The organism is Agrococcus sp. Ld7 (assembly GCF_045064095.1).
In the GTDB taxonomy this organism is placed as follows: domain Bacteria; phylum Actinomycetota; class Actinomycetes; order Actinomycetales; family Microbacteriaceae; genus Agrococcus.
In genome coordinates, this window is sequence record NZ_JBISGY010000035.1 from 1 (window position 1) to 53,738 (window position 53,738).

At 70.3% G+C, this 53,738-nt stretch carries 59 protein-coding genes (1 of these 59 running past the window's edge); 37 read left to right on the forward strand and 22 right to left on the reverse strand.

The window, feature by feature from the left end; translation table 11 throughout:
• The first annotated feature begins 155 nt into the window (after positions 1-155).
• Entirely contained in the window at positions 156-2,096 is a 1,941-nt protein-coding gene (locus tag ACJJVL_RS11620; RefSeq protein WP_405218831.1) for a M13 family metallopeptidase, read from the forward strand.
• 4 nt (positions 2,097-2,100) lie between these two features.
• Here ACJJVL_RS11620 and ACJJVL_RS11625 read toward each other — a convergent pair whose 3' ends face one another.
• A complete protein-coding gene (locus ACJJVL_RS11625) occupies positions 2,101-2,430 on the reverse strand; it encodes an ArsR/SmtB family transcription factor (RefSeq protein ID WP_405218832.1) in 330 nt (109 codons plus the stop codon).
• 320 nt (positions 2,431-2,750) lie between these two features.
• On the opposite strand from ACJJVL_RS11625, the gene ACJJVL_RS11630 reads away from it, so the two are divergent.
• The 3 genes from ACJJVL_RS11630 to ACJJVL_RS11640 are packed head-to-tail and all read left to right on the forward strand — an operon-like array spanning position 2,751 to position 3,741.
• Positions 2,751-3,071, forward strand: a complete 321-nt coding sequence (locus tag ACJJVL_RS11630; RefSeq protein WP_405218833.1) for a hypothetical protein — start codon at positions 2,751-2,753, stop codon at positions 3,069-3,071.
• The gene (locus tag ACJJVL_RS11635; RefSeq protein WP_405218834.1) at positions 3,071-3,526 is read left to right on the forward strand and encodes a phage holin family protein; all 456 of its coding nucleotides are present in this window, start codon (positions 3,071-3,073) and stop codon (positions 3,524-3,526) included. Before ACJJVL_RS11630 ends, ACJJVL_RS11635 begins: the two co-directional genes overlap by 1 nt.
• Positions 3,523-3,741, forward strand: coding sequence for a DUF3618 domain-containing protein (locus tag ACJJVL_RS11640; RefSeq protein WP_405218835.1), 219 nt, complete (start codon positions 3,523-3,525; stop codon positions 3,739-3,741). Before ACJJVL_RS11635 ends, ACJJVL_RS11640 begins: the two co-directional genes overlap by 4 nt.
• Here ACJJVL_RS11640 and ACJJVL_RS11645 read toward each other — a convergent pair.
• Genes ACJJVL_RS11645 through ACJJVL_RS11655 form a run of 3 tightly spaced genes read right to left on the reverse strand, consistent with a single transcriptional unit; the run spans position 3,738 to position 5,591 of the window.
• Positions 3,738-3,887, reverse strand: a complete 150-nt coding sequence (locus tag ACJJVL_RS11645) for a hypothetical protein (protein WP_405218836.1) — start codon at positions 3,885-3,887, stop codon at positions 3,738-3,740. The genes ACJJVL_RS11640 and ACJJVL_RS11645 overlap by 4 nt on opposite strands.
• Positions 3,887-4,774, reverse strand: a complete 888-nt coding sequence (locus ACJJVL_RS11650) for a hypothetical protein (RefSeq protein ID WP_405218837.1) — start codon at positions 4,772-4,774, stop codon at positions 3,887-3,889. The genes ACJJVL_RS11645 and ACJJVL_RS11650 overlap by 1 nt, the downstream gene beginning before the upstream one ends.
• A gap of 4 nt (positions 4,775-4,778) precedes the next feature.
• A complete protein-coding gene (locus ACJJVL_RS11655) occupies positions 4,779-5,591 on the reverse strand; it encodes a class II glutamine amidotransferase (protein WP_405218838.1) in 813 nt (270 codons plus the stop codon).
• Positions 5,592-5,757: 166 nt separating this feature from the next.
• Here ACJJVL_RS11655 and ACJJVL_RS11660 point away from each other — a divergent pair, with 166 nt between their 5' ends.
• From ACJJVL_RS11660 to ACJJVL_RS11675, 4 genes are read left to right on the forward strand one after another with little or no spacing between them, the layout of a single operon-like run.
• On the forward strand, positions 5,758-6,594 hold the full coding sequence (locus tag ACJJVL_RS11660) for an ABC transporter ATP-binding protein (RefSeq protein ID WP_405218839.1): 837 nt from the start codon (positions 5,758-5,760) through the stop codon (positions 6,592-6,594).
• Positions 6,591-7,625, forward strand: a complete 1,035-nt coding sequence (locus ACJJVL_RS11665) for an aliphatic sulfonate ABC transporter substrate-binding protein (RefSeq protein ID WP_405218840.1) — start codon at positions 6,591-6,593, stop codon at positions 7,623-7,625. Before ACJJVL_RS11660 ends, ACJJVL_RS11665 begins: the two co-directional genes overlap by 4 nt.
• The gene (locus ACJJVL_RS11670; RefSeq protein WP_405218841.1) at positions 7,622-8,425 is read left to right on the forward strand and encodes an ABC transporter permease; all 804 of its coding nucleotides are present in this window, start codon (positions 7,622-7,624) and stop codon (positions 8,423-8,425) included. Before ACJJVL_RS11665 ends, ACJJVL_RS11670 begins: the two co-directional genes overlap by 4 nt.
• 42 nt (positions 8,426-8,467) lie before the next feature.
• Entirely contained in the window at positions 8,468-9,904 is a 1,437-nt protein-coding gene (locus ACJJVL_RS11675; RefSeq protein ID WP_405218842.1) for an ATP-dependent RecD-like DNA helicase, read from the forward strand.
• Positions 9,905-9,944: 40 nt separating this feature from the next.
• Here the strand turns inward: ACJJVL_RS11675 and ACJJVL_RS11680 are convergent, their stop codons facing one another.
• The gene (locus ACJJVL_RS11680; RefSeq protein ID WP_405218843.1) at positions 9,945-10,514 is read right to left on the reverse strand and encodes a MarR family winged helix-turn-helix transcriptional regulator; all 570 of its coding nucleotides are present in this window, start codon (positions 10,512-10,514) and stop codon (positions 9,945-9,947) included.
• Between the two features lie 60 nt (positions 10,515-10,574).
• Here ACJJVL_RS11680 and idi point away from each other — a divergent pair, with 60 nt between their 5' ends.
• The 13 genes from idi to ACJJVL_RS11745 all read left to right on the forward strand — a co-directional run bounded on the left by idi (position 10,575) and on the right by ACJJVL_RS11745 (position 19,709).
• Positions 10,575-11,123 (forward strand): isopentenyl-diphosphate Delta-isomerase, encoded by a 549-nt coding sequence (gene idi, locus ACJJVL_RS11685; RefSeq protein ID WP_405218844.1) that lies wholly within the window; start codon positions 10,575-10,577, stop codon positions 11,121-11,123.
• Positions 11,072-12,139 (forward strand): polyprenyl synthetase family protein, encoded by a 1,068-nt coding sequence (locus ACJJVL_RS11690; protein ID WP_405218845.1) that lies wholly within the window; start codon positions 11,072-11,074, stop codon positions 12,137-12,139. Before idi ends, ACJJVL_RS11690 begins: the two co-directional genes overlap by 52 nt.
• Positions 12,136-12,726, forward strand: coding sequence for a squalene/phytoene synthase family protein (locus ACJJVL_RS11695; protein WP_405218846.1), 591 nt, complete (start codon positions 12,136-12,138; stop codon positions 12,724-12,726). The genes ACJJVL_RS11690 and ACJJVL_RS11695 overlap by 4 nt, the downstream gene beginning before the upstream one ends.
• A gap of 48 nt (positions 12,727-12,774) precedes the next feature.
• A complete protein-coding gene (locus ACJJVL_RS11700) occupies positions 12,775-13,044 on the forward strand; it encodes a hypothetical protein (protein WP_405218847.1) in 270 nt (89 codons plus the stop codon).
• Complete coding sequence (gene crtI / locus ACJJVL_RS11705; RefSeq protein ID WP_405218848.1) at positions 13,041-14,612, forward strand: phytoene desaturase family protein; 1,572 nt, start codon at positions 13,041-13,043, stop codon at positions 14,610-14,612. Before ACJJVL_RS11700 ends, crtI begins: the two co-directional genes overlap by 4 nt.
• The gene (locus tag ACJJVL_RS11710) at positions 14,609-14,938 is read left to right on the forward strand and encodes a lycopene cyclase domain-containing protein (protein ID WP_405218849.1); all 330 of its coding nucleotides are present in this window, start codon (positions 14,609-14,611) and stop codon (positions 14,936-14,938) included. The genes crtI and ACJJVL_RS11710 overlap by 4 nt, the downstream gene beginning before the upstream one ends.
• Positions 14,935-15,273, forward strand: a complete 339-nt coding sequence (locus tag ACJJVL_RS11715) for a lycopene cyclase domain-containing protein (protein ID WP_405218850.1) — start codon at positions 14,935-14,937, stop codon at positions 15,271-15,273. The genes ACJJVL_RS11710 and ACJJVL_RS11715 overlap by 4 nt, the downstream gene beginning before the upstream one ends.
• Positions 15,266-16,183 carry a prenyltransferase gene (locus tag ACJJVL_RS11720; protein ID WP_405218851.1) on the forward strand — a complete coding sequence of 306 codons (918 nt, stop codon included), beginning with the start codon at positions 15,266-15,268 and terminating at the stop codon, positions 16,181-16,183. Before ACJJVL_RS11715 ends, ACJJVL_RS11720 begins: the two co-directional genes overlap by 8 nt.
• Positions 16,180-17,664, forward strand: coding sequence for an SDR family oxidoreductase (locus ACJJVL_RS11725; protein WP_405218852.1), 1,485 nt, complete (start codon positions 16,180-16,182; stop codon positions 17,662-17,664). The genes ACJJVL_RS11720 and ACJJVL_RS11725 overlap by 4 nt, the downstream gene beginning before the upstream one ends.
• Positions 17,661-18,134: a pyrimidine dimer DNA glycosylase/endonuclease V gene (locus ACJJVL_RS11730; protein WP_405218853.1), complete on the forward strand. Its 474-nt coding sequence runs from the start codon at positions 17,661-17,663 to the stop codon at positions 18,132-18,134. Before ACJJVL_RS11725 ends, ACJJVL_RS11730 begins: the two co-directional genes overlap by 4 nt.
• 22 nt (positions 18,135-18,156) lie before the next feature.
• A complete protein-coding gene (locus ACJJVL_RS11735) occupies positions 18,157-18,987 on the forward strand; it encodes a tryptophan-rich sensory protein (protein ID WP_405218854.1) in 831 nt (276 codons plus the stop codon).
• A 148-nt stretch (positions 18,988-19,135) separates the two neighbouring features.
• A complete protein-coding gene (locus tag ACJJVL_RS11740) occupies positions 19,136-19,363 on the forward strand; it encodes a hypothetical protein (RefSeq protein WP_405218855.1) in 228 nt (75 codons plus the stop codon).
• Positions 19,347-19,709, forward strand: a complete 363-nt coding sequence (locus ACJJVL_RS11745; RefSeq protein WP_405218856.1) for a type II toxin-antitoxin system PemK/MazF family toxin — start codon at positions 19,347-19,349, stop codon at positions 19,707-19,709. The genes ACJJVL_RS11740 and ACJJVL_RS11745 overlap by 17 nt, the downstream gene beginning before the upstream one ends.
• Before the next feature lie 18 nt (positions 19,710-19,727).
• Here the strand turns inward: ACJJVL_RS11745 and ACJJVL_RS11750 are convergent, their stop codons facing one another.
• Both ACJJVL_RS11750 and rmuC read right to left on the reverse strand, forming a co-directional pair.
• Complete coding sequence (locus ACJJVL_RS11750) at positions 19,728-20,405, reverse strand: NUDIX hydrolase (protein ID WP_405218857.1); 678 nt, start codon at positions 20,403-20,405, stop codon at positions 19,728-19,730.
• 4 nt (positions 20,406-20,409) lie between these two features.
• On the reverse strand, positions 20,410-21,858 hold the full coding sequence (rmuC, locus tag ACJJVL_RS11755; RefSeq protein ID WP_405218858.1) for a DNA recombination protein RmuC: 1,449 nt from the start codon (positions 21,856-21,858) through the stop codon (positions 20,410-20,412).
• Between the two features lie 126 nt (positions 21,859-21,984).
• On the opposite strand from rmuC, the gene ACJJVL_RS11760 reads away from it, so the two are divergent.
• On the forward strand, positions 21,985-22,749 hold the full coding sequence (locus tag ACJJVL_RS11760; RefSeq protein ID WP_405218859.1) for an MBL fold metallo-hydrolase: 765 nt from the start codon (positions 21,985-21,987) through the stop codon (positions 22,747-22,749).
• Positions 22,750-22,751: 2 nt separating this feature from the next.
• Entirely contained in the window at positions 22,752-23,537 is a 786-nt protein-coding gene (locus tag ACJJVL_RS11765; RefSeq protein ID WP_405218860.1) for an SDR family NAD(P)-dependent oxidoreductase, read from the forward strand.
• 32 nt (positions 23,538-23,569) lie between these two features.
• On the opposite strand, the gene ACJJVL_RS11770 is transcribed toward ACJJVL_RS11765, so the two are convergent.
• Genes ACJJVL_RS11770 through ACJJVL_RS11780 form a run of 3 tightly spaced genes read right to left on the reverse strand, consistent with a single transcriptional unit; the run spans position 23,570 to position 25,788 of the window.
• The gene (locus ACJJVL_RS11770) at positions 23,570-24,394 is read right to left on the reverse strand and encodes an SDR family oxidoreductase (protein WP_405218861.1); all 825 of its coding nucleotides are present in this window, start codon (positions 24,392-24,394) and stop codon (positions 23,570-23,572) included.
• Between the two features lie 3 nt (positions 24,395-24,397).
• Positions 24,398-24,619: a DUF5302 domain-containing protein gene (locus ACJJVL_RS11775; RefSeq protein WP_405218862.1), complete on the reverse strand. Its 222-nt coding sequence runs from the start codon at positions 24,617-24,619 to the stop codon at positions 24,398-24,400.
• Positions 24,616-25,788, reverse strand: coding sequence for a DUF998 domain-containing protein (locus ACJJVL_RS11780; RefSeq protein ID WP_405218863.1), 1,173 nt, complete (start codon positions 25,786-25,788; stop codon positions 24,616-24,618). Before ACJJVL_RS11780 ends, ACJJVL_RS11775 begins: the two co-directional genes overlap by 4 nt.
• Positions 25,789-25,920: 132 nt before the next feature.
• Between ACJJVL_RS11780 and ACJJVL_RS11785 the strand changes: the two genes are divergently transcribed.
• Genes ACJJVL_RS11785 through ACJJVL_RS11795 form a run of 3 tightly spaced genes read left to right on the forward strand, consistent with a single transcriptional unit; the run spans position 25,921 to position 27,882 of the window.
• Entirely contained in the window at positions 25,921-26,406 is a 486-nt protein-coding gene (locus tag ACJJVL_RS11785) for a DUF2975 domain-containing protein (protein WP_405218864.1), read from the forward strand.
• The gene (locus ACJJVL_RS11790) at positions 26,406-26,630 is read left to right on the forward strand and encodes a helix-turn-helix domain-containing protein (RefSeq protein ID WP_405218865.1); all 225 of its coding nucleotides are present in this window, start codon (positions 26,406-26,408) and stop codon (positions 26,628-26,630) included. The genes ACJJVL_RS11785 and ACJJVL_RS11790 overlap by 1 nt, the downstream gene beginning before the upstream one ends.
• Positions 26,631-26,667: 37 nt before the next feature.
• Positions 26,668-27,882, forward strand: a complete 1,215-nt coding sequence (locus tag ACJJVL_RS11795) for a glutaminase (RefSeq protein WP_405218866.1) — start codon at positions 26,668-26,670, stop codon at positions 27,880-27,882.
• 24 nt (positions 27,883-27,906) lie between these two features.
• Here ACJJVL_RS11795 and ACJJVL_RS11800 read toward each other — a convergent pair whose 3' ends face one another.
• The 6 genes from ACJJVL_RS11800 to nrdH form a co-directional block, all read right to left on the reverse strand.
• Positions 27,907-28,845: a hypothetical protein gene (locus ACJJVL_RS11800; RefSeq protein ID WP_405218867.1), complete on the reverse strand. Its 939-nt coding sequence runs from the start codon at positions 28,843-28,845 to the stop codon at positions 27,907-27,909.
• A gap of 142 nt (positions 28,846-28,987) precedes the next feature.
• A complete protein-coding gene (locus tag ACJJVL_RS11805; RefSeq protein WP_405218868.1) occupies positions 28,988-30,472 on the reverse strand; it encodes a DUF222 domain-containing protein in 1,485 nt (494 codons plus the stop codon).
• A gap of 104 nt (positions 30,473-30,576) precedes the next feature.
• The gene (gene nrdF / locus ACJJVL_RS11810) at positions 30,577-31,689 is read right to left on the reverse strand and encodes a class 1b ribonucleoside-diphosphate reductase subunit beta (protein ID WP_405218870.1); all 1,113 of its coding nucleotides are present in this window, start codon (positions 31,687-31,689) and stop codon (positions 30,577-30,579) included.
• Between the two features lie 40 nt (positions 31,690-31,729).
• Positions 31,730-33,880: a class 1b ribonucleoside-diphosphate reductase subunit alpha gene (gene nrdE, locus ACJJVL_RS11815; protein WP_405218872.1), complete on the reverse strand. Its 2,151-nt coding sequence runs from the start codon at positions 33,878-33,880 to the stop codon at positions 31,730-31,732.
• A complete protein-coding gene (nrdI, locus tag ACJJVL_RS11820; RefSeq protein WP_405218874.1) occupies positions 33,868-34,293 on the reverse strand; it encodes a class Ib ribonucleoside-diphosphate reductase assembly flavoprotein NrdI in 426 nt (141 codons plus the stop codon). The genes nrdE and nrdI overlap by 13 nt, the downstream gene beginning before the upstream one ends.
• Positions 34,294-34,298: 5 nt before the next feature.
• On the reverse strand, positions 34,299-34,526 hold the full coding sequence (nrdH, locus tag ACJJVL_RS11825) for a glutaredoxin-like protein NrdH (RefSeq protein ID WP_405218876.1): 228 nt from the start codon (positions 34,524-34,526) through the stop codon (positions 34,299-34,301).
• A 510-nt stretch (positions 34,527-35,036) separates the two neighbouring features.
• Between nrdH and ACJJVL_RS11830 the strand changes: the two genes are divergently transcribed.
• The 6 genes from ACJJVL_RS11830 to nagB all read left to right on the forward strand — a co-directional run bounded on the left by ACJJVL_RS11830 (position 35,037) and on the right by nagB (position 41,321).
• Positions 35,037-36,251 (forward strand): ABC transporter substrate-binding protein, encoded by a 1,215-nt coding sequence (locus ACJJVL_RS11830; protein WP_405218878.1) that lies wholly within the window; start codon positions 35,037-35,039, stop codon positions 36,249-36,251.
• Positions 36,252-36,263: 12 nt separating this feature from the next.
• Positions 36,264-37,136: a branched-chain amino acid ABC transporter permease gene (locus ACJJVL_RS11835; protein ID WP_405218880.1), complete on the forward strand. Its 873-nt coding sequence runs from the start codon at positions 36,264-36,266 to the stop codon at positions 37,134-37,136.
• 2 nt (positions 37,137-37,138) lie between these two features.
• Complete coding sequence (locus ACJJVL_RS11840) at positions 37,139-39,097, forward strand: ABC transporter permease subunit (protein WP_405218882.1); 1,959 nt, start codon at positions 37,139-37,141, stop codon at positions 39,095-39,097.
• Positions 39,094-39,798 carry an ABC transporter ATP-binding protein gene (locus tag ACJJVL_RS11845; RefSeq protein ID WP_405218884.1) on the forward strand — a complete coding sequence of 235 codons (705 nt, stop codon included), beginning with the start codon at positions 39,094-39,096 and terminating at the stop codon, positions 39,796-39,798. Before ACJJVL_RS11840 ends, ACJJVL_RS11845 begins: the two co-directional genes overlap by 4 nt.
• An 81-nt stretch (positions 39,799-39,879) precedes the next feature.
• Positions 39,880-40,416: a type 1 glutamine amidotransferase domain-containing protein gene (locus ACJJVL_RS11850; RefSeq protein ID WP_405218886.1), complete on the forward strand. Its 537-nt coding sequence runs from the start codon at positions 39,880-39,882 to the stop codon at positions 40,414-40,416.
• Positions 40,417-40,544: 128 nt separating this feature from the next.
• Positions 40,545-41,321, forward strand: a complete 777-nt coding sequence (gene nagB, locus ACJJVL_RS11855) for a glucosamine-6-phosphate deaminase (protein ID WP_405218888.1) — start codon at positions 40,545-40,547, stop codon at positions 41,319-41,321.
• Positions 41,322-41,328: 7 nt separating this feature from the next.
• Here the strand turns inward: nagB and ACJJVL_RS11860 are convergent, their stop codons facing one another.
• A complete protein-coding gene (locus ACJJVL_RS11860) occupies positions 41,329-42,351 on the reverse strand; it encodes an LLM class flavin-dependent oxidoreductase (protein WP_405218890.1) in 1,023 nt (340 codons plus the stop codon).
• Positions 42,352-42,561: 210 nt separating this feature from the next.
• On the opposite strand from ACJJVL_RS11860, the gene ACJJVL_RS11865 reads away from it, so the two are divergent.
• From ACJJVL_RS11865 to ACJJVL_RS11885, 5 genes are all read left to right on the forward strand, one after another.
• The gene (locus ACJJVL_RS11865; protein ID WP_405218892.1) at positions 42,562-44,022 is read left to right on the forward strand and encodes a dicarboxylate/amino acid:cation symporter; all 1,461 of its coding nucleotides are present in this window, start codon (positions 42,562-42,564) and stop codon (positions 44,020-44,022) included.
• A gap of 355 nt (positions 44,023-44,377) precedes the next feature.
• Complete coding sequence (locus tag ACJJVL_RS11870) at positions 44,378-44,815, forward strand: iron chaperone (RefSeq protein WP_405218894.1); 438 nt, start codon at positions 44,378-44,380, stop codon at positions 44,813-44,815.
• Between the two features lie 91 nt (positions 44,816-44,906).
• Positions 44,907-47,447: an ATP-dependent Clp protease ATP-binding subunit gene (locus tag ACJJVL_RS11875; protein ID WP_405218896.1), complete on the forward strand. Its 2,541-nt coding sequence runs from the start codon at positions 44,907-44,909 to the stop codon at positions 47,445-47,447.
• Positions 47,448-47,490: 43 nt separating this feature from the next.
• Positions 47,491-48,441, forward strand: coding sequence for an NAD(P)/FAD-dependent oxidoreductase (locus ACJJVL_RS11880; protein WP_405218898.1), 951 nt, complete (start codon positions 47,491-47,493; stop codon positions 48,439-48,441).
• 138 nt (positions 48,442-48,579) lie between these two features.
• Complete coding sequence (locus ACJJVL_RS11885; RefSeq protein WP_405218900.1) at positions 48,580-50,217, forward strand: DHA2 family efflux MFS transporter permease subunit; 1,638 nt, start codon at positions 48,580-48,582, stop codon at positions 50,215-50,217.
• Positions 50,218-50,303: 86 nt separating this feature from the next.
• Here ACJJVL_RS11885 and ACJJVL_RS11890 read toward each other — a convergent pair whose 3' ends face one another.
• From ACJJVL_RS11890 to paaC, 5 genes are all read right to left on the reverse strand, one after another.
• The gene (locus tag ACJJVL_RS11890; RefSeq protein WP_405218902.1) at positions 50,304-51,089 is read right to left on the reverse strand and encodes a DUF805 domain-containing protein; all 786 of its coding nucleotides are present in this window, start codon (positions 51,087-51,089) and stop codon (positions 50,304-50,306) included.
• Between the two features lie 102 nt (positions 51,090-51,191).
• Positions 51,192-51,965: an enoyl-CoA hydratase/isomerase family protein gene (locus ACJJVL_RS11895; RefSeq protein ID WP_405218904.1), complete on the reverse strand. Its 774-nt coding sequence runs from the start codon at positions 51,963-51,965 to the stop codon at positions 51,192-51,194.
• Positions 51,966-52,033: 68 nt separating this feature from the next.
• The gene (gene paaE / locus ACJJVL_RS11900; protein ID WP_405219041.1) at positions 52,034-53,152 is read right to left on the reverse strand and encodes a 1,2-phenylacetyl-CoA epoxidase subunit PaaE; all 1,119 of its coding nucleotides are present in this window, start codon (positions 53,150-53,152) and stop codon (positions 52,034-52,036) included.
• A gap of 25 nt (positions 53,153-53,177) precedes the next feature.
• Entirely contained in the window at positions 53,178-53,684 is a 507-nt protein-coding gene (gene paaD, locus ACJJVL_RS11905; protein WP_405218907.1) for a 1,2-phenylacetyl-CoA epoxidase subunit PaaD, read from the reverse strand.
• A protein-coding gene (gene paaC / locus ACJJVL_RS11910; RefSeq protein ID WP_405219043.1) for a 1,2-phenylacetyl-CoA epoxidase subunit PaaC crosses the window boundary here: on the reverse strand, positions 53,678-53,738 show its end. Its footprint extends 731 nt past the window's final position; 61 of the gene's 792 nt are visible here — the last part of the coding sequence; its start codon lies beyond the right edge, outside the window; it ends in the stop codon at positions 53,678-53,680. Before paaC ends, paaD begins: the two co-directional genes overlap by 7 nt.

Here is a 53,738-nt window from a genome sequence, read left to right on the forward strand (position 1 = left end):
GCTCCCCGCCGGTCCCCTCGAGCAGCCACCCTCGTCCGTCAACCGACCGCTTGGTCTGGCACCCGAAAAATCCGGTTGCCAGACCACAGGCTCGGTTGACGGACGGGGCGGCGGTGGCGGGGGTGTGCCCAGCCGCCGCGCGTAGGCTGGAACGCATGACGCCTCTGCCCTCCGGCCTGCCCGTCGACGACTTCAACGCCGACATCCGCCCCCAGGACGACCTGTTCCAGCACGTGCACTCCAAGTGGCTCGCGCGCAGCGAGATCCCCGCCGACAAGGCGCGCTGGGGTTCGTTCGCGGTGCTCGCCGAGGCCGCGGAGGCGGCGGTGCGCGACATCGTCATCGAGATGCAGGATGCCGAGCCCGGCACCGACGCGCGCAAGGTCGGCGACCTCTACGCCTCGTTCCTCGACGAGGAGGCGGCCGACGCGAAGGGCATCGACCCGATCCGGCCGCTGCTCGAGCGCGTCGAGCAGGTGGCGGACATCGACGGCCTGCTCGCGCTGCTGGGCGACCTCGAGTCGATCGGCGGCCCTTCCTTCGCCGCGCAGTGGGTCGACACCGATCCGGGTGACCCCACGCGCTACCTCGTGCAGCTGGGTCAGGGCGGCATCGGCCTCCCCGACGAGTCGTACTACCGCGAGGACGCGTTCGCCGACATCCGCACCCCCTACCTCGCGCACCTGCAGACGATGTTCGAGCACCTGGGAGTCGAGAGCCCCAAGGCGGAGGCGGCCGTCGTGTTCGCGCTCGAGACAGAGCTCGCGAGCCACCACTGGGATCGCGTCGAGAGCCGCGACGACGAGAAGACCTACAACCTGCAGCGGCTGGCTGACGAGCATCCGCGGCTGCAGGGGTGGCTGCGCGCAATTCACGCTCCCGCCGGCATCTACGACGAGGCCGTCGTGCGCCAGCCGAGCTTCTTCTCCGGGCTCGCCTCGCTGCTCGTCGACGAGCGCATCGATGAGTGGAAGTCGTGGCTGCGGGTAGGCATCCTGCGCTCGTTCGCCAGCTACCTCACCACGCAGATCTCGCGCGACCAGTTCGCCTTCTACGGCACTGCGCTCACGGGCACCACCGAGCAGCGCGAGCGCTGGAAGCGCGGCATCTCGCTGGTCGAGGGCATGCTCGGCGATGCGATCGGCAAGATCTACGTCGAGCGGCACTTCCCGCCGGAGGCCAAGGAGGCGATGGATGTGCTCATCGAGCACCTCGTCGAGGCCTACCGCTCGTCGATCCAGGAACTCCCCTGGATGAGCGAGGAGACGCGCGAGCGCGCGTTCGCCAAGCTCGACAAGTTCACGCCGAAGATCGGCTTCCCGGTGCGCTGGAAGGACTACGGCGCGCTCGAGATCGGCGACGACCTGGTCGCCAACGTGCAGGCCGCGATCCGCTTCGAGCACGACCGCGAGCTCGCCAAGATCGGCAAGCCGATCGATCGCGACGAGTGGTTCATGAACCCGCAGACCGTGAACGCGTACTACAACCCCGGCTTCAACGAGATCGTCTTCCCCGCGGCCATCCTGCAGCCGCCGTTCTTCGATGCCAACCGGGATGCCGCAACCAACTACGGGGCGATCGGCGCGGTCATCGGGCACGAGATCGGGCACGGCTTCGACGATCAGGGCTCCAAGTACGACGGTGACGGTCGATTGATCGACTGGTGGACGGATGCCGATCGTGCGGCCTTCGACGAGCGCACGAGCTCGCTCATCGCGCAGTACGACGCGCTCGAGCCGGAGGCCGCGCCCGGGCACAAGGTGAACGGCGCGCTGACCATCGGTGAGAACATCGGTGACCTCGGCGGTCTCGGCATCGCCTGGAAGGCCTATCTCCGCTCGCTCGGCGGCGAGGAGCCGCCGGTCGTCGATGGGCTGACGGGCGCGCAGCGCTTCTTCCTGTCGTGGGCCTACGCCTGGCAGATGAAGATCCGGCCCGAGGAGGCCGTGCGGCTGGTCTCGATCGATCCGCATTCACCGAACGAGCACCGCACGAACCAGGTCGTGAAGAACATCGACGCGTTCGCCCGGGCCTTCGATGTGCAGGCAGGGGACGGCCTGTGGCTCGATCCGGAGGCGCGCGTCACGATCTGGTGACCGCTCAGGCGAGCGCGATCGCCGGACGCAGGGCTGCGCCGAGCTCGTCGAGCGCGCCAGGGATCACGCGGTAGAACGCCCAGCGGCCGCGCTGCTCTCGCTCGACGAGCCCCGCTGCCACGAGCACCTTGGCGTGGTGGGAGGCGGTGGGCTGGCCGATGCCGATGGCGTCGGCGAGGTCGCACACGCAGAGCTCGCCGTCCGTCACGGCGAGCATCGAGAGCATCCGAAGGCGAGAAGGGTCGGCGACGGCCTTCAGCCGGGTGGCGAGTGCCTCGGCCTCGTCGGCGTCGAGCGCCGGCTCGCCCGGCGTGCAGCAGATCTCGGTGCGCATGGCATCATCCTCTCACATCGATATGCATCGATATGATAAACATTGATACACATCGATATGAGGGGAGGTGCGTCATGGACTGCTGCGACATCGAGCTCGAGCTCTGCAACGAGACCTGCGGCGAGGGCTGCTGCTGACGTGCCGTCGCGGCCGCCGGACCCGTGCGGGCCTCGGCGGCCGTCGCGTCGCTGCCTCCTGACCGCGGTGCGGGGCGGCCGGAGGCCGCCTGGCGTCAACCTGGGAGCGCACCCAAGCCGTGCGTCGGTATCGTGGGGTTCGACCGGCCAGCGTGCGCTGGCAAACCAACGGCAGGAGCGAACATGCGCGGCAAGATCCTCTTCGTGGTCGGACTCGGCACGGGCTACGTGCTCGGGGCCAAGGCTGGGCGTCAGCGCTACGAGCAGATCGCGGGAGCGGCAGACAAGGTCTGGAACTCCCCGTCCGTCACCAAGCAGCGCCACGAGGTGCAGCACTTCGTCGAGACGCAGGCCCCGAAGCTCATGGAGTCGGCGTCCGACGTCGCAACCGGCGCCATCGACAAGGTGTCCAAGCGCAAGGGCTCTGCGAAGGGGTCGAAGCGCTCGCCCAAGGGTGGCGCGAACGGCTCCAGCAGCACGGGTGCGGGATCGGGTGATGCCTGATGGCACCTCGCAAGCCGCTCGGCGATCTCGTCGCTGAGATCCCGAAGCTCATGATCGATCTCGTCAAGGCCGAGATCGACAACCTCAAGACGGAGGTCGCGGGCAAGGCGAAGGGTCTCGGAGTCGGTGGAGCGCTCCTCGCCGTCGCCGGCCTGCTCGGGATCTTCCTGCTCAGCTGGCTCCTCTATGCGGGCTTCGAGGGCCTGAACGTAGTGTTCGTTCCCTGGCTCTCGGCGCTGCTGGTCTCGGCGTTCCTGCTGGTGATCGTCCTGGTCCTCGTGCTGGTGGGGCTCTCGTCCATCAAGAAGAACAAGGACTTCAGCAACCTCGAGGCGGTCGACAGCATCAAGGATGACGTCAACATGGTGCGCGGCCTTGGCCACGCGGCAGACGGCAGCGACCCGCTCAACGACCTCGAAACGACCGGCGTGGACACGAACGGAGCACAGCGATGACCGAGCAGCGTGAAGTGGACCGGAAGCGCGAGGAGCTCCGTCAGCACCTCAACGAGTTCGAGGATCGCGTCAATCCGAAGAAGGTCGCAGACCGCGCGGTGGGCAAGGCGCAGGACTCCTACAACGAGGACCCGACGCCGTGGATCGCCGCGGCCGCGGGCATCGCGGTCGTCATCATCGGCGGGATCGCGCTGGCCGTCTTCGGGCGCCGCTAAGCCTGCTCGACCAAGCCGGGCAGCTGCCGCAGGTTGCGAGCGATCTCGCCGCTGAACTCCCAGGCCGACTGCGGCTCGATCGAGGCGAGGAGCGCGTCGTAGGTCACGGTCTGGAAGAGCAGATCGGCGAGCGGCGCCAGTGCCATCACGCGGTCGACGTCGACGTCGGGGTAGCGCGCTCGCCAAGGCTCCACGCAGGCCGCTGCAGCGCTCGCGGCAGTGGCATGGTCGGTCCAGTGACCGAGATGGCTCGCATCCAGGAACGGATGGCTGACACAGCCGTCCGTCCAATCGAGGATTCGCAGCGACCTGCCGCGACGAGCTCCGGCACTCGCTCGATGGTCGCCAGCTGCGCGGCGGCCCAGTGCCGCGCGGTCTCCAGCGCTGCGTCCGCCGCCTGCTCGGCCTCGCCGACACCGCCGAGCTGCTCCATGAGCACCCATCCCTCGGTCGGCTCGACGGCGACCAGCCGCGGCACGAGGTCAGGCAGCATCCCTGCCACCGCGGTGTGGATGCGAGCCTCGGCGCGGAAGTGCGAGCACGGTGCCTTGCACCACAGCGTGCCGCCGGCGGTCGGTACGCGCACGACCGCCGAGATGCTCCAGAGGCGGAACGGCTCCACCGGCCCAGAGCGACGCCGCCCGAGCGGCTCGAGCACCGCGTCGAGCCACGCCTCCAGCAGATCGAACCAGCCGGGCCGGAACCAGTCCGGGCGAGCGGTCGGCGTGCGCGAGGGATCGAGCTCGCCGATCGCGCGCGCCACGACCGTTGCGAGCGCAGCATCGGGCAGGGCGGCGGGTGCGATCCATGGGCCGGTCGTCCGGGTGTCGGATCGACCGCCGACGACGTGCACGAGTCGGCCATCGGCGAGCCTGACGGTCGGGGCGATGGGGATGTCGGCTCCAACCAGTGCTAGCACCTCGGCGAGCGAGTGCTCGTGCTCGCCGCCCGGCAGCGACGGCAGCGAGCCGCTCGCGTCGACGAGCACCGCACCGCGCACGAGGAGCGCGACGTGCTCCCGAGCGGCGTCCATCGCGCTAGGCGACGGGTTGCGCTGCGCGTTCGTGGAGGTCGCGGCGTGACACCTCGAGCGTCGCCAGATCGATCCGCACCGCGGTCTCCGGCGCCATGCGCTGCCAGCCGTCGCCGGTGAGGCCGCTCGAGGTCACGGCGATGGCGCCGTCCTCCGCCCGCCGCCACGACAACTGGTAGTAGTGGTCGATGTGATCGGCCGGCAGGTCGGAGCCGAGCCCGGACTCCTCGAACAGGTCGTGCGGGATGGGCGCGCCCTCGTTCGCGTGCGTCGCGATGAGCTCCTCGGGCGAGAGCACCAGCAGGTTCAGCGCCGCCGTCGGGAACTCGCGACGGATCTCGGCCACGGTCGTGGTGACGGCATCGAACAGCGGCTCGCCCGCCTCATGCCGCCGCAGGATGAGTGCGAACACCATGGCGGTGTCGGTCTCGCCGCCCACTCGGGCCAGCTCGGCATCCGTCACCTTCTGGCGCAGGCGCGAGATCGGCGCGATCGAGCCGTTCTGCGCCAGCGCGATCTCGCCCACCCGGAACGGGTGGCTGTTCGCGACTCGGGTCGCGAGGCCCTCGGTGGCCAGCCGCAGATGCGTGAGGCGAGCGCGCGTCGGGGTGTCGATGAGCGCGTCGGTGAGATCGGCATTGCCGAGCCCATGCGTCGCGTCCCGGTACCGGCGGATCTGGTCGCCGTCGAGCCACGCGGTGCCCCAGCCGTCGGTGTGCAAGCGGCCCAGGCGCTGCCACTCCACGCACGAGGCGTTGCCGATCACATCCTGCGTCGTGGCAGGGGTGGGGGAGACGTGCGCGAGCAGCCGACACATACGCATCCCCTTTCGTTCCTGCCGCCATTCTCTCGCATGCGTCAAGCACCCGCCGCCCGCGCCGTCACAGGGGGTCATATTCGCCACCGGCACGCAGGGGGTGATTGCTACGCCACGTGACGGAGCGGGTGTGCGCAGCGCGTGAGTGGTTCGTAGCGTCGGCGACATGACCACGAGCGCTCTCTCCGTCGAACTCGACAGCATCGGCCGTGCCTTCGCACGCGGCCGGCAGTCGCGCACCGTGCTCACCGGCGTCGACCTGCGGGTCGGCGCGGGGGAGGTCGTCGCGATCCTCGGGCCCTCCGGCTGCGGCAAGTCGACGCTGCTGCGCCTGATCGCGGGCTTGGATGCCGCCGATGACGGCGCCGTGCGCATCGCAGGCGAGCCGGTGCTCCCCGCCGACCAGCGCGTCGCGGTGGCGTTCCAGGAGCCGCGGCTGCTGCCGTGGCGGACGATCGCCCGCAATGTCGCGCTGGGGCTTGCCGACCACGGCCGATCGCGCCCCGGCCTGCGGCGGGTCGACGAGCTGCTCGACCTCGTCGGACTCTCGGATGCCGCCGGCCTGCGACCGAGGCAGGTCTCCGGCGGCATGGCGCAGCGGGCGTCGCTCGCCCGTGCACTCGCGCGTGAGCCCGGCGTGCTCGTGCTCGACGAGCCCTTCGGCGCGCTCGACGCCCTGACCCGGCTCGCGATGCAGGACCTGCTGCTCGACGTGCATGCGGCCGAGCCGCGCACGATCGTGCTCGTCACCCATGACGTCGACGAGGCACTCCACCTCGCCGACCGGATCGTGCTGCTGGGCCCCGCACTGACCACCGAGGGCTCGACCGTGGCCTCGCTCGTCCACGTCCCCGGCGAGCGGCCGCGCGATCGCGGCACCGCCGCGCTCGCAGAGCTTCGCGCCCAGCTGCTCGAGCGCCTCGGCGTACCGCGCCGCAGCACGGCGGCAGCAGCCGATCCCGACCACGCACCGAACACCGTCGACCAGGAGGTCCTCGCATGAATGCCACCCGAACCACAGCCATCGGCGCCGCCCTGCTCGCGGCGGCGATGCTCGTCGGTTGCGCGGGCGAGGGCTCCGCAGTCGCCCCGCAGTCGAGCTCGAGCGACGCGGAGGCCGGTTGGAGCGTCGACACGCTCGACATCGACTTCGCGACCTACAACCCGCTGAGCCTGATCATCAAGGATCAGGGATGGCTCGAGGCCGCCACCGGCGGCGAGGTGACCATCAACTGGGTGCAGTCGACCGGCTCGAACAAGGCCAACGAGCTGCTGCGCGCGGGCGCCGCGGACGTCGCCTCGACGGCTGGCTCCGCCGCCCTGCTCGCCCGCGCGAACGGCTCGCCGATCCGCACGATCGACGTGTACTCGCAGCCCAACTGGTCGGCGATCCTCGTGCCCGCCGCATCCGACGTGACCGAGGTCTCGCAGCTGCAGGGCACCTCCATCGCGGCGACGAAGGGCACCGACCCCTACTTCTTCCTGCTGCAGTCACTGGCCGCCGGCGGGCTGACGACGACCGACGTGCGCGTGCAGAACCTGCAGCATGCCGACGGTCTCGCGGCGCTGCAGTCCGGCGCCGTGGAGGCCTGGTCGGGGCTCGACCCGATGCTCTCGTCGTCGATCGCCGATGGCAGCGCGCGCATCGTCTACGACAACATCGACTTCAACTCCTACGGGTTCCTGAACGCCACCGAGGAGTTCCTGGAGGCGTCGCCAGACCTGGCGCAGCTCGTCGTGGATGCGTACGAGCGCGCACGCGAATTCGCGATCGCCGAGCCCGAGGAGACCGCGAGCATCCTCGCCGAGGTCGCCGGCATCGACCCGGAGGTCGCGACCGCCGTGATCCATGACCGCACGAACTTCGAGGTGGATCCCGCACCGGGCGACTCGCAGCGCCAGGTGCTGGAGTTCATCGGGCCGATCTTCGTCGAATCGGGCGACGTCGCGAGCCAGGACGCCGTCGACGAGGCACTCGATTCGCTCTTCGAGACGCGGTTCGCCGATGCCGCGGATCCGGGCTCGCTCTCGTGACCGACGTGCTGAGGGTGCCATCCGCCGATCGCGCGGGTGCCCGGCTCGCGCTCGCCGCACCAGCGGTGCTCATCGGCGCGATCGTGCCGCTCGCACTGCTGGCCCTGTGGTGGGCGACGACGTCGCTCGGACTCGTGCCGCCGCATCGGCTGCCGCCCCCTCGGGCGGTGCTGGATGCCGGGCTGCAGCTCGCGGGCGACGGCGCGCTCTGGCTCCACGTCGGCATCTCCGCCCAGCGGGTGGTGCTCGGCTTCACGATCGGCGCGGCCGCCGGGCTGGCGCTCGGGGCGCTCGTCGGGCTGTCACGGGCGGCGAACAGGCTGCTCGGCCCCACGGTCGGGGCGTTCCGCGCCGTGCCATCGCTCGCCTGGGTGCCGCTGCTCGTGCTCTCGCTCGGCATCACGGAGGATTCCAAGGTCGCACTCATCGCCATCGGCTCGCTCTTCCCGGTCTTCACGACCGTCGCGGGAGCGCTCCGCCACGTGGACCCGCACCTCGTCGAGGCGGGGCGGGCGTTCGGGCTCCGTGGCATCCGCCTGCTCCGCGCGGTGCAGCTGCCCGCAGCCGTGCCGTCGGTCGTCTCCGGCCTCCGGCTCGCGCTCGCCCAGGCGTGGCTGTTCCTGGTCGCGGCCGAGCTCATTGCATCGTCGATGGGCCTCGGCTTCCTGCTGATCGACTCGCAGAACAACGGTCGCGTCGATCGCATCCTGCTCGCGATCGTGCTGCTCGCCGTGCTCGGCAAGGCGACCGACGCCCTCATCGGCATCGCGGAGCGGTGGCTGCTGCGCCGCTGGCTGTGAGTCGTCGCGGCCGGATCCCTCCCTCGTCACTACCCTGGCCAGATGCCCCACGACCCGCCGCTGCAGCTGACCCAGGAGCAGCTGGCGATCGCCGAGCGGATCGAGCGGGGCGAGGACCACCTGTTCATCACGGGGCGCGCAGGCACCGGCAAGTCGACACTGCTGCGGCACCTCACCGAGACCTCCAAGAAGCAGATCATCGTCTGCGCGCCGACGGGGGTCGCGGCGCTCAACGTGGGTGGGCAGACGATCCACTCGCTGCTGAAGCTGCCGCTGGGTGTCATCGCCGAGGCGCCGCTGCGGCAGAGCGCCGAGCTGAAGCGCATGCTCGGCAAGCTCGACCTGCTGGTGATCGACGAGATCTCGATGGTGAACGCCGACCTCATGGATGCCGTCGACCGCTCGCTCCGCCAGGCGCGGGGCGTGCGCTCGGTGGCGTTCGGCGGCGTGCAGGTCGTGATGTTCGGCGACCCGTACCAGCTCGCTCCCGTGCCGGGCGACGCCGAGGAGCGCGCCTACTTCGCCGACCACTACGACTCCATGTGGTTCTTCGACGCGCGCGTCTGGCGCGAGGAGCGGCTCGACGTGGTCGAGCTCGTGCACATCCACCGTCAGACCGACCTGGAGTTCAAGCAGGCGCTCAACGCCGTGCGGCACGGCACCGTGACCGCCGAGATCGCCCAGCTGCTCAACGACGCGGGCGCGCGCACCCCTCCCGGCGACGACGTGCTGACGCTCGCCACCCGCAACGACACCGTGACGCGCATCAACGCGCGAGAGCTCGCCCGCCTCTCTGGCAGGTCGAAGACCGCGGTGGCGGAGGTCTCCGGCGACTTCAGCGGCAGGCAGTACCCGGCGGATGCCGAGCTGCAGCTGAAGATCGGTGCGCAGGTGATGTTCCTGCGCAACGACGCGGCCGGGCGCTGGGTGAACGGCTCGCTCGGCAAGGTGGTCGATATCGGCGGCACCGTCTGGGTGGAGGTCGACGGCGAGCAGCACGAGGTCGAGCCGGCGGTGTGGGAGCAGTTCCGCTACTCCTACTCGCCGACGACGAAGGAGATCAAGCGGAATGTGGTGGCAGAGTTCACGCAGTTCCCGCTGCGGCTCGCATGGGCGGTGACCATCCACAAGTCGCAGGGCAAGACCTTCGATCGCGCGATCGTCGATCTCGGCTCACGCGCGTTCGCGCCCGGGCAGACCTACGTCGCGCTCTCCCGCCTCACCTCGCTCGAGGGCCTCTACCTGACGCGCCCGCTGCAGCCGCGCGACATCATCGTCGACCAGCGCGTGCGCCGCTTCATCCACGAGGTGCGAGAGCGCGATGCCGCGCGCGCCGCTCGCGACGATCTGCGCGATGCCCCGACGCGCGCGGACTCCCCGACACCGAGCACCCCTGCGCCGGCGGAGACCGCAGCCGAGGAGGATACGCGCGACCGCATCGACGCCGGCTTCGCACCCGGCGGTCCCACACCGTTCTGATCGATGGCCGCCGCGCCGCGCCATCGCCGTCGGGCGATGCTCAGTGCGCGGGCGCGCCTGCCGCGTGGTCGATCACGGGAAGCGCGGCGAGTGCGTGCAGGAAGCGGGTTGCAGCCCGACGGTCCTCGCTCGTCATCGCTGCCGCCACGGCGAACCGGCGGGCGTGGTCGCGGCCGACGGTGGCCGTCGCGGCAGACCGGGTGTGCTCGGTGACGATCAGCGAGAGCGCCCGGCGATCCGTCGGATGCTCGGTGCGCCGGACGTGGCCCGCGCGCTCGAGCCGGTCGAGCAGCTTCGTCACCGAGGGCCCGGTGATGCCCAGGTGCTGCGCGAGCATGGTCGATGTGACGACGCTGCCGTCACGAGTGACCGACATGATGAAGCGGATCGCCCGCATGTCGTTCTCGCCCAGCTGCATGTACCGACGGCCTGCCTCGCTGTGCGCCTCGGCCGTCGCATGCCAGCTGCGCAGCGACTGGAAGAGGCTGACGATCTCCTCCACCTCGCGGTCGTCGAGGCCCAGCTCGGACACGAGCTGCGAGGTCGCGTCCATCCGCCGCGGGTCGAGCATCGCGCGCTCGTGCGCGGGATGCCTGGCCGACTGCGTCATGGGCCCATCCTAGGCGCGAGCCTCATAATTGCCTTGGCTAAGCATTGCTAGGCTGTCTACATGTCGCCCGCGCCCTCCGCCGCACCCGAGCTCGTGATCCTGCTCGACGACGACGGCCAGCCCATCGGCACCGCCGACAAAGCTTCCGTGCACGGCACCCAGACGCCGTATCACCAGGCATTCTCCTGCCACGTGCTCGACGAGCACGGTCGCATGCTCGTCACCCGGAGAGCGCTCGGCAAGATCGCATGGCCGGGCGTCTGGACGAACGCCTGCTGCGGCCACCCGGCGCCGGACGAGCGGCTCGAGGACGCGGTGCGGCGTCGACTCGCGCACGAGCTCGGTGCGGTCGCCGACGAGATGGAGCTCGTGCTGCCCGACTTCAGCTATCGCGCGGTGGATGCGAGCGGGATCGTCGAGCACGAGCGGTGCCCGGTGTTCTTCGCGCGCGTGACCGGGGCGCTGCAGCCGAATCCGGATGAGGTCGCGGAGTTCGAATGGGTGCAGCCCGAGCAGCTCGGCACGGCCATCCGCGCGACGCCCTGGGCATTCAGCCCGTGGCTCGTGCTGCAGGCCGAGCAGCTGCCGGCGCTCGCGGGGACGCCGTGATCCCGGTGGAGGAGTCCACGCTGCTCGCCGAGGTCGAGGACCGCATCCGGCAGCTCGCGACCCCGACGGCCCCGCACCCCGTGCAGTTCGCGGCATCGCACGCCGTGCACGGCGGCAAGCTGCTGCGGCCGCGCCTCGTGCTCGCGGCGGCCGGCGACGGCGGCGACCGCGCGGCAGTCGTGCTGGCGGCGGCTGCGATCGAGCTGCTCCACGCGGCGCTGCTGGTGCACGACGACGTGATCGACGACGACGACGAGCGGCGTGGCGTGCCGTCGGTCGCCCGGGCGGCACGCGAGGCGGCGGCGGCGTCGGGCATCGCGCCGCACGTCGCCGAGCGGCTCGGGCTCGCCACCGCGATCGTGGCGGGCGACGCGCTGCTCGTGCGGGCGCTCGCGGCCATCGCGCGCTTGGATGTCTCGCTCGACACGCGCGTGCAGGTCGTCGACATCATCGAGCGCGCGATGCTTCGCGCTGCCGAGAGCGAGCACGATGACGTGCTGCTGGCGGGACGCGAGGTCGACGAGGGAGCGATCCAGCAGGTTCTGGAGGGCAAGACGGCCGACTACTCGTTCCGAGCCCCGCTCGAGCTCGGCGCAGTGCTGGGCGGTCGCAGCCCCGCGGCGACCACAGCGCTCGGCGAGATCGGGCTCCGGCTGGGCGTCGTGTACCAGCTGCGCGACGACGTGCTCGGGGTCTTCGGCGACCAGCAGCACACCGGCAAGAGCGTGCTGAGCGACATCCGCGCCGGCACCCCGACGCTGCTCTCGGCGCTCGCTCGCCGCGACCCGTCATGGCAGCGCATCGCCGGCGACTACGGCAACCCCGCCGCTGACGCTCGTGCGGCGGAGCGAGTGCAGCGGGTGCTGCGCGAGAGCGGGGCGCTGGACGCCGTGGAGCAGCGCATCGACGAGGGCAGCGCGACGCTGCGGCAGCTGATCGACGCCGCCCCGATCGATGACGCCCTGCGAGCGGAGCTGCGGCACATCCTCGAACGCTGCGTGGAGCGCGACCGATGACCGGGCTCGAGCTCTACTCGGCAACCGCCAGGCGCGCGAGCGCAGCCGTCATCGGCGCCTACTCGAGCTCGTTCGGGCTCGCGAGCAGGCTCCTGCCACCGGGCATGCGTGGCGACATCGCGACCGTCTACGCGCTCGTGCGGGTCGCCGACGAGATCGTCGACGGGCCCGGTGCCGAAGCAGGGCTCGACACCGCTGCCTGCGGCGATGTGCTCGACGCCCTCGAGCGCGAGGTCGAGCGCGCGATCGCCACGGGCTTCAGCGCCGACCTGGTGGTGCACGCCTTCGCGGAGACGGCGCGCCGCGTCGGCATCGACAGCGGTCAGACCGCACCCTTCTTCGCTGCCATGCGACGCGACCTCTCGCCGGTGGCGTTCGAGGACGAGCGTGAGCTGCGCAGCTACGTCTACGGCTCAGCCGAGGTCGTCGGCCTCATGTGCGTGCGCTGCTTCCTCGGCGGGCGCACGCTGCCGGATGCGCAGGCGCGCACGGTGGCCCGGGGCGCACGCGCGCTGGGCCGCGCGTTCCAGGTCGTCAACTTCCTGCGCGACCTGGGTGCGGACGCCGACACGCTCGGCCGCGCCTAACTGCCGGGCGTCGACCCCGCGCACCCCACGGACGCCGCGATCGGTCGCGTGCTCGACGGCCTCGACGGCGACCTGCGCATCGCGCGGGCGACCGTCGCGCTGCTGCCGCGCGAGGCGCGCCCCGCCGTGGTCGCCGCGCACGACATCTTCGCGGCCCTCGCCCGCCGCATCCGCGCCACACCGGCCGCCGAGCTGCCGCACCGTCGCATCAGCGTGCCGAAGCTGGAGAAGGCGGGCATCGTCTCCCGTGCCGCACTCGGTGCCGGAGTCGTGCGAGCGACCCCGATTCGGTCTCTGGAGATGGAGCGTGCCCAATGAGCCGCATCGTGGTCATCGGCGGCGGCGTCGCCGGCATCACATCCGCCGGTCTGCTCGCACGCGACGGGCACGATGTGACGCTGCTCGAGCGCAGGCAGGAGCTGGGCGGCCGCGCGGGCGTCTGGCAGGCGGACGGCTTCACGTTCGACACCGGGCCGTCATGGATGCTCATGAGAGAGCCCTACGAGCACGCCTTCCGGATGCTCGGGTCGACGCTCGAGCGCGAGCTCACCATTGAGCGGCTGGATCCCGCCTACCGCGTCGTGTTCGAGGGCGAGCGGGAGCCCTTCGAGGTCTCCGGTGACGTCGAGGTCACGATCGCGCGCTTCGAGGCCATCGAGGCGGGCGCGGGCGAGCGCCTGCGCCGCTACCTCGACTCCGCCACCGAGACGGCGACGCTCGCGACCGGCGGGCTGCTCTCGAACCGCTTCGACTCGGTCGGATCGTTCCTCGGCCTCGGGCTCACGCGTCGCCTGCCGACGCTCACGCGGCTGCTGCTGGAGTCGCTCGAGTCGCGGGTCGCGCGCGTCGTGCGCGACCCCCGTCTGCGGCAGGTGCTCGGCTACCCGGCGGTCTTCCTCGGCACGGAGCCGCGATCCGCGCCCTCGATGTACCACCTCATGAGCCACTTCGATCTCGTGGAGGGCGTCTGGTACCCGATGGGCGGCTTCACGGCGATCGTCGACGCGCTCGCGCGGCTCTCCGCGGAGGCCGGCGCGACGCTCCGCACCGGCGCGGGCGTGCGGCGCATCCTCGTCGATGACGGCGTCGCGCACGGCGTCGAGCTCGAGGACGGCGAGCGCATCGACGCGGACATCGTGGTCTCGGCGGTCGACGGCCACGCGACCGACACGCGGCTGCTCGCCGGCGTGCCGGACCTCGCGCGCCGCGGCGGGCGTCGCTGGGCGAAGCGCGTCGCCGGACCGTCGGCGGTGCTCGTGATGCTCGGGGTCGAGGGCGCGCTGCCCGAGCTCACCCATCACACGCTGCTGTTCGCGAAGGACTGGCAGACCGGCTTCGACCGCATCTTCGGCGAGCAGCCGGAGCGGGCGATCGACGGCGTCACGGATCCCGCGTCGCTCTACGTCAGCCGCACCTCTGCCACCGACCCGTCGGTCGCGCCCGATGGGCAGGAGGCGCTGTTCGTGCTGGTGCCCGTTCGCCCCGACACCCGGCTCGGCGCCGGCGGGATCGACGGCGCAGGCGACCCCGACGTCGAGCTGATCGCCGACCGGGCGATCGCGCAGATCGGCGAATGGATGGGCATCGACGACTTCGCGAGCCGCGTGGTCACCCGTCGCACCATCGGCCCGGCCGACTTCGCGAGCGACTTCGGCTCCTGGCGCGGCACCGCGCTCGGTCCCGCGCACACGCTGCGGCAGAGCGCCATGCTGCGCGGCTCGACCAAGCACGCGGATGTGCGCGACCTGCTGCTCGCCGGGGCGACGACCGTGCCCGGCATCGGCGTGCCGATGTGCCTGCTCTCTGCGGAGCTGGTCGTGAAGCACGTGCGCGGCGATCGCTCGACCGGCCCGCTGCAGCCGCTCGACCCGGCAGTGCCGTCATGATGTTCGCCTACCTCGGTGCGCTGCTGCTGGCGGCGCTGGGCACCGGTGCGATGGATGCGCGCTGGCGGCTGGCCATCTTCCACGACGCCGGCCGCGCGCTCGCGGCTGTCGGGGCGACCGCCGTCGTGCTGCTGCTGATCGACATGGCGGGGATAGCGACCGGCAACTTCCGCCTGGGCGCCTCGCCATGGATGACGGGCGTGGAGGTGCTGCCGCACCTGCCGATCGAGGAGCTCGTCTTCATCGTCTTCCTCGCCTACGTCTCGCTCGTCGCGTTCAGCGGGGCCGAGCGCGTGCTGGTCGCCAGACGGGAGCGTCGCGCATGAGCTACGCCCTGCTGCTGGCCGCGCCGCTGCTCGCCACTGCCGCGCTCGCGCTCATCGCATTGCGCCGCGACCGTCGCGGCTGGGCTGCGCTCGCGGTCGCCGCGGCCGTGGTGCTCGTGCTCACCGTCGCCTTCGACTCGCTCATGATCGCCACGGATCTGTTCCGCTTCGACGAGGCGCAGCTGCTCGGGCTGCGGCTCGGGCTCGCGCCGGTCGAGGACCTCGGGTACGCGCTCATCGCAGTGTTCACGGTCACCGCCATCTGGCGACTGCTGGGCCGCTCGCGGGCGGATGCGGCAGCGGCGACGGCGGGGAAGACGGATGCGGATGCCTGACCTGCCGCAGCGCACCGAGACCGGCGCCGACCGCGTCCGCCCGGTCTCGCTCGCGCGCCGCATGCTGCTCGCGTCGCGACCGGTCAGCTGGATCAACACCGCGTTCCCCTTCGCGGCGGCCATGCTGCTGACCACGGGCGTCATCGACGCGCGCCTCGTGATCGGCACGCTGTTCTTCCTGGTGCCGTACAACCTGGCGATGTACGGCATCAACGACGTCTTCGACTACGCATCCGACGCGCAGAACCCCCGCAAGGGCGGCATCGAGGGTGCGCTGCTGCCACCCGAGACGCATCGGGCAACGCTCGCGTGGTCGATGGGCCTCGCGCTGCCGTTCGTCGTTGCGCTCGTGCTGCTCGGCTCGCCCGCGTCGTGGGCGGTGCTGGCCGTGAGCCTGTTCGCGGTCGTCGCGTACTCGGCCAAGGGGCTGCGCTTCAAGGAGGTGCCGGTGCTCGACTCGATCACCTCGAGCACCCACTTCGTGAGCCCCGCCGTCTACGGGCTCGTGCTCGCGGGTGCCGAGTGGACGCCGCAGCTCGCCCTGCTGCTGGCCGCCTTCTTCTGCTGGGGCATGGCGAGCCACGCGTTCGGCGCGGTGCAGGACGTGCAGCCCGATCGCCAGGGCGGCATCCACTCGATCGCGACCGCGCTCGGCGCTCGGGGCACTGTGCGGCTTGCCATCGGCCTGTGGGCGATGGCCGGCGGGCTGATGCTGCTGACGCCGTGGCCCGCGTGGATCGCCGCGATCATCGCCGTGCCCTACATCGTGCTGGCCGCGCCCTTCTGGCGCGTGACCGACGAGGAGAGCGCAGCGGCGAATCGCGGGTGGCGGCGCTTCCTGTGGGTGAACTACGTGAGCGGCTTCGTGGTCACGATGGTGAGCATTGCGTGGGCGATGGGAGTGCGATGAACGGCAGACGGATCCTCGTGACGGGTGCGACCGGCTACGTCGGGGGGCGGCTCGCGCCGCGGCTCGTCGACGCCGGCCACGAGGTGCGGGTGCTGGCGCGCGACCCCGGCAGGCTGCGCGGCGCATCGTGGGCGGACTCGGTGGAGATCGTGCGCGGCGACCTGGAGGTGCAGGACGACGTGCATCGCGCGGTCGCCGGTGTCGACGTGGTCTTCCACCTCGTGCACGCGATGGCGGGCGGCGGTGACTTCGCGCGCGCCGAGCTCGTCCAGGCGCAGCACGTCGCGACGGCGGCCAAGGCCGCGGGCGTGCAGCGGATCGTCTACCTCTCGGGACTGCACCCCGAGGGCGAGGAGCTCTCGAAGCACCTGGCCTCGCGCGTCGCGGTGGGGGATGCGCTGCTCGCTTCCGGGGTGCCGACGATCGCGTTCGAGGCGGGCATCGTGATCGGCTCGGGCTCCGCATCCTTCGAGATGATCCGTCATCTCACCGAGGTGCTGCCCTACATGCCTGCGCCGCGCTGGGTGCGCAACTTCGTGCAGCCGATCGCCGTGCGCGACGTGCTGCACTACCTCGTCGAGGCCGCCACGGTGCCGGATGAGGTGCACGGCGCGTTCGACATCGGTGGGCCGGATGTGCTGCGCTACGGCCAGGTGATGAACGGCTACGCGGTGGAGGCCGGGCTGCCGCAGCGACCGATCGCGCCGCTGCCGGTGCTGACGCCCTGGCTCGCGTCGCAGTGGGTCAACCTGGTGACGCCGGTGCCGCGCGCGATCGCGATTCCGCTGATCGGCTCGCTGCTGCACGACTGCGTCGTCGAGGAGCACCGCATCGACGAGGTGATCCCGCCGCCCGCGGGTGGCCTGATGAGCTACCGCGAGGCGGTGCGGCTCGCGCTGGCACGCGAGCAGGCGGGCGACATCGAGTCGAGCTGGCGCTCTGCCTCGGCTGCGGGCGCACCGTCGGATCCGCTGCCGAGCGATCCCGCGTGGTCGGGCTCGACCGTCTACGAGGATGCGCGCGAGCGCACCACGAGCGCTCCGCCGGAGGCGGTGTGGGAGGTGGTCGAGGCCATCGGCGGCGACCACGGCTGGTACTCGGTGCCGCTGCTGTGGAGCCTGCGCGGCATCGCCGACCGGCTCGTCGGCGGCGTGGGCCTGCGACGCGGGCGCCGTGACCCGGCGGTGCTGCGCGAGGGCGACACGGTCGACTGGTGGCGCGTCGAGCGCATCGAGCGGGGCAGGCTGCTGCGACTGCGCGCCGAGATGAAGGTTCCCGGTCGCGCGTGGATCGAGTTCCGGGTGGAGCCGATCCAGAACGGCGGTGGCGAGCGCACGCGCTACAGCCAGCGTGCGATCTTCCTCCCCAGCGGGCTCGCCGGTCGGCTGTACTGGTGGTCGCTCGTCCCGGCCCATCAGGTGATCTTCGAGGTGATGGCGGCGCGCATCGTGGCTGCCGCGGAGGCGAAGGCGGCGGAATGAGGCTCTGGTCGCTGCATCCCGCCGCGCTGGATCGGCAGGGGCTCGTCGCCTGCTGGCGGGAGGGCCTGCTCGCCCAGGCGGTGCTGGCTGGCCGCACCCGCGGCTACACCCGGCATCCGCAGCTGCAGCGCTTCCAGTGCCAGCCCGAGCCGATCGCGAGCATCGGTGCCTACCTGGCTGCGGTCGCAGCGGAGGCCGACGCGCGCGGCTACCGCTTCGACCGCGCGCGCATCGACCGCGCACCGCTCGCGGGCGACCCGGCGGCGCCGCGAATCCCGGTGAGCGAGGGGCAGCTCGCCTTCGAGCTCGCGCACCTGCGCCGCAAGCTGGTCGTGCGCAGCCCCGAGGTGCAGCTGCCCGCCGAGCCGCTCCCGCATCCGCTCTTCACCGTCGAGCCAGGGCCCGTTGCCGACTGGGAGCGCCCCGACCCGATCGTTCCGTCCGACCATCGCACTCCGGCAGAGAGGTAGCAACACCATGACCGCTTCCCAAGTGACCACACCATCCACCGCCGAGCGCATCCGCCCATGGGTCGTGCTCATCGCGCTCCCGGTGACGCTCGCGGCGGCGGCGCTCGGCTCCGGAGCGTTCGGCGGGCAGGAGGTGCAGGCGTCCTCCAGCGGAGCGCTCTCCGCCGATGCCACGCCGCTGGCGCCGGCGTCGACCGCGTTCTCGATCTGGAGCGTGATCTACCTCGGTCTGGCCGCCTACGCCATCTGGCAGGTGCTGCCGAAGCAGCGCCACGATCCCAGGCAGCGCTCCATCAGCTGGCTGGCGACCGCGTCGCTGGTGCTGAACGCCACCTGGATCCTGTGCGCGCAGGCGGGCCTGCTGCCGCTCACCGTCGTGGTGATCGTGCTGCTGCTGGGTGTGCTGGCCGCGATCTTCGCGCTGCTGCGCCGCGCCAAGCCGCAGTCGATCGTCGAGTCGCTGCTCGTCGACGGCACGTTCGGTCTCTACCTCGGCTGGGTGTCGGTCGCCACGGTCGCGAACATCGCGGCGGCACTCGCTGCAGCCGGTTGGCGCCCCGAGCCCTTCGAGCCGCTCGCGATCCTGGTGCTCGCGGCGGTCGCGGTGGTGGGTGTCGCCATCACGCTGCGCGGTCGCGGCACGATTGCACCGACGCTCGCGATCCTCTGGGGTCTCTCGTGGATCGGCATCGGCCGCCTCTACGATCAGCCCGCATCCGCCACGGTCGCACTCGCTGCGGCGATGGTGTGCGTCGTGATCGGGGCCGCGACGGTGATCGCGCGCCTCCGTCGCGTGCCGGCGCAGGCCGCGGCCATCACGGACGAGTCTCGGTCGCCAGCGCCCACGTCCTGAGGATCTGCCGTCCGCGCTCGTGCTCGAGGGCCTGCAGTCGGGCCTCTCGCCGGGTATGGTTCCGCTCCGTGACGACCGGGCAGGCAGTGGCGCGTCGCCGCGGGACACGCTTCCCGCCGTCTCGTTCAGCCAGCAGTATACTCATGGTATGACCGTCACCACCATCAAGGTTCCGGTGGCGACGCGCGACCGGCTCAAGGCGCACGCTGCGGCGTATGGCGAGCCGCTGGGCGCGCATGTCGAGCGGCTGCTCGATCTTGCGGATCGCGAATCGCGCTTCGATCAGCTGCACAGCGCGGTCGAAGCGACCGTTGGGGCGAAGCTCGACGACTACTGTCGCGAGCGCGACGAGTGGCTCGATGCCGAGCTCTCCTGAGCTGCACCCGGGGCTCGTCTGCTGGACCGAGCTCGATCCCTCGGTCGGTCGCGAGCGGGCCGGCCGGCGTCCTGTGCTCATCGTGTCGAGCCGCGGCTTCCTCAAGGTCGTCGATGCGCTTGCGATCGTCGTGCCCGTGACGTCCGTCGACCGCGGATGGCCGAACCACGTTGCGCTCGCGTCCCTCGACCGCCCGTCGTTCGCGATGACCGAGCAGCCGCGGACGGTCGCGCGAAGCAGGCTGGTCGGAGTGGCTGGGCGAGCATCCAGGGGTGAGCTGGCGGAGGTGAGGCGCTGGCTGGGCGACTTCCTCGACCTGCCTGCGTTCGCGCCGCGCAGTCACTGAGTCGGCGGCGCGGCCGTGTCAGCGGTGCTCGAACCGCCAGGGCAGCGCACCGACGTGCAGGCGGTGGCGCGGACCCTCCTCGGTATCGGGGGAGCCGTCGTAGTGCTCATCGCCGTGCCAGAGCGCCAGCCCCCGCTGCGCGTCCTGCTTCGTCTCGTACACGCGAAGCTCGTGCTCGCGCACGGCGTGCAGTGCAGCCTCGGCCGTCGGGAACGCCATGAGCGTGTCGAGCGTGATCCACGTGGGCGGGAAGAGCCGCAGGTCTCCGGCGCCGTGGCGCTTGAGCGCATCCGCAGGCCGGATCCACTCGTGCGCGTCGACCTCGCTCGGCTGCGGCACGATCTCGCCGTCGGGGGCTTCCGCAACGAAGAACCAGGTGAGGAACTTCGTGTCGAGCTGCGCGGGAGGCGACCAGTGCGACAGCGGCACGAGCGCCTCCGGTGCGACCACGAGGCCGGTCTCCTCGGCGGTCTCGCGGACCGCAGCGTTGCGCGCGGATGCCTCGGTGGCCGCGGCTCCGAGATCGGCGCTGACCGCGTCGTCGGGTGCGGTGTCGACAGGCTCGACCTTGCCGCCGGGGAAGACCCAGCCACCGGCGAAGGCGCCGCGATCAGGGCGCTGCAGCAGCAGCACTTCGATGGCGCCGGGGCCGTCGCGCAGGAGCACGAGCGTCGCGGCGGTGCGAATGTCGGTCACGCGCTCACGCTATCGCCGCATCGTCCAGGTGCTCGGATGCCTCGCCCGTCGAGGCGGGGATCGGCGCGTCAGCGACGGCGTGCAGGTCGGGCTTCTGCGCCGGCACCGCGAGCACCTCGAGCGCGGGCGCATGATCGAGCGTCGGTTCGAGCCCCTGCAGGCTCGAGAAGCGCCGCGCCTGCGTGACGACGTTGCGGTCGAGCGATGCGTTGAAGGCGTTGTATGCCTCGACGGTCTTGTTCAGGCGCGTGCCGAGCGTCGTCAGGTGCGTGCCCATCGTGCCGAGCCGCTTGTGCAGCTCGCGGCCCACCTCCAGCACACGCATCGCCTCGCCGGCGAGCTGCTCCTGCCGCCAGGTGTAGCCGACGGTGCGCAGCAGCGCGACGAGCGTCGCGGGGGTCGCCAGCACCACGTTGCGCGCGAAGGCGCGCTCGAAGAGCGTCGGATCGCGCTCGAGCGCTGCGTTGAGGAACGGCTCCGCAGGCACGAACATGACGACGAACTCGGGCGTGCCCGGCACCGCCTCCCAGTACGATTTCGCGCCCAGCTGGTCGATGTGGTCGCGGAGGTGCCGCGCGTGGGCGTCGAGCCGCTTGTCGCGCGTGGCGTCGTCGCGCGCCTCCATCGCCTCCAGGTAACCGTTGAACGCAACCTTCGCGTCGACGACGATCTGCTTGTCGCCGGCCAGGTGCACGAGCAGGTCGGGCCGCAGTGCGCCGTCGTCGGTCGCGTGGTGCGCCTGCTCGGTGAAGTCGACGTGCTCGAGCATCCCGGCGGCCTCCACCACGCGACGCAGCTGCAGCTCGCCCCAGCGTCCGCGCACCTGCGGCGCGCGCAGCGCGTTCACGAGCTGCCGCGTCTCGAGCGAGAGCTGCTCGGAGGAGGAGCGCATCGCGTGCAGCTGCTCGGTGAGGGCCGCGTTGGCCTCGGCTCGCGCCTTCTCGGCGGCCGACACCTCACCGCGCACGGTCTCGAGCGACTTCGACAGCGGCTCCACGAGCTGCTTGACGGCGGCCTCGCGCTTGGCGAGCTCTGCGGCGCCCTCGGTGGTGGAGCGGCGCAGCCGCTCCTCGGCCTGCTCGAGGAACACGGCGGAGTTGCGCTCGAGGGCGGCGCTCGAGAGCTTCGCGAACTCGTCGGCACGCCGCTGCGCATCCGCCTGCAGCTCTGCGATCGCAGCGCGGCCGCGCTCGCGCTCCTCGGCGAGGCGGTCCCGCGCCTCCGCGCGCACCTCCTCGAGCTGCGCGGCGTGGCGGCGCCCTGCCGCGTCGCGCTCGCGCTCGGCGATGGCGCGCTCGCGCTCGCGCTCCTGCTCGACGACGTCGAGCCGCCCGCGGGCAGCGTGCAGCTCGCCGCTCGCTCGCGCGGCGCCGACTCGCATGCCCAGCCAGGCACCGAGCGCGCCGGCGAGCAGCACGGCTGCGAGGGCGGTGATGACGATCAGCGGGTCCATGCCCCCCACCACACCACGGCCCACCCACGTGCGCTCGCATCCCACGCGCGCTGCGATCCGCAGCCGCGGGCCCGAAGGCATCCGGCCGCGTGAGCGCGCACCGGGCGCGACGCGTAGGGTCGGGGCATGGTCGAGATCCAGCGCATCCTCGCGCCCAACCCAGGCCTCATGACGCTTGACGGCACCAACACCTATGTGATCGGCGGTCAGGTCGTCGTCGATCCGGGCCCCGCGGACCCGGAGCACATCGAGCGGCTGGTGGCGCTCCAGCCTCGGCTGGTGCTCGTCACGCACCGGCACGAGGATCACACCGAGGCGGCGGCAGAGCTTGCCCGCTCGGTCGGCGCTGAGCTCCGAGCACTCGACCCCGAGCAGTGCTTCGGTGGCGAGCCCCTCGTCGATGGCGAGTGGATCCCGGTGGACGACGTCGAGCTGCAGGTGCTGGCCACCCCCGGTCACACCTCGGATTCCGTCTGCTTCGTCGTGCCCGACCAGGCGGTGCTGACGGGCGACACGGTGCTCGGCCGCGGCTCGACGGTGATCATGCATCCCGACGGCGCGGTCGGCGCATTCTTCGCGAGCCTCGACAAGCTGGAGGCGCTGGGCGACCTCGAGGTGCTGCCGGGCCATGGCGAACCGAGGTCGTCGATCGCCGAAGCGGCCCGCGAGTACCGGGAGCACCGCACGGCGCGGCTCGCGGAGGTGCGCGCAGCACTCCGTGACCTCGGCATGAACGCAGGCGACGCGGATGTCGCCGCCGTCACGGGCCGCGTGTATCCGGATGTCGACGACCAGATCCGCTTCGCCGCGGAGGCGTCGATGGCGGCGCAGCTCGCCTACCTGGCGACCGATACCAACACCGACACACTGCCCTCGGGCGAGAAGGAGTGATCATGACGGACGATGCTGCGATGCTGGGACTTGCCGGGAAGAACGGGTTGGTGACGGCCGCCGGCGACGGCATCGGTCGGGCGAGCGCGCTCGCCTTCGCCCGGGCGGGAGCTCGCGTGCTGATCTCCGACATCTCGGCGGAGGGACTGGATGAGACCGCCCGGCTGATCCGGGAGGCCGGCGGCGAGGTCGAGAGCATGATCGGCGATGCCTCCTCGGAGGAGGTCGCCGAGGCGATGGTCGCACGGGTCGTCGAGCTCTGGGGCTCGTTGGACTTCGCGCACAACAACGCCGGGATCGGTGCCGCGAATGCGCCGTTCGCCGACCAGGATCGAGCGGCCTGGGAGCGGATGTTCTCGGTCAACGTCTTCGGCACCATGGTGTTCATGAAGCACGAGCTTCGGCAGATGGAGTCGCAGGGTCACGGGGCCATCGTCAACACCTCCTCGATGGCGGGCAAGAGCGGCAGCCCGGGCCTGTCCCCGTACAACGCCTCGAAGTGGGCCGTCAACGGGATGACGCAGACCGCGGCGGTGGAGTACGCGGCGAAGGGGATCCGGGTCAACGCGATCTGCCCGGGCGCGACCGTCACCACCGCGCTGCGGACCTGGAAGGAGTCGTCGCCGGACGCGTACGACGCGGTGGTCGCGACGATCCCGATGCGTCGCATGGCCGAGGCCGACGAGCAGGCCGACGCGGCCGTGTGGCTGTGCTCATCGCAGGCGAGCTACATCACCGGCACGCTGCTGAACGTCGAGGGCGGCGACGGGATCCTGGGCAAGGGCTGACCGGCCCGCCCCGCCCGGCGGACGCGCTCGCGTCAGGCGGGGGCGTCCGCCGGCGCCTCGCCGCCGATGTCCGGCAGCGCGCTGTAGATGTCGTCGCCGCGCAGCAGCGCTTCGGCACCACCGTCGACGTAGATGGTCTGCCCGGTGACGTGCGAGTTCTCCTCGCTGACGAGCCAGGCGAGCACGCCCGCGACCGTCTCGGCGCTCGCGTGCCCGTTCAGCGGCATGGGCAGCTGCGCGTCGAGCATGTCCTTGTTGTCACGGATGAGCTCAGCGGTCATGGGAGTCACGACGACGCCCGGACCGACGGCGTTCACGGCGATGCCGGCTCCCGCCCAGTCAGCAGTGGGGGCGACGCGACGGATCCAGCGCGAGATGGCGCGCTTCGAGCCGCTGTAGTTGACGAAGCCGGCCTGCGGGCCCTGCGCCGCGGCGGCTCCGCCGATCTGCAGCGCCTGCTCCTCGTCTCCCGCGAGCAGCGCATCGACGAGCTCGGGGATCGTCGGCTGCAGCGACGAGAACGAGGAGGTGATGGCGACGCGAGGCGCGCTCGACTCCGCCAGTGCGGGTCGCAGCGCCTCGAGGAACTCCGTCACCCCGAAGTAGTTGATCGACAGGGTCTTCGCGATCGGAGCGGAGATGCCAGCGCACGCGACGACGACATCGACGGACCCTCCCGCGGCGTCGAGTGCGGCGTGCGCGGCAGCGGTGCGGCCGTCCGGGGTCGAGAGATCCCCGTCGATGTCGCTGCCGGCGAGGTCGACACCGACGGTGCGGTAGCCCCGCTCCTCGAGCAGCGTCTTCGTGGCCCTGCCGATGCCGGATGCGGCGCCCGTGACGATTGCGGTGCGAGCCACGGCTCAGCCGCTCTTCCGGCGGTGGACGCGCTTCTGCACGGCGGGCCCGCTGTGGGCACCCTGGACGCCGCTGGTCGGGCTCATGCCCTGCCCGTGGTGTCCGAGCTTCTTCTTCTCGAGCGCCTCGCGGAACTTGCGTCGCTGCGCGTCCTCCTGCGTCTCGCTGCCCTCGGGGGTGTCCGGAGGGGTCTGGGGCGCATCCGGCTCGGCATCGTGACTCGTCATGCGTCAACCTTGCCGTCTCCGTCGCCGGATGTCGACCCCGACCCACCCTTCGGTGGAACCGCTTCCGCCCAACGGGTCGCGGCCGGCGCTCGCCGGTCACCGCGCAGCCTCGGTCTGCCGGAGGGCAGGGATGCCTGTGGGGCCCCCGCGGCGACCGTGCGCACGAGCGTGGTGAGCCACACGAAGATGATGCCGACCACGATGACCTCGAGGCCAGCGATGCTGATGAGCGCGAACGGGCGCCAGAGCAGCAGCGCGGCAACCACCCCGATGCCGGCGCCGACGGTGGTGAGCAGCATGGCGCGCGGGGGACCGGGCATGACGATCAGGACGGCCACCGCGCTGGCGCCGAACAGCCCGAGGGTTCCGAAGGCCGCGATGCTGTGCACAAGGCGGTCGCCGCTGACCGGGAAAAACCCGACACCCGCGAGTGCCGCGCCCGTGAGCGCGAACAGCACGACCACCGCGGCGATGCGGCGCAGCGCCCCGTCGCCGAGCCAGCGATGCAGGTCGCGGCCGAGATAGGCGCCGATCGTCGCCACCAGCAGGCCCGCCACGATGAGCGTGCCGTTGAACGCCCACGCGCCGGTGCCGGTGCCGAGCTCGGAGAAGTGCCGCTCCCACCAGCGGGGATCCGCCGCCGTGATCATCGCGAAGAGCGTGCCGATCGTGAGGTAGCTGAACAGCAGGGTTGCCAGGTCATGCGTGCGCAGCTCCACCCCGGCCTGGTAGGAGAGCCAGCCGCTCGCCGCACTCGCGATGCCGGTGAGGAGCGCGCCGCCGATGGCAGGCGCCTCAAGCCCCTGCAGGCCGAGCGACAGGATCTCGCCGCCCGTGATGACGCCCATGTAGGCGACGGCGGCGAACGCCACGGTGAGCGCCACCGTCGCTGCGCGCGACACGGCGCGCTGCCACGGCGGCATCGGCACCGTCTCTCCGCGGCGGTGCAGCAGCGTGCTGAGCACGAATGCGCAGGCGGCGACGAGCGCCGCGATGCCCGCGGTGGGCTGCGTGACCGACCCCTCGCCCGTGATCGGTCGCGGATCGCCCGCCAGCGCCACCAGGCCGAAGAGCACGCCGACGCCGAACGATGCCCAGGCGGCGAGGATCGCCTGCGACTCCCTGCGGGTCGCCGGCTGCGTCTCGCGATCCGCGGTGTCGTGTCCCACACGGTCGATGCAACCATGCTTCCGGCTCGAACCGTCACGGGGTTCCTCAGCAGGCCGCTTCACGACGATGAACGCCAGCGCTCCACTCATCAGCCTATTGATCATCGATGGAGATTGCGCGATAGTCGATATATGCTTCGTTCTCCGCTCATCGTTCTCCTGCTGCGAGTCATGCTCTCTCTCGCCGCTGTCTGGCTGCTGGTGCTGCTGACCTTCTCGTTGCCCGGCGAGCTCTCCGACGGCACCCCGGATGCGTCGGTGCGAGTGCCGGTGCAGATCGTGCTCTCGCTCGTGCTGCTGAGCGTGCTGGCGGTGATCGTCTGCGTCTGGCGGCTGCTGTCGCTCATCTCGCGCGATCGACTGTTCAGCGAAGCATCGAAGCGCTGGGTCGACGTGACGGTGTGGTCGTTGTTCGCTGGTTGGGCGCTGCTGGCCGGATTCGCGCTCGTCGTCACCGGGGTGATCCTCCTCACCCCGGAAATCCGCGACCCGGGTGTCCCGATGCTGCTCTTCGGCGTGGTGGTGCTTGCGTCGCTGCCGATGCTGCTCATGGTCGTGATGCGGGGTCTGCTGCACCAGGCGACCGGCTATCGAGCCGAGCTCGACGAGGTGATCTGATGGCGATCGTGGTCCGCATCGACGTCGAACTGGCGAAGCGCAAGCTGAGCGTCGGCGACTTCGCCGAACAGGTGGGTCTGACACCCGCAAACGTCGCCGTGCTGAAGAACGGACGTGCGAAGGCAGTGCGCTTCTCGACCCTGGACGCCATCTGTCGGGTACTCGAGTGCCAGCCGGGTGACGTGCTCGAGTGGGTCGACGAGGCGCCGGACGCCTCGGCCTGACGGCTTGATCGGGATGCCGCCGCGCTAGCCTCGGCGCATGCGCACTCCCGTCAACGACTATCTCGAAGAGGTGCGCGAGACGTGCATCGCCGAAGGCGACCAGGGTGCCGTCGCCGACTACATCCCCGAGCTCGCGCGCGTCGATCCCGATCGCTTCGCGGTCGCGCTCTGCACGATCGATGGCACCGTCTACTCCGTCGGCGACGACGAGCACCGCTTCACGATCCAGTCGCTGTCGAAGCCCTTCGTCTATGCGCTCGCGCTCGCGGACCGAGGGCTCGACAAGGTGCTGGAGCACGTCGGGGTCGAGCCGTCCGGCGACGCGTTCAACGAGATCTCGCTCGAGGACAGCGGCAGGCCCCGCAACCCAATGATCAACATCGGCGCGATCACGACCCACGGGCTCGCCGGCCCCGAGGACGCGACGCCGGAGCAGAGCATGGCGCGCATCGTCCAGGGTCTCTCGGGCTTCGCGGGACGCACGCTCGAGGTCGATGAGGCGGTCTTCGAGTCGGAGCGGCAGACGGCCGATCGCAACATGTCGCTCGCGTACATGGCGCGCGCGCAGGGCATGCTCGAGGACGACCCGCGCGATGCCGTCGACGGCTACACGCGCCAGTGCTCGCTGATCGTCGATGTGCGCGACCTCGCGGTGATGGCGATGACGCTCGCGGGAGGCGGCCGCAATCCCATCACCGACGAGCAGGTGGTGCCGCCGTGGGTGTGCCGCCAGGTGCTGAGCGTGATGGCGACGTGCGGCATGTACGACGCGGCGGGCGACTGGATGAGCAGCGTCGGCATCCCCGCGAAGAGCGGCGTCTCCGGCGGCGTGCTGGGCTCGCTGCCCGGCCAGATCGGCATCGGTGCGTTCTCGCCCCGGCTCGACGCGTTCGGCAACAGCGTGCGCGCGGTGCGCGCGTGCGAGCGACTCTCGAACGACATGGGGCTGCACCTGATGCAGGTGCCTGAGGTCGCCTCGCACGTGCTCTACGACGTGGTCGCGCCCGATGATCAGGGCGACGGCACCCGCGAGGTGAAGCTGCAGGGCACCATGCACTTCGCAGCCGCCGAGGTGGCGCTGCGCGAGCTGGAGGGGGTGCCCGAGGACGATGCACCCGTGGTGCTCGATCTGTCGCGCGTCAGCTCGGCGAACCGGGTCGGCCGACGGATGCTGCTCGAGGGCGTGCGACGGCTGAAGCTGGACGGGCACGAGGTGCGCGTGGAGGATCCCAACACGGTGCTGGACGACTGACGGCCGACCGGCACTCTGCCCGGCTCACAGCAGCACCTCCTCGACGACCACGAACGGCACGGAGGCGTCGAGCTCGATGCGGCTGTAGCCGATCGGGCCCTCACCGCCGACGCGTCCCCCGTCGACCTCCAGCCACGCGTAGACATAGATCGCGTACCGCCGGCCCGGCACGGCCACGAACTCGCAGGTCACGCCCGAGCTCACACCGGCGGTGCCGCTCGTGCCGCTATCGAACAGGTAGCCCTCGGCCGACGATCGCAGGACCACGTCCACCCAGTGGTCGCGCTCCTGAAAGGCGCTGTCTGCCGCACCGGGCTTCCAGCTCTGCACCAGGATGCCGAGCGAGCAGCGCACGGTCGCACCGATCGTGGCGTGGTTGAACGAGGTGAGCGCGAGCCAGGGGATGTGCGGCCGCACGAACACGCGCGATGGTCCGAACTCCGCGGTGAACAGCATGCCAGCACCGCCGAGCGAGTACGCCCACTGGCCCCAGTAGACGCCGCATGCGCCAGCCAGCCGACCGGAGCGGATGATGGCCGGGCCGGAGGTCGTGAACGCGCTGCCGTACTGGCTGTGATCGAGCCACGAGAAGCGGTAGTACTGCCGTTCGCCGGTGGTGTCGCGGTCCGGCCCGTAGACATGCAGCAGGTCGCGCGGCTCGGGCGGCGGCTCGGGCTGCAGCAGCCCGCCGATCGTCAGGTCGAGCCCGTCGACGACCGAGTGCATGCGGATGTCGTGCAGGTCGAGCCGGAGGGCCGGATTCACACGGTCGCGGAAGCGGTCCAGGTGCTCGGCGACATGCAGCGGCACGGTGCGCCCGTCGTGCAGCTGCTCGTCGACCGGCGGCCCCGCCGCCGATCGGATGACTGCGCGACGCAAGAACGCGGTGCGGCCCATCGACGCGAGCAGCCGTTCGATCTCGGCATCATCGGTGCGGTCGGTTGACGGGTCGCTCGTGTGCATCGCGACCACTCCTGTCGGGAGTCGGTGCCTCGATCCACACGGGTCCCCGTGGGCCCGTGCGTCGGGACGGTTCGAGCATGCCACTGCTGCTCGCGAGCCGACAGACCGCATCTTGGGGCCGCCCCTGCGGGCGCGCATCGACTCAGAACGGTGCGGGATGCACGTCGGTTCGCGGCGGCGGCGCCTCGGTGAAGGTGGGCCCGGCCGGTTCGGGCACGTCGTCGATCACCTGTCCGATCGGCGAGGTCCAGCGCATGACGCCGCCCGGCAGCTGCTCGACGCGCCATCGAGTGTCGTGCTTCAGCATGTGATCGGATCGGCAGAGGTGGCCCAGGTTGCCGACGCTCGTGGTGCCGCCCTTCGCGAAGTCCTTCGTGTGGTCGAGGTCGGCGCGGAGTGCCGGTCTGCTGCATCCCGGGCCCCGACATCGGCCATCACGGCCCGCGAGCCAGCGCTGCTGCGCCTTGCTCGGCCGGTAGGAGTCGACGGTCACGGGCACGCCGGTGACGGGGTCGGTGAACAGCCGCTGCCAGGTGGTGGTGTCGGCGGCGATGCGCCGCGCGGTGTCGCGGTCGACGAGCACCATGCCGTCGAGGGCGGCCGGGAACCGCAGTGCTTGCAGCGCGGGATCCTGCTCGACGGGGTCGTGCAGCAGCTCCGTCGCGGGAATGGTGATCGCGACCTGCGCCTTGATCGGCGAGACGCCATGCAGATCCTCCGGCACGACGCCCGCCAGCAGCAGCTCCTGCAGCGCGTCGGCTCGGAACTGGTCGAACGTGCGCGGGTTGTCCTTCGGCTTCTTCCGGGCGGCCTGCGTGAGTCGATCGAGGATCGCGGCCGCCTCCAGTGCCGGCATGCGAGCGACGAGGTCGGCCATCCCGTCACCGGCCGGGAACACCTCGACCGTGCGCCGCTCGCGCGCGCACTCATGCCGCGCCTGCAGCGGCTCGGTGAGCACCTTGTCGACGATCTTCTTCGCTCGGGCAGCGAGGCGGCTCGAGCTGGTGCGCTCGGCGATGTCGACGAGTGCGTCGATCACCCGAGCCGTCTCGGTCGCAGGCACGCCCGCGTCGAGGCGCAGCGGCCTTGTCTCCTTGTCGATCACGCGCAGGTGCGAGACGGTGATTCGGCCCTCGGCCGCCGCTCGGTGCGCGGCTGGCAGCTCATGCACGAGCGTCCACGCGTCGGTGATGCGGCCGACCATGCCGCGGGTCGTCAGCCCCAGTGCGACGCCGGCCATCGCCGCGAGCTCCTGGACGTTCGAGCTCGTCTTGCCCGGCAGGTCGATCGCGCGCTGCATGTGCGCCGCCATGAGGGCTCGTCGTTCGCCCTCGATGCGCGCCGACTGCGTCTCGAGTGCGCGCAGCCGGCCGACGAACTCGTCGTCGAGGCGGAAGCGCTCGAGGGCTGCGGACTCCGGCGGGAGCGGCAGCGGTGGGATCGGCGCTCCCGACGTGGCGGCTGCCTCGATCTCCGCATCGGTCATGGCCATGAGTCGCTCGGAGAACTCGCGATCGAAGTCGTCGAGCGACTCCTGGAGCTGCGACGCCGTCTGGCCGAAGGGGTCGAGCGCTCCGGCGCGCACCGCGGCGATGTACTCCTCGCCGTCGATGCCCCAGCTGTCCATGGGCGAAGCGAACCACGGGCCACTGACACGGCGTCGAGGCTGTGGAGAACGAGCATGCGGCCGGCCACCCAAGAGGTGACCGGCCGCATCCGCGTGTCAGTGACTCAGAAGTCCCAGTCGTCGTCCTCGGTGGCCTCGGCCTTGCCGATGACGTAGGAGGAGCCCGAGCCCGAGAAGAAGTCGTGGTTCTCATCGGCGTTCGGCGACAGGGCCGAGAGGATCGACGGCGAGACATCCGTGACCGTCTGCGGGAACAGCGGGTCGAAGCCGAGGTTCATCAGCGCCTTGTTGGCGTTGTAGTGGAGGAACTTCTTGACATCCTCCGTCAGCCCGACCGGGTCGTAGAGCTCGGCGGTGTACTTCGCCTCGTTCTCGTACAGCTCGTAGAGCAGCGTGTACGTGTAGTCCTTGATCTCCGTCTGCTTTTCGGCCGGCAGCTTCTCGTACGCCTTCTGGAACTTGTAGCCGATGTAGTAGCCGTGCACGGCCTCGTCGCGGATGATGAGGCGGATGAGGTCGGCGGTGTTCGTGAGCTTCGCGCGGCTCGACCAGTGCATCGGCAGGTAGAAGCCCGAGTAGAACATGAACGACTCGAGCAGCGTCGAGGCGATCTTGCGCTTCAGCGGGTCATCGCCCTCGTAGTAGCCGACGATGATCTCGGCCTTGCGCTGCAGGTAGGGGTTCTCCTGCGACCAGCGGAAGGCCTCGTCGATCTCCTTGGTCGACGCGAGCGTCGAGAAGATCGAGGAGTACGACTTCGCGTGCACCGACTCCATGAACGCGATGTTCGTGTAGACGGCCTCCTCGTGCGGGGTGATGGCGTCGGGGATGAGCGAGACGGCGCCGACGGTGCCCTGGATGGTGTCGAGCAGCGTCAGGCCGGTGAAGACCCGCATGGTGAGCAGCTTCTCGGCCTCGTTGAGCGTGCCCCACGACTGCACGTCGTTCGACAGCGGCACCTTCTCGGGCAGCCAGAAGTTGTTCACGAGGCGGTTCCAGACCTCGAGATCCTTCTCGTCCTCGATGCGGTTCCAGTTGATCGCCTGCACGAGGTGGTTGTGCTTGTGCTGGCGCTGCTGGGCCTCGGTCTGGGTGGCGCCCTCAGAGAAGGCCTCCTGCGTCTCGACGCGCTCGGTCTCGATGACCTCGTGCGCGTCGACATCCACGGTGTCCGCGATGTCCTCGAACGCGCTCGCTGCGGTGTCCTGGGTGTCCATGTCCTGTTCCTTCATCGCAATACTGGTAGTCGAGAAATGCTCAAAGCATGCACGATACGCAACCATCCACCTCAGTGCCCTCGAGCGCCAGCTGGCGGAGGCGGATGTAGTAGATGGTCTTGATGCCCTTGCGCCATGCGGAGATCTGGGCCTTGTTGATGTCGCGCGTCGTGGCGGTGTCCTTGAAGAACAGCGTCAGCGACAGGCCCTGGTCGACGTGCTGCGTTGCCGCGGCGTAGGTGTCGATGATCTTGTCGGGGCCGATCTCGTACGCGTCCGTGAAGTACTCGAGGTTGTCGTTCGTCATGAACGGCGCCGGGTAGTAGACGCGGCCGAGCTTGCCCTCCTTGCGGATCTCGATCTTCGACGCGATCGGGTGGATCGACGACGTCGAGTTGTTGATGTACGAGATCGAGCCGGTCGGCGGCACCGCCTGCAGGTTCTGGTTGTAGATGCCGTGCTCCTGCACGAGCGCCTGCAGCTCGCGCCAGTCGTCCTGCGTCGGGATCGCCACCTCAGCGGTGTCGAAGAGCTCCTGCACGCGGGCGGTCGCCGGCTTCCACTCCTGCTGGATGTACTTCTCGAAGAACTCGCCCGAGGCGTACTTCGATCGCTCGAAGCCGTCGAAGGTCTCGCCCTTCTCCCGCGCGATGAGGTTCGACGCCCGCAGGGCGTGGAAGAGCACCGTGTAGAAGTAGATGTTCGTGAAGTCGAGCCCCTCCTCGGAGCCGTAGTGGATGCGCTCGCGACCGAGGTAGCCGTGCAGGTTCATCTGGCCGAGGCCGATGGCGTGGCTCATGTCGTTGCCGCGGGCGATCGACGGCACCGAGCCGATGTTGGACTGGTCGGAGACCGCGGTGAGCGTGCGGATCGCGGTCTCGACGGTCTTGCCGAAGTCGGGCGAGTCCATCGACAGCGCGATGTTCATCGAGCCGAGGTTGCAGGAGATGTCCTTGCCGACCGACTCGTAGTCGAGGTTGTCGTCGTAGGTCGACGGGGTGTTGACCTGGAGGATCTCGCTGCAGAGGTTCGACATGTTGATGCGACCGTCGATCGGGTTGGCCCGGTTGACGGTGTCCTCGAACATGACGTACGGGTAGCCCGACTCGAACTGGATCTCTGCGAGCGTCTGGAAGAACTCGCGAGCGTTGATCTTCGTCTTCGTGATGCGAGCGTCGTCGACCATCTCGTGGTACTTCTCGGTCACCGAGATGTCGCTGAAGGGCACGCCGTAGACGCGCTCGACGTCGTAGGGCGAGAAGAGGTACATGTCCTCGCCCTTCTTCGCCAGCTCGAACGTGATGTCCGGCACCACGACGCCCAGGGAGAGCGTCTTGATGCGGATCTTCTCGTCGGCGTTCTCGCGCTTGGTGTCGAGGAACCGCAGGATGTCGGGGTGGTGCGCCTGCAGGTACACCGCGCCCGCGCCCTGACGGGCACCCAGCTGGTTCGCGTAGGAGAAGCTGTCTTCGAAGAGCTTCATGACGGGGATGACCCCGGAGGACTGGTTCTGGATCTGCTTGATCGGGGCACCGTACTCGCGGATGTTCGTGAGGTTGAAGGCCACGCCGCCGCCGCGCTTCGAGAGCTGCAGCGCCGAGTTGATGGAGCGACCGATCGACTCCATGTTGTCCTCGATGCGAAGCAGGAAGCAGGAGACGAGCTCGCCGCGCTGCTTCTTGCCCGCGTTGAGGAAGGTCGGGGTGGCCGGCTGGAAGCGGCCGTTCACGACCTCGTCGACGATCTGCTCGGCGAGCGTCTCATCGCCGGCGCCGAGCGCCAGCGCGACGTTGACGACGCGATCCTCGTAGCGCTCCAGGTAGCGCTTGCCGTCGAAGGTCTTCAGCGTGTACGAGGTGTAGTACTTGAACGCGCCGAGGAAGGTCGGGAAGCGGAACTTGTAGGCGTAGGCGCGCTTCATGAGCGACTTGATGAACTCGAAGGAGTACTGGTCGAGCACGTCCTTCTCGTAGTACTCGTTCTCGACCAGGTAGTCGAGTTTCTCCTTCAGCGAGTGGAAGAAGACCGTGTTCTGGTTGACGTGCTGCAGGAAGTACTGGTTCGCAGCCTCACGGTCCTTCTCGAACTGGATCTCGCCGTTCGGTCCATACAGGTTGAGCATCGCGTTCAGCGAGTGGTAATCCATCGCTGCCGTCTTGCCCGTCGTCATCTCGGGCGTCACCGTTGCCATAGTGCTTCCAATCCTTCATTCACGACGCGCACGTCGTCTGCAGTTCCGAACAGTTCGAATCGATAGAGGTGCGGCACGCCGCACTTGCGGGCGATGATGTCGCCGGCAAGCCCGTAGCCCGCACCGAAGTTGGTGTTGCCCGCTGCGATCACGCCTCGCAGGTGCTTGCGGTTCTGCTCGTCGTTGAGGAACCGGATGACCTGCTTCGGCACGGCGCCAGCACCGTTGCCGCTGCCGTAGGTCGGCACGATGAGCACGTAGGGCTCCCGCTGCTCGAGCGGCGGATCCTTCGGGTAGAGCGGGATCCGCGCAGCCGGCCGGCCGAGCTTCTCGACGAATCGGGCGGTGTTGCCCGACACGCTCGAGAAGTAGACCAGGTCGACCACAGGGGCCTCCAGCACTGCCGAGGGCATGCCGATCAGGCCGCGATGATCGCCTTGATGCGGTCCGGCTGGAAGCCCGACCAGTGGTCCTCGTCGGCGATCACGACGGGGGCCTGCATGTAGCCCAGATCCCGGACGGTCTGCAGTGCCTTGTCGTCGGCGGTGACGTCGAAGATCTCGTAGTCGACGCCCTGCGCGTCAAGCGCTCGGGTCGTCATCGTGCACTGCACGCACGCTGGCTTGGAGTAGACGGTGACGGTCATCTCGACCTGCTTTCTCGGACGGGTCTGCGGTGCTGGAGGTGGTGCGCGGCCTGGGCCGGGCTCCCACCATATGTGGTGTTCGGCCGCGCGCAAGGACACAACATGGTGTGTTTCTCCACACCTGTGTCAACAAGAACTCCACAGGTGTCATTCCCGCCGCGCAATGACGCGGAAGAGCCTGTGGAGAGCCGGCAGCGGCACCTGTGCACAACCGGGGGGACGGGTTTCGCGACACGCGGGGGCAGAGTCACACCGGTGTGATTCGCGTTGCGCATGCGCCACCTCCGTCCAGGGTCGCGACGCCGTTCGACGTCGACGCTCGGCCTGCGTGCGCCCAGAGTACGATCGGCCACTGACACCGTGATGCACGCCCCAAGGTCACAAAACGATCACGGAGCGCCGCCGTGTCTGTGGGCCGCCTGAACATGCGGCATGATTAAACGACCGAACGTTCAGTCAGTTATTCGTTCGAAGCTGTGCAAGCGCCCCCAGAGCTCAAGGGAGAGTTCCATGATCCGACGTCGCAGTCGTCTGCTGACCATCACCGCCCTCTCGGCGGGTGCCCTCGTGGCGCTCACCGGCTGCGGCGGCTCGAACTTCGGCGGCGGCGCCGACCCGGGTGCCTCCGGCGACGCCGACCCCGGCGCCGAGCAGGGCCCGATCGTCATCGGTGCCGTGCTCGACATCACCGGCGTCGGCGCGAACCTCGGCGTGCCCGAGCAGAACACGCTGAACATGCTGGCCGACCAGCTCAACGAGGATGGCGGCATCGACGGCCGCGAGGTCGAGCTCATCGTGCTCGACAACCAGTCGACCGAGGACGGCGCCGCTCGCGCGACCACCGAGCTGCTCGAGAACGAAGGCGCGCACCTCATCATCGGCGCGAGCCGCACGGGCCCGAGCCTGGCGATGCGCCCGATCGTCGAGCAGGCGCAGATCCCGACCATCTCGATCGCCGCGAACGCCGCGATCGTCGAGGGATCGGAGTGGATCTTCAAGACGGCCCAGAACGACGTCGTGGTCATCGAGAACATCCTGGACGACATGGAGTCGAAGGGCTACGAGACCGTGGCGCTGGCGCGCGACGCGACCGGATTCGGCGAGGGCATCGCCGAGATGCTCACCGAGCTGGGTGCCGAGCGCGGCATCGAGCTGGTCGCGACCGAGGCCTTCGAGCCGAGCGCGACGGACTACACGGCGCAGTTCACGAACATCCGCAACGCGGAGGCCGACGCCAACATCATCTGGGGCATCACGCCCTCTGCGGGCCTCGCGCAGGCCGCCTACCGCCAGCTCGGCATCGAGGCCCCCGTCTACCAGTCGCACGGTGTCGCGAACTCGGCGTTCTTCGAGGCCGCCGGTGACTCCGCCGAGGGCGTGCTGGCACCCATGGGTCGCCTGCTCGTCTCCGACCAGCTGCCCTCCGATGACCCGCAGCTGGAGGTCATCAACGCCTTCATCGAGGACTACACGGAGGCCTACGGCACGCCCCCGTCGTCGTTCGCCGGGCACGCGTACGACGCCTGGATGATCGGTGTCGCCGCGCTCGAGGAGGCCGGCACGGACCCCGCGGCGCTCCGCGACGCGATCGAGAGCACCTCGGACTTCGTCGGCATCTCGGGCATCTTCACGATGACCCCCGAGAACCACTCGGGTCTCACGGCCGACGCGCTGATCCTCGCTGAGGCGCGCGACGGTCGCTGGAACCTCGCAGACGGCCAGTAGGAGAGGCGCTCGGTGCTCACCGACTTCCTGCAGCTGACCATCGCAGGGCTCTCACAGGGCAGCGTCTATGCGCTGCTCGCCGTGGGGCTCATCGCGACCTACACCGTCCGGCACGTCATCAACATCGCGCAGGGAGACTTCGCAACCCTTGCGGGCCTCAGCGCGATCTCGATGGTGGCCGCGGGAGTGCCGCTGCTCCTCGCCGTGGTGCTGTCGCTCGCGACGGTCACGCTGGCTTCGGTGCTCATCGAGCGACTCATCATCGCGAGGGTCAAGAATTTGACGACCCTGGTCTCGATGATCCTCACCCTCGGCGTCTCCACACTGCTGCAGGCATGCATGCTGCTCGCGTGGGGCGCCGAGGGGCGTCGGCTCACGCCGTTCCCCGGTTCTGACGTCACGCTCGGCGGCGTCAGCATCCGCTCGCAGGAGCTGTGGATGCTCGGCGCGCTCGTCGTCGTCGGCGGCGGCATCCTGCTCTTCTACGAGAAGACCCGCTTCGGCAAGGCGCTCCGCGCCGTCGCCGAGCAGCCGGTGGCCGCTCGCATCGTGGGCATCTCGCCGGCGATCGCATCGATGGTCGCCTTCGGCATCGCCGGCCTCGCCGGTGCGAGCGCAGGCCTGGCCTCCTCGCCGCTGCACCTCTCGCTCTGGTCGGCCGGCCTGCTGCTGGGGCTGAAGGGCTTCGTCGCGGCCGTGCTCGGCGGTCTCGTCTCGTTCCGCGCCGCGATCATCGGCGGGTTGCTGCTCGGCGTGCTCGAGTCGTACGTCGCCGGCTACGTCGCATCCGGATTCCGCGACGGCGTGGCGTTCCTCGTGCTCATCCTCGTGCTCATCATCCGCCCGGCGGGCCTCGTGCTGCGCCCCGTCCACTCGAGGGTGTGACCATGACCGCTCCGCTCACGCCCGCCAAGGCGGGATTCTTCTCCGGCCAGCGCGTCATGTGGCTCGGCATCATTGCCCTGGTGCTCGCGCTCGCCGCGATCCCGTTCGTCTCGTCGTCGCAGATGCTGTCGATCGCCGTGTTCGCGGCGATCTTCGCCCTGCCCGCAATCGGTCTCTCGCTGCTCATGGGGCTCGCCGGGCAGGTGAGCCTCGGTCAGGCAGCGTTCTTCGCGATCGCCGCCTACACGCACGCGATCCTGATCGAGCGCTACGAGGTGCCCGATCTGGTCGCGGCGATCGCCGCGATCGTGCTGGCCATGCTCGTTGCGCTGCTCGTGGGGCTGCCGCTGCTGCGGCTGCGCGGGCACTTCCTCGCGCTCGCGACGCTCGGCCTCGGCTTCATCGTGATGATCGTCGCCCGCGAGTCGGACTTCACCGGCCGCACGACCGGCATCTACGGCTTCGACCGCCCCACCATCTTCGGCATCTCGATCGACAACAACGGCTACTTCTTCCTGTTCGTCGCCCCGTTCGTCGTGATCGCGATGATCCTGGCGCTCAACCTGACGCGGTCGCGCGCTGGCCGCGCGCTGTCGTCGGTGAACGACTCCGAGCTGGCGGCCGAGTCGCTGGGCGTCAACACCTACATCCTGCGCCTCAAGGTGTTCGTGCTCTCGGCGGCGTTCGCGGGACTCGGCGGCGTCTTCTACGCCTACCAGGTGCGGGTCGTCTCGCCGCAGGTGGCGGAGTTCCACCTCTCGGTGGAGTTCCTGCTCATGGTGGTGCTCGGCGGACTCGGCTCCGTTTGGGGCGCCCTCTTCGGCGCCTTCATCGTCGAGCTGCTCTCCGAGGGGCTGCGCGCGCTCATCCCGGCGCTCATCCCGGGCGCGAGCGGGCAGGTGCAGCTCATCGGCTACGGCGCGGTGCTCATCCTGGTGATCCTGGTGCTTCCGGGCGGCCTCGTCGGCGCCGTCAAGCAGCTCGCGCAACGGCTGAAGCCGCGCCGCAGCGCTGCGGCCAAGCCGGTGGCCGAGCACGGGGAAGCGCCGCCCACGCGCGCCTTCAGCGCCCAGCTGCCGCGCGAGGAGGCCGCAGCGATCGACGCGGAGGTCGATGAGGCCGCTGCGTCGCTGCCGCCGATGTCGACGCCCGTCCCGGCGGGCGAGACGATCCTGCGGCTGGACGGCCTGACGAAGCGCTACGGCGGCGTCGTCGCGGTCGACGACGTCACGCTGGAGATCCCTGCTGGTCGCATCACGGGCCTCATCGGGCCGAACGGTGCAGGCAAGACCACCTGCTTCAACATGATCTCCGGTGCCATTGCGCCGACGAGCGGCACCGTCACGTTCCTCGGTCGCGAGATCCAGGGCAAGAAGCCGCATGTCGCGGCGGAGGACGGTCTCACCCGCACGTTCCAGAACCTGCAGGTGTTCGCCTCCACGGACGTCCTGGGCAACGTCTACATGGGCCGATTCCGGCTCGGGCGCGCCGGGATCATCCGCGGCATGCTGGGGCTGCAGGGCGCCGAGCAGCGACGCCACGAGGACACCGCGCGGTCGATCCTCGACGCGCTGCGGCTGGGCGACGTGGCCTCGACCCCTGCGGCCGACCTGCCCTTCGGCCGTCAGCGCATGATGGAGGTCTGCCGGGCGCTCGCGCTCGAACCTGCCCTGCTGCTGCTGGACGAGCCGATGGCCGGGCTCTCGGGTCGCGAGCGCGAGGTGCTCGCCGAGCTGCTGCGCACGCTGCGCGACGCCGGACTCACGATCGTCCTGGTCGAGCACGACGTGGCCCAGGTCATGTCCCTCGCCGATCACGTCGCCGTCCTCGACGACGGCGAGCTCATCGCCCTCGGTGTGCCGGAGGAGGTGCGCAACGATCCGAAGGTCATCAGCGCCTACCTCGGCACGGAGGTCGAGGGCGACGAGCAGGAGCTGGAACAGCTGGAGGGGAACGCATGATGCTCGAGGTCACGGGACTCGACGCCGGGTACGGTCGCCTGCCGATCCTGCACGAGATCGACATTGCGGTCGCCGCGGGCGAGATCGTCTCCGTCGTCGGCTCCAACGGCGCCGGCAAGACCACGCTGCTGCGTGCCGTCAACGGCATCATCACCCCGACGGCCGGCTCGGTGAAGGTCGACGGGGTCGAGGTGGCGGGCAAGGCGACCGAGAAGATGGCGGCGCTGGGCATGACGCACGTGCCCGAGAACCGGCTCTGCTTCCCGACGCTCTCGGTGCGCGACAACCTCATGCTGGGTGCGTGGAGCAACCGCGGCAAGGGCGATGTCGATGCGGTGCTCGAGCTCTTCCCGCGCCTGCAGCCCCGCATGGGGCAGGCGGCCGGCACGCTCTCCGGCGGCGAGCAGCAGATGGTCGCGATCGGGCGCGGGCTGATGGCTGCGCCGAAGGTGATCATGCTCGACGAGCCCTCGATCGGCCTCGCGCCGAAGGTCGTGGCCGAGATCATGCAGGTGCTCACGAAGCTGCGGGGGAGGGGCATGGCGGTGCTGCTCGTCGAGCAGAACGTGCGCGCCTCGTTCGGCATCGCCGACCGGGCGGTGGTCATGCAGCGCGGCCGCGTCGTCGTGCAGGGCACGCCCGCCGAGCTCGTCGAGATGCCGGAGGTGCGCGCGGCCTACCTGGGCGGCGCCGCCAGCTGATCGGGCCCCGGTCGCACACGCGCCGCTCAGGCGCAACGCGTACCGTGCTGTACCCCGATCACGCATGAGAAGGAGACAGCAATGGCCGACATCACCGGCAAGAAGGTCGCGTTCGTGCTCACGGACGGCTTCGAGGATTCCGAGCTCACCAGCCCCTGGGATGCCGTGCAGGGCGCGGGAGGATCCGCCACCCTGATCGCACCGAAGGCGGGCGAGGTTGAGGGCAAGAAGGGCCACACACAATCGGTGGATGCGGTGGTGGCGGATGTCGCGGCATCCGACTTCGACGCCCTGGTGCTGCCGGGCGGCGTTGTGAACGCCGATCATCTGCGGATGAACGAGGACGCCGTCGCGCTGGTGCGCGGCTTCGTCGAGGCAGGCAAGCCGATCGGCGTGATCTGCCACGGTGCCTGGATCCTCATCGAGGCTGGCGCGGTCGACGGCCGCACCATGACCAGCTACCCCAGCCTCAAGACCGACCTGCGGAACGCCGGCGCCACCTGGGTCGACGAGGAGGTCGCGACCGATCAGGGGCTGGTCTCGAGCCGCACACCGGATGACCTGCCGGCGTTCAATGCGAAGATCCTCGAGGAGTTCGCGGAGGGCGTGCACGCCTGACGCGCTTGTCAGCTCGGATGGCGCCCGTCGGCTCATGCCGCGGACGCCATCCTCGGTGCGGACGGCACCGCCGACTCGCGTCGAGCTAGCATCGGGAGTTCGTGCGGCATCGACGGACGGAGCGCCCGATGGAAGTTGTCATCACCGACGCGGCGACGATCGGCAGCCTCGTCGCCGACAGGGTGCAGGCGCTGCTGGAGCGCAAGCCCGACGCCGTGCTCGGGCTCGCGACCGGGTCCAGCCCGCTGCGGGTCTACGACGACCTCGCCGCGCGTGTGCAGAACGGTTCGATGTCGTTCTCGGGAGCGCACGCCTTCACGCTCGACGAGTACGTCGGACTGCCGGAAGGGGACCCGCGCTCCTACCGCTCGGTGATCGACGTCGAGCTTGTCTCGCGGGTCGACTTCGCACCGGGCGCCGTGCACGGCCCGGATGGCACTGCCGCCGACCTCGACGCCGCCTGCATCGACTACGAGCGCCGCATCGCCGCAGCGGGCGGCATCGATCTGCAGATCCTCGGCATCGGCACGACCGGTCACATCGCCTTCAACGAGCCCTCGTCGTCCCTGGCCTCGCGCACGCGGGTGAAGACGCTCATCGCGCAGACGCGGCGCGACAACGCTCGCTTCTTCGACGGCGATGTCGACGCCGTGCCCAAGCACTGCCTCACGCAGGGGCTCGGCACGATCCTCGACTCGCGCCACGCGATCGTGATCGCGACCGGCTCCGCCAAGGCCGCGGCCGTGCGGCAGATGGTCGAGGGGTCGGTCTCGGCGCGCTGGCCATGCACGGCGCTGCAGCTGCACCCGAAGGCGACGGTGTACCTCGACGAGGCGTCAGCCGCCGAGCTCGAGCTCACGGAGTACTACCGCGAGGTCGTGGAGCACCGCAGCGCCGTGCAGTGAACGCGGGTCAGTCCTCGTGCCAGCCGAGCGCTCGTGCAAGCTCGCCGAGGGACGCGAGGAGGCGTGCGTTGACCTCGTAGCCGAGCTGGCTCGGCAGCGCGAACAGCACGGTGTCGGCCTCCTGCACGGCCTCATCGGCGAGCAGTCGCCGTGCCACGTGCTCGGGGTCGCCCGCGTAGGTCGGGCCGCTGCGCGCCGCGCTGCCGTCGAGGCGACCGACGCCGTCCGCGCGCTGGTCGGCGAGCCCGAAGTAGCGCCGGTCGTCGTCGTTCGCGATCGGGAACGCGCTGCGGGTGACGGCCGTGCGAGGCGCAGGCGCGTGCCCCGCCGCGGCGTAGGCCGATCGATAGGCGCGCACCTGCTCGGCCTGCTGCACGTGGAAGGGGCGACCATCGTCCTGCAGCAGCAGGGTCGAGGAGAGCAGGTGGTAGCCCTGCTCGGCGGCCCAGAGTCCCGAGGTGTGGTTGCCGGCGCCCCACCACAGGCGCTCCGCCAGGCCGGGGGAGTGCGGCTCCACCCGCAGGTCGGGCGCCTGGCCGAGCTGGACGGCGAGGGCCGAGCTCGCCTGCGGCTCGCCGCGCAGCGCGCGGCGCAGGTGGGCGGCACGGGAGCGGGTCTCCTCCGACCAGCTGCCCCCTTCGCCGAGTCGCAGGCCGAAGCGCTCCTGCCCGTCGATCGCGCGCTCGGGTGAGCCGCGCGAGATGCCCAGCTGCAGCCGCCCGTTCGTGAGGAGGTCAGCGGCGCTCGCGAGTTCGGTCATCGCCAGCGGCTGCTCATAGCGCAGATCGATCACGCCGGTGCCGAGCTCGAGCGTCGTCGTGCGCGCGCCCATCGCCGCCAGCAGCGGATACGGGGCCGCGAGCGACTGATCGAAGTGGTGCACGCGCACCCACGCGCCGTCGAGCCCGGACTCCTCGGCCGCCACCGCGAGGTCGACGTGCATGCGCAGCGAGTCGCCTGCGGTGGGCACGCGAGAGCCGGGCACGTCGCGATAGTGCCCGAAGGAGAGGAAGCCGACGCGTGTGCGCATGCTCACTCGAACAGGGCGCGCGCCGCGCGCATTCCACGACCTCTCAGCCGTGCGCGGCGATTTGCACGCGGCGGACGACGGCGTGCCGCATGCTCAGCGTCATCGTACGACGCAGCGGGATGCAAACCACCCGTAATGGGTGCTATAACTGTTTCTGCACCCGCGCGACGTGGCCGGGACATCCCATCCATCACATCCCTGAGGAGCACTGTGCCCGCCACCACCCAGACCGTGCCATCGCGCGCGCCGAAGAGCCGCACCCGTACCCTGCTCGGCTCATTCGGCTTCCAGATCACCGTCGCGCTCGTGGTCGGCGTGCTGCTGGGGCTCGTGGCCCGGCAGCTCGGGCCCGGCGCAGAGGAGTCGCCGAACGCGCTCGCGGCGACGCTGGCGACGATCGGATCGAGCTATGTGACGCTGCTCAAGGCCGCTGTCGTCCCGCTCATCCTCACCGCGATCATCGCCTCGATCGCGCAGCTGCGGAAGGTGCAGAACGCCGCGCGCCTCGCCGGCCAGACACTGCTGTGGTTCGCCATCACCGCCGCGATCGCCGTCTCCATCGGCATCACGCTCGGCACCACCCTGCAGCCCGGTTCCCGCATCGACACCGGTGCGCTCGAGACGGCAGAGCCCAGCAGCGTCGGCGGCTGGTGGGACTTCCTCATCGGCCTCGTGCCGCAGAACTTCCTCGGGCTGACGGTCTCGACGCGCGTCTCCGACACCGGCGACGTCTCCTCGAGCGTCGGGTTCAACGTGCTGCAGGTCATCGTGGTCGCCGCAGCGATCGGTATCGCGGCGCTCAAGCTCGGCAAGCGCGCGGAGCCCTTCCTCGACTTCACGCAGTCGGCGCTCAAGGTGATCCAGAAGGTGCTGTGGTGGATCATCCGCATCGCGCCGATCGGCACGGTCGGCCTGCTCGGCAACGCGGTGGTGCAGTACGGCTGGGAGAAGCTCGGCACCCTCGCCTGGTTCGTCGCCGCCGTCTACCTGGGCCTCGCGATCGTGATGTTCGTCGTCTACCCGGTGCTCATCAAGACGCACGGCCTCTCGGTGCGCAAGTACTTCTCGGGCGTGTGGCCCGCGGTGCAGCTCGGCTTCGTGAGCCGCTCGTCGATGGGCACGCTGCCGCTCACGCAGCGCGTCACCGAGCGCAACCTCGGCGTGCCGCGCGAGTACGCCTCCTTCGCCGTGCCGTTCGGCTCGACGACCAAGATGGATGGCTGCGCCGCGATCTACCCGGCGATCGCCGCGATCTTCGTCGCGCAGTTCTTCGGCATCGAGCTCACGCTCATCCAGTACGTGCTGATCGCATTCGTCTCGATCGTCGGCTCCGCCGCGACGGCCGGCACCACGGGAGCGACCGTCATGCTGACGCTCACGCTGTCGACGCTCGGCCTGCCGCTCGAGGGCGTCGGCCTGCTGCTCGCCGTCGACCCGATCCTCGACATGGGTCGCACCGCGCTCAACGTCGCCGGTCAGGCGCTCGTGCCGACGATCGTTGCCAAGCGCGAGGGCATCCTCGACCAGGAGCTCTACAACGCCGACCGCGGCGACGGCCCGTTCGTCGACGACGCGGATGACGAGCTCGACGCGGATGTCGCCGACGAGACGGCCGCCTCGGCTGCCGCTGGCAACCCCGATCAGCGCCGCGAGCCCGTGCCCACCGCCTGACGGGTGCCGGGTCGCCCTGAGCGACCCGGCGCATCCATTTGCGGACCCCAATTCGCCACGCGGACCCGAGATCTCGGGTCCGACTGCCGAACTGGGGTCCGCTTGCCGTCGCGAGCCGCGCCCGCGGACGGGGCGCGCGGTCGGCGTGTGAGCAGCAAGATCGGGGGATGCGCGGTCGGGGTCGGCAGGGGCATCATCGTAGGCGGCGCCGCACGGCGCCGCACGGCACGAATGGCGCCGCACGGCACGGATGCCGCCGCACGGCACGGATGGCGCCGCACGCGCACGCACGGCGCCGCACGGCACGCACGGCGTCGCGGGGTGCGGTGCGTACACCGACGGAAGGGGTTCCACGATGGTCGAGGACGACAGCAAGCTCTCCGCTGCGGAGCGGAAGGCGCTCAAAGAGCGCACGGCCGAGCTGCGCAAGCAGTCCGGCCGCAAGGGTGGCAATAGGAAAGAGCGCGAGCTGCAGGACGCGATCGAGGCGATCGAAGCGCTGCCCGAGCCAGACAAGGCGCTCGCGCAGATGGTGCACGAGGTCGTGTCCGAGGTCGCTCCGGATCTCGATCCGAAGACCTGGTACGGCTTCCCCTCGTACGCACGCGACGGCAAGGTGCTGGTCTTCTTCCAGCAGGCCTCGAAGTTCGACGAGCGCTACTCCACGCTCGGCTTCCAGACGATCGCGAACCTGGACGACGGCGACATGTGGGCGACCTCCTACGCCGTCATGGCGGACACGCCAGACGTGCGGAAGCGCATCGCCGCGCTCGTGACGAAAGCGGTGAGCTGAGCCGCTCCGCCGGGAATGCGTCCGCCTACGAGGTGTTGTAACTTGAGTCGAGCAGGCTCAAGTTCGACACGACGATTTCGGAAGGATGCACATGGCAGCGATCTACGGCCCCATCGGCGACGGCTCCTACGAGGATTTCATCGCCCGGATGCTGCAGGGGCAGCGACTGCCCGCGCAGCGCTCGGTCGATCTCACGCGGCTGGTCTCGCGACGCATGAGCTCGGTGATCGCGACCGCGATCGAGTACGCCCGCGAGCATCACCACACCGAGGTGGATGCGCTGCACCTGCTGCACGCGCTGCTCGAGCTGCCGCAGGTGGCCGCCGCTGCAGAAGGTGCCGACGCCGACGTCGACGCGCTGCGCACCAGCATCGAGGATCGGATGCCGGCCGACGGCGAGCGCGAGACGCAGGGCCCGCCGTCGCTGACCGCATCCGCTCAGCGCGCCCTGCGCGACGCGTACCAGATCGCGCGCGCCAACGGCTCGAGCTACATCGACCCCGAGCACCTCTTCTTCGCCTTCCTGATGGCGGGCGACAGCGCGGTCGGCGCGCTGCTGCAGGAGGCGGGCATCTCGCAGGAGTCGCTGCAGCGCGCCGCGATGGAGGCCCGGCAGCACGCGGTCCAGGGCCAGGGGCAGCAGCCCTCGAAGGCCATCGACCCGAACTCAACGACGCCGACGCTCGACGAGTTCGGCATCGACCTCACCCAGCGCGCCCGTGACGGCAAGCTCGACCCCGTGATCGGCCGCGCCGACGAGATCGAGCAGACGATCGAGATCCTCTCCCGTCGATCGAAGAACAACCCCGTGCTGATCGGGGAGGCCGGCGTCGGCAAGACCGCGATCGTCGAAGGGCTCGCGCGCGCGATCGTCGAGGGCGGCGTGCCGAAGTCGCTGCACGGCAAGCGCGTCGTCGGGCTCGACCTCACCGCGATGGTCGCGGGCACCCGCTACCGCGGCGACTTCGAGGAGCGCATCACGAAGGCGATGGACGAGATCACCGCGCACAAGGACGAGCTGATCGTCTTCATCGACGAGCTGCACTCGATCCTGGGAGCCGGTGGCGGCGGCGACGGCGGCATGGACGCCGCGAACATCCTCAAGCCGCGACTGGCGCGCGGCGAGCTGCACATGATCGGCGCGACCACGTTGGCGGAGTTCCGTCGCATCGAGAAGGATGCAGCACTCACGCGCCGCTTCCAGCCGGTGATGGTCGCGGAGCCGTCGGTGGAGGACGCCGTGCGCATCCTCGACGGGCTGAAGGGCGCCTACGAGGAGCACCACCGCGTGAGCTACACCGACGACGCGGTCCGTGCCGCGGTCGAGCTCTCGCACCGCTACATCTCCGACCGCTTCCTGCCCGACAAGGCCATCGACCTGATCGACCAGGCCGGCGCACGCCTGCGGCTGCGCCTCGGCGCGAAGGTCGACGTGGATGCGCTGACGAAGGAGCGCGACCACCTCGTGGACGAGAAGCGGCAGGCCGTCGAGGCAGAGGAGTTCGAGGAGGCGATGCGGCTGCGCGACCGCATCGCAGCCATCGAGGCCGCGATCGAATCCGGCTCCGGCGAGGACGGGGTGGTCGACGAGGAGGAGATCGCCGAGGTCGTGGCGCGCGCCACGGGCATCCCCGCCTCGCGCCTCACCGAGGGCGACCGGCAGCGGCTGGCCGTGCTCGAGGATGAGCTGCACCAGCGGGTCGTCGGGCAGCACGACGCGGTCGAGGCAGTCGCCAAAGCCGTTCGGCGCTCGCGATCCGGCCTGGGCGATCAGGGTCGACCGATCGGCTCGTTCCTCTTCCTCGGCCCCACCGGCGTGGGCAAGACCGAGCTGGCGAAGTCGCTTGCCGACAGCCTGTTCGGCTCCGAGGGCGCACTCGTGCGCTTCGACATGTCGGAGTTCGGCGAGCGGCACACGGTCGCGCGCCTCATCGGTGCCCCTCCCGGCTACGTCGGCTACGACGAGGCAGGGCAGCTGACCGAGCGCATCCGCCGCCAGCCCTACGCGGTGGTGTTGCTCGACGAGATCGAGAAGGCGCACCCGGATGTCTTCAACCTGCTGCTGCAGGTGCTGGAGGATGGCCGTCTGACCGACGGTCAGGGGCGCACCGTCGACTTCCGCAACACGGTGGTCATCATGACGAGCAACCTGGGCGGTGAGTTCCTCGCCTCGAAGTCGGGCCCGATCGGCTTCCACGCCGGTGACGGCTCTGGCAGCGCTGCTGAGCTGCGAGCGAAGGTGATGGGCAAGCTGCGCGAGCAGATGCGCCCGGAGCTCATCAACCGCATCGACGAGATCGTGCTGTTCCAGAAGCTCGAAGCCGAGGAGCTGCGGCAGATCGTCACGCTGCTGCTCGACCGCGTGCGCGACCGGCTGCGCGCGCAGGATCTGGGGCTCGAGGTCACGGATGCCGCACTCACCTGGCTGGCCGAGCACGGCTACGAGCCGGAGTTCGGCGCGCGGCCGCTGCGCAGGCTCATCCAGCGAGAGGTCGAGGACCGGGTCGCCGATCTCATCGTCGGCGGGCTCGACGAGGGCACCGTGCGCGTCGACGTGGACGGCGCCGCGCTCTCGGTGACCGCGGGGACGGCCCCGTCGCCCGACCGAGCAGGTGGCGCGGCACCGGCATAATCGACCTGAGCGACCACAGGGTCGGTTGAGCGGGGGAGCGGGCATGGGCGAGCGGATCGCGGTGATCGGCGCCGGCGTGATCGGCCTGTCGATCGCGCGCGAGCTCGCAGGGCGCGAGGTCGCGGGGCGCGACATCACGGTGCTGCACGACCAGGATCCGCTCGAGACCACCTCGGCGGTGGCAGGAGCCCTGTGGTTCCCGTACGCGGCCGAGTCCTCGGCTGCGGTCGACGCGATGCTCGGCACGAGCCTGCGCCGCTTCGTCGCCATCGCGGCCGAGCATCCGGATGCCGGCGTCGATCTGCGCAGCGGCATCGTCATCGAGCGGATGAGGGATCCCGAGCGCGCCTGGACGGCCCAGCTGCAGGCGTCGGAGGTCGACCCGTCCGAGCTGCCCGACGGTGCGACGGGGCTGCGCACGATCACGCCGCTGGCCACCATGACCGAGTACCTGCCGTGGCTGCGTGCGCAGTGCGAGGCGCGCGGCGTGCGCTTCGAGCGTCGCGCGGTCGATGACGTGGATGCGCTGGCGCACGACTTCGACACCGTCATCGTCGCCGCGGGTGCCAGAGGCGGCACGCTGCTCGGGGACGACTCGAGCGTGGTGCCGATCCGGGGTCAGGTGGTGCGCGTCGAGCGACGGGGCATCTCGGAGTTCGTGCTCGACGACCAGAACCCCGCGGGGCTCGTCTACGTGCTGCCGCGCCGCGACTGCGTCGTGCTCGGGGGCACCCACGAGCCTGGCGAGACGGGACTCGAGACAGACCCCGCCGTGGAAGCGGCGATCATCGACCGCTGCACCGCGCTCGTGCCTGCGCTCGCCGGTGCTCGCATCCACTCGCGCGCGGTGGGTCTGCGCCCGGGCCGCGAGACGCTGCGCATCGAGGAGGTGCCCGGCCGGGCGATGCGCGTCGTCGCCGCCTACGGGCACGGTGGCTCTGGCATGACCCTCTCATGGGGCACCGCCCAGCGCGTCGTGGCGCTGCTCGACTGATTGCTGCCTCCCGCCGGCCCGGCTGCCCGAGGCGCAGGCCCCGCGTGACGGCTCGGCTCACGTCCGCCGCATCGCTCGGCTGGGACCTGCGCGACAGGCGTACAGTATCGGCGTTGCGCCCGCGTTCGAAGGAGCCTCATGTCGCACACCGCTCCCGCGACAGGCCGGTCTGACCGCCATGTGCGCTACCGCTGGTGGGGGCTGCTCGCGATCAGCCTCGGTGTCGCCATCATCATCATGGACTCGACGATCGTCTCGGTCGCGGTGCCCGCGATCGTCGACGACCTCGGCATCTCGAGCACCGAGATCCAGTGGGTGCAGGAGATCTACACACTCATCTTCGCGGCGCTGCTGCTGACCTGGGGGCGTCTTGCCGACAGTGTCGGACGCCGTCGGATGCTGCTCATCGGCATCGTCGTGTTCGTGGTCGCGAGCGTCCTGTGCGCGCTGGCCGAGAACGGATCGCTGCTGATCGCCGGCCGGGCGCTGCAGGGCCTCGGCGGCTCGATGGTGCTCCCCACCACGCTCGCGCTGCTGAACGCCAACTTCCACGGCCGCGAGCGGGGGATCGCGTTCGCGGTCTGGGGCTCAACGATCGGTGGCATGGCGGCCATCGGGCCGCTCGCCGGAGGTTGGCTCATCGAGCACGCCAGCTGGCGCTGGGCATTCGGCATCAACGTGCCCGTCGGCGTGCTCATCATCGTCGGCGTGCTGCTGTTCGTCGCCGAGTCGAAGGAGGCGGCGAGCGCACGGGGGCGCTTGGACCTCGGCGGCGCGCTGCTGACCATCATCGGCTTCGGCGCGCTCGTCTTCGGGCTGATCGAGGGCCGCAGCTACGGCTGGTGGTTCGCCGAGGACGCGGCGCCGTTCCGCATCGGTGAGCTCTCGCCCGTGCCCCTCGCGTTCCTGATCGCGATCGCGGCGCTCACCGCGTTCGTGCTCCTGGAGCGAGCCCGCACGGCCGCGGGCAAGGGGGTGATCCTTGACCTGTCGCTCTTCCGCATCCCCTCGTTCGCTAACGGCAACATCACGGCGCTCATCGTGAGCTTCGGCGAGTTCGGCCTCATCCTCTCGCTGCCGCTGTGGTTCCAGAACGTGCTCGGCTTCACCGCGTTCCAGGCGGGCCTGGCGCTGGTGCCGCTCGCCGCGGGCTCGTTCCTGGCCAGCGGTGCCGTGGCGCAGCTCTCGCGCCGACTCTCCGCTGTCGTGGTCGTGCGCATCGGGCTGGGGCTCGAGATCGTGGCGATCGCCGCGATCGCGCTCCTCCTCCGCCCTGACAGCACCGCGTGGCTCACGTCTCCCGCACTGTTCGTCTACGGCATCGGCGTCGGGCTCGCCACCGCGCAGCTCACCAGCGTGGTGCTGGCGGATGTGCCGGTCGAGCGCAGTGGTCAGGGCTCTGCCACGCAGAGCACGGCGCGGCAGACGGGCTCGGCGCTGGGCATCGCGGTGCTGGGCACCGCCTTCTTCAGCACGCTGCGCTTCGGCACCCAGGAGCGGCTCGCCGACGCGATCGCGATCAATCCCGAGCTGCAGGGCTTCGTCGACTCGGTGACCGCGAGCTCCGGTGGCACGATCGGGGCACTCGCCGCCGACCCGCAGGCCGCGGTGGTCGCGGATGCCGCGCGTGCGGCGATGACAGACGGCACGTCGCTGGCCGCGTGGATCGCGGTCGCCGCGCTCGTGATCGGCCTGCTGTCGAGCCTGCGCATCCGGCCCTCGTTGGAGGATCAGACGCGCGAGCCCCAGACGGCCGATCGGCCGCGTGCGGAGTGATCGGCCGCGTGCGGAGTGATCGACCCCGTGCGAAGTGACCGACCGCGCCGAGTGTGCCAGACCTCGACGGAGGCAGGCCCATGCGATCAGGGCTGCGGGTAGCCCTGACTGTAGGGCCGGTCGTTGCTGGCCTGCTCGTTCGGCGCTGCGTAGCCGGACGCATCGAAGGGCTGTGCCGTCGACGCACCGTAGCCTGAGGCGCCGAAGGGCTCTGCGGACGGCTGGCCGTATGGCTGCTGGCCGAGCGGCTGGTGGTAGGGCTGTCCGTACTGCTGCCCGTACTGCTGCTCCCCGTACGGCTGGGCGGGATCGGCGTACGTCTGCGCGACCGGGCTGCCGTAGGGCTGCGGCTGAACGTAGACGGCAGGGCCCGCACCCGCGAAGCGGGGATCGAAGCGGAGGCCCGCGGCATTCGACTCGAAGAAGCACAGCACAAGCGGCACGATGCCGACGCCGACGAGCGACAGCAGCGCGAGCGCTCCGTGGAAGTTCGCGTCCTGCAGCCGCCGCCACATTACGGCGATCGCGGGCAGGGTCAGCGCGAGCGAGACCAGCAGCACGAGACCGACCATCAGGAACATCCCACCGGTCAGGCCCGCGATCTCCTGCGGCATGCTGCCCATGCTCGCGGGATCGTTGCTCGACGCAGCAGCGCCTGCCACGACCCGCGTCATGAACACCGCCCAGACGATCCAGAACGGGATCTGCACGGCGAACGAGACGAGCGTGGTGAACAGCATCGCCCACCAGAACTCGCTGCGGCTCGCGCGACCCGAGAAGTGCACGTATCCGCGGAAGAAGCGGGCGACGGCCTGGCCGAACGAGGCGCCGTGCAGCGGCTGCCCGATGGGGACCGCGGTCGAGATGCTCATGCACTCATTGTCCCCCATTGGGGGACATGCTCTGACCGCTCGGCGAGCACATCTGCCCGACAGCACGGATTGCCGGCGCAGCCGGCACGGGATAGACCCGGCTCAGGCGCGCCCGGTGAAGTCAGGCGTGCGCTTCTGCTGGAAGGCGGCGAAGCCCTCGCGGAAGTCGGCCGTCTGTGCGAGCTCGATCTGCGCCGCATTCTCGGCCTCGACCGAGCGCCACAGCCCGTGCCGCTCGTCGCGCAGGCCGCGGACGATCTCCTTCGTCGCGCGGAATGCCAGTGTCGGCCCCTTCGCCGCATGGAGGGCTGCGGCGCGCGTCGCCTCCAGCACCTCGGCATCCGGGAACGCCTGTGAGAAGAGGCCCGCGGCGACCGCCTCGGTGCCCGACAGCAGCCGGCCGGAGTAGATCAGGTCGAAGGTGCGGTGCGCGCCGAGCCGCTCGAAGAAGAGCGCGTGACCGCCGGAGTCGAGGGTCGCGCCCAGCGCCGCGAAGGGGCTGCCGAGCTTCGCCGACTCCGCGACGTAGACGACGTCGGTGGCGATCAGCAGCCCGAGCCCGATGCCGAGGCAGGCGCCATGAGCGACCGCGAAGGTCGGTGCCGGGAAGGCCGCCATCTGCTCGAGCACTGGCTGCAGCGATTCGCGCAGGAAGCCCGCCGCGTCGTCGGTGCGCGGATCGACCTGCGAGATGTCACGGCCAGCGCAGAACGCCTTGCCCTCGCCTCGCAAGAGGAGCGCGCGGACGCCGGCGCGCTCGGCCTCCGTGTACGCATCCGCGAGCGCCTGCAGCGCGGATGCGTCGACTGCGTTGCGCCGCTCGGGTGCGTGCAGCACCACCTCGGCGACATCGGCGTCGATGGTCAGCTCGATCATGGGACTCCTTCGTTGCGCGGTGAGTGGTCTCGAGCAGCCTCCTGCGGACGCTGCCGACCGTGAGCGGATCAGACGTCGTAGTCGACGACGACCTTCTCGCTGCCGTCCTTCGGATGCGACTGGCACGTGAGCACATAGCCGCGCGCGATCTCGTCGGGCTCGAGCGCGTAGTTCTCGGTCATGCTCACGCTGCCGGAGACCACCTTCGCGCGACAGGTGCCGCAGACGCCGCCCGCGCACGCGAACGGCACGTCGGGTCGCACGCGCAGCGCCGCGTTGAGGATCGACTCGCGCGCCGACACGGGGCTCTCGACCTGCGAGGACTGGCCGTCGAGCGTGAAGTCGAGCGCCCAGGTCTCCTCCCCGGCCTCGACCTGCACGGGACGGCCGCGGTCGCCGCCGGCATCGACCGGCTTGCCGGTGGTGAACAGCTCGTAGCGCACGTGGTCGGCCTCGACTCCGGCCTCCTCGAGCACGTCGCGGCAGAGCTGCACGAGCTCGAACGGCCCGCACAGGAACCACTCGTCGACGGTCTCCGGTCGGATCAGCTCGGCGAAGATGCGCTGGAGCCGCTCCTGGTCGAGGCGGCCCGACATCAAGGGCGCCGCACGTTGCTCGCGCGAGAGCACGTGGTGCAGTGCGAGCCTCGACGGATAGCGATCCTTGAGGTCGGCGAGCTCCTCGATGAACATCACGTCGAGCGTGGAGCGATTCGAGAACAGCAGCGAGAACGTGGATGTCTCGGAGCGCGACAGCACCTGATGGGCCAGCGCCATCATGGGTGTGATGCCGCTGCCGGCGGCGATGCCGACGACGTGGGCGCCGTCGACGTCGTCGAGCGCCGAGGTGAAGGTGCCCTGCGGGCTCATCACGTCGATGCGGTCGCTGGCCTGCAGCTCGCTGTTCGCCCAGGTGGAGAATCGCCCGCCCAGGTCGCGCTTGATCGCCACAGAGATGGCACCGGGCGTCGGCGGGCGACAGATCGAGTAGGAGCGGCGCATCTCGTGGCCGTCGATGGTGGCGCGCAGCGCCAGGTGCTGGCCCGCGACGTAGCCGAAGGCGTCGTGCAGCTCCTCGGGCACCGCGAAGGTGACCTCGACCGATTCGGCGGTGAGTGGTCGCACGTCCGCGACCTCGAGCGAGTGGAACTGTCCGCGCTTGCGCGACGACCCGACGCCCAGGCCCATGGACCCCAGATTCACGGCGGCCACGTCAGTGCACCTTGAAGTGGTCGAAGGGCTCGAGGCACGCCAGGCACTCGAAGTGGCTCTTGCAGGCGGTCGAGCCGAAGCGCGACACCTCGCGGGTGCGGAGCGAACCGCAGCGGGGGCATTTCACACCGATCATCACGGGGATCGGGCCGGAGCGCTCGCCGGCGCGATGCATGGGCGGGGCGATGCCGTACGCGGAGAGCTTGGCCTTGCCGGCCTCGCTCATCCAGTCGGTGGTCCAGGCGGGGGAGAGCGTGAAGTCGACGGTCACGTTGCGGAAGCCCGCAGCCGTGAGCGAGAGCAGCACGTCGTCGCGCATCTGGTCGATGGCGGGGCATCCCGAGTAGGTGGGGGTGAGCGTGACGCGCACGTCGTCGCCGTCTGCCGCGACCTCGCGCAGCACGCCGAGATCCTCGATGGTCAGCACCGGCACTTCGGGGTCGAGGACGGCGGCGGCGATCTGCCAGGCCTCTTGCTGGCGGGTGGTGTCGGTCTGGCGGGTCACCACGATGCCCCCGGGTGCGCGCGGGCGAGCACCTGCATCTCGGCCAGCAGCGGCCCG

Bases quoted from the DNA above. Each gene is read 5' to 3' on its own strand.
- ACJJVL_RS11620 (WP_405218831.1), top strand. From the start codon at position 156: ATGACGCCTCTGCCCTCCGGCCTGCCCGTCGACGACTTCAACGCCGAC.
- ACJJVL_RS11625 (WP_405218832.1), bottom strand. From the start codon at position 2,430: ATGCGCACCGAGATCTGCTGCACGCCGGGCGAGCCGGCGCTCGACGCC.
- ACJJVL_RS11630 (WP_405218833.1), top strand. From the start codon at position 2,751: ATGCGCGGCAAGATCCTCTTCGTGGTCGGACTCGGCACGGGCTACGTG.
- ACJJVL_RS11635 (WP_405218834.1), top strand. From the start codon at position 3,071: ATGGCACCTCGCAAGCCGCTCGGCGATCTCGTCGCTGAGATCCCGAAG.
- ACJJVL_RS11640 (WP_405218835.1), top strand. From the start codon at position 3,523: ATGACCGAGCAGCGTGAAGTGGACCGGAAGCGCGAGGAGCTCCGTCAG.
- ACJJVL_RS11645 (WP_405218836.1), bottom strand. From the start codon at position 3,887: ATGGCACTGGCGCCGCTCGCCGATCTGCTCTTCCAGACCGTGACCTAC.
- ACJJVL_RS11650 (WP_405218837.1), bottom strand. From the start codon at position 4,774: ATGGACGCCGCTCGGGAGCACGTCGCGCTCCTCGTGCGCGGTGCGGTG.
- ACJJVL_RS11655 (WP_405218838.1), bottom strand. From the start codon at position 5,591: ATGTGTCGGCTGCTCGCGCACGTCTCCCCCACCCCTGCCACGACGCAG.
- ACJJVL_RS11660 (WP_405218839.1), top strand. From the start codon at position 5,758: ATGACCACGAGCGCTCTCTCCGTCGAACTCGACAGCATCGGCCGTGCC.
- ACJJVL_RS11665 (WP_405218840.1), top strand. From the start codon at position 6,591: ATGAATGCCACCCGAACCACAGCCATCGGCGCCGCCCTGCTCGCGGCG.
- ACJJVL_RS11675 (WP_405218842.1), top strand. From the start codon at position 8,468: ATGCCCCACGACCCGCCGCTGCAGCTGACCCAGGAGCAGCTGGCGATC.
- ACJJVL_RS11680 (WP_405218843.1), bottom strand. From the start codon at position 10,514: ATGACGCAGTCGGCCAGGCATCCCGCGCACGAGCGCGCGATGCTCGAC.
- idi (WP_405218844.1), top strand. From the start codon at position 10,575: ATGTCGCCCGCGCCCTCCGCCGCACCCGAGCTCGTGATCCTGCTCGAC.
- ACJJVL_RS11695 (WP_405218846.1), top strand. From the start codon at position 12,136: ATGACCGGGCTCGAGCTCTACTCGGCAACCGCCAGGCGCGCGAGCGCA.
- crtI (WP_405218848.1), top strand. From the start codon at position 13,041: ATGAGCCGCATCGTGGTCATCGGCGGCGGCGTCGCCGGCATCACATCC.
- ACJJVL_RS11710 (WP_405218849.1), top strand. From the start codon at position 14,609: ATGATGTTCGCCTACCTCGGTGCGCTGCTGCTGGCGGCGCTGGGCACC.
- ACJJVL_RS11715 (WP_405218850.1), top strand. From the start codon at position 14,935: ATGAGCTACGCCCTGCTGCTGGCCGCGCCGCTGCTCGCCACTGCCGCG.
- ACJJVL_RS11720 (WP_405218851.1), top strand. From the start codon at position 15,266: ATGCCTGACCTGCCGCAGCGCACCGAGACCGGCGCCGACCGCGTCCGC.
- ACJJVL_RS11725 (WP_405218852.1), top strand. From the start codon at position 16,180: ATGAACGGCAGACGGATCCTCGTGACGGGTGCGACCGGCTACGTCGGG.
- ACJJVL_RS11730 (WP_405218853.1), top strand. From the start codon at position 17,661: ATGAGGCTCTGGTCGCTGCATCCCGCCGCGCTGGATCGGCAGGGGCTC.
- ACJJVL_RS11740 (WP_405218855.1), top strand. From the start codon at position 19,136: ATGACCGTCACCACCATCAAGGTTCCGGTGGCGACGCGCGACCGGCTC.
- ACJJVL_RS11745 (WP_405218856.1), top strand. From the start codon at position 19,347: ATGCCGAGCTCTCCTGAGCTGCACCCGGGGCTCGTCTGCTGGACCGAG.
- rmuC (WP_405218858.1), bottom strand. From the start codon at position 21,858: ATGGACCCGCTGATCGTCATCACCGCCCTCGCAGCCGTGCTGCTCGCC.
- ACJJVL_RS11760 (WP_405218859.1), top strand. From the start codon at position 21,985: ATGGTCGAGATCCAGCGCATCCTCGCGCCCAACCCAGGCCTCATGACG.
- ACJJVL_RS11765 (WP_405218860.1), top strand. From the start codon at position 22,752: ATGACGGACGATGCTGCGATGCTGGGACTTGCCGGGAAGAACGGGTTG.
- ACJJVL_RS11775 (WP_405218862.1), bottom strand. From the start codon at position 24,619: ATGACGAGTCACGATGCCGAGCCGGATGCGCCCCAGACCCCTCCGGAC.
- ACJJVL_RS11785 (WP_405218864.1), top strand. From the start codon at position 25,921: ATGCTTCGTTCTCCGCTCATCGTTCTCCTGCTGCGAGTCATGCTCTCT.
- ACJJVL_RS11790 (WP_405218865.1), top strand. From the start codon at position 26,406: ATGGCGATCGTGGTCCGCATCGACGTCGAACTGGCGAAGCGCAAGCTG.
- ACJJVL_RS11795 (WP_405218866.1), top strand. From the start codon at position 26,668: ATGCGCACTCCCGTCAACGACTATCTCGAAGAGGTGCGCGAGACGTGC.
- ACJJVL_RS11800 (WP_405218867.1), bottom strand. From the start codon at position 28,845: ATGCACACGAGCGACCCGTCAACCGACCGCACCGATGATGCCGAGATC.
- ACJJVL_RS11805 (WP_405218868.1), bottom strand. From the start codon at position 30,472: ATGGACAGCTGGGGCATCGACGGCGAGGAGTACATCGCCGCGGTGCGC.
- nrdF (WP_405218870.1), bottom strand. From the start codon at position 31,689: ATGGACACCCAGGACACCGCAGCGAGCGCGTTCGAGGACATCGCGGAC.
- nrdE (WP_405218872.1), bottom strand. From the start codon at position 33,880: ATGGCAACGGTGACGCCCGAGATGACGACGGGCAAGACGGCAGCGATG.
- nrdI (WP_405218874.1), bottom strand. From the start codon at position 34,293: ATGCCCTCGGCAGTGCTGGAGGCCCCTGTGGTCGACCTGGTCTACTTC.
- nrdH (WP_405218876.1), bottom strand. From the start codon at position 34,526: ATGACCGTCACCGTCTACTCCAAGCCAGCGTGCGTGCAGTGCACGATG.
- ACJJVL_RS11830 (WP_405218878.1), top strand. From the start codon at position 35,037: ATGATCCGACGTCGCAGTCGTCTGCTGACCATCACCGCCCTCTCGGCG.
- ACJJVL_RS11840 (WP_405218882.1), top strand. From the start codon at position 37,139: ATGACCGCTCCGCTCACGCCCGCCAAGGCGGGATTCTTCTCCGGCCAG.
- ACJJVL_RS11845 (WP_405218884.1), top strand. From the start codon at position 39,094: ATGATGCTCGAGGTCACGGGACTCGACGCCGGGTACGGTCGCCTGCCG.
- ACJJVL_RS11850 (WP_405218886.1), top strand. From the start codon at position 39,880: ATGGCCGACATCACCGGCAAGAAGGTCGCGTTCGTGCTCACGGACGGC.
- nagB (WP_405218888.1), top strand. From the start codon at position 40,545: ATGGAAGTTGTCATCACCGACGCGGCGACGATCGGCAGCCTCGTCGCC.
- ACJJVL_RS11860 (WP_405218890.1), bottom strand. From the start codon at position 42,351: ATGCGCACACGCGTCGGCTTCCTCTCCTTCGGGCACTATCGCGACGTG.
- ACJJVL_RS11870 (WP_405218894.1), top strand. From the start codon at position 44,378: ATGGTCGAGGACGACAGCAAGCTCTCCGCTGCGGAGCGGAAGGCGCTC.
- ACJJVL_RS11875 (WP_405218896.1), top strand. From the start codon at position 44,907: ATGGCAGCGATCTACGGCCCCATCGGCGACGGCTCCTACGAGGATTTC.
- ACJJVL_RS11880 (WP_405218898.1), top strand. From the start codon at position 47,491: ATGGGCGAGCGGATCGCGGTGATCGGCGCCGGCGTGATCGGCCTGTCG.
- ACJJVL_RS11885 (WP_405218900.1), top strand. From the start codon at position 48,580: ATGTCGCACACCGCTCCCGCGACAGGCCGGTCTGACCGCCATGTGCGC.
- ACJJVL_RS11890 (WP_405218902.1), bottom strand. From the start codon at position 51,089: ATGAGCATCTCGACCGCGGTCCCCATCGGGCAGCCGCTGCACGGCGCC.
- ACJJVL_RS11895 (WP_405218904.1), bottom strand. From the start codon at position 51,965: ATGATCGAGCTGACCATCGACGCCGATGTCGCCGAGGTGGTGCTGCAC.
- paaE (WP_405219041.1), bottom strand. From the start codon at position 53,152: ATGGGCCTGGGCGTCGGGTCGTCGCGCAAGCGCGGACAGTTCCACTCG.